Here is a 55,413-nt window from a genome sequence, read left to right on the forward strand (position 1 = left end):
GCTTTACGCCTGCTCGCGCGTCGGAGAACTCCTTAAAAATCGCCAGCGCTTCAGGCGCCGCGTAGCGCTCGAGATACTGCCGGTTTGTCTTCAATGCAGGGCGGCGCGTAGCGGCAGAGATCGTACAATCGCCGCCTCGTCCTCCAGTAACTCCTGCCAGCGTTCTGCAACGACATCCTTTGCAAAATACAGTGACGCAAGTTCGTAAAAAAGCTCGAAGTGACGTTCTTCCGAGCGTGCAATAGCCCGATAAAACTTTTGCAGCGGTCCGGATTCCAAAGCGTCGCCAACCAGCGCAAAACGTTCTGCGCCTCTAGCCTCAATAATGCCCGCGGTGAGCAGGCGGTCCAGCAGATAGATCTCCTTGCCATCGCGGATGGACTTACGAAAACGACCGACGTAGGGGTCTTTCTCGTCCGCTGCGGTGCGCTGTCCTCTGCTGTGGATCCACTTAACCACTTCTCGATAGTGGGACAGCTCCTCGATGGCCAGATCCGCCATGGCCTCTACCAGCTCAGGTCTATCGGGATAATGAGAGAGCATGGAGACCGCCATGCCCGAAGCCTTTTTCTCAGCGGCAGCATGATCCAGCAGGAACCGATCAAAATCCTTCATCACCACATCCACCCAGCTGCTGGGAGTGGCGAATAACAGCGGGCTGGTGAAAGTAGCCTCGCTTGGGGGCGATTCCCGTGGAGCCTGGGACAGGGCCATCAGTTGCTCGCGGCAATAGCCGATCCGCCGGCCTCAAAATCCCGGCGAAGGGCCTCTTCGAGGCTGGCCATCATGGGCTCTCTCACGCGCGCCTTGGTCGCCTTATGGGCGGCCATATTCAACGCACTAAAACTCTCGGCAAGCTCCACAGCGCGGTGCATCAGTTGATCTTCTTCCACCGCCTCATCCAGATAGCCGGCACTCACGGCGCTTTCGGGGTCATAAACGTGAGCAAGGCCCACGGCATCGTTGATCTGTGTTTCGTCCAGACGTGCTCGCGCAAGCTCAATACCAAACCACGGTAGGGTCATCCCGATGGCAACCTCGTTGAGTCCCAGTTTGTAGTTACCCTGCATGCCGACCCGGTAGTCCGCCGACAGACACAGCAGCGCGCCCATAGCCAGCGCATGGCCACTTACGGCCAGTACCACCGGGGTGCTGAAGGTCAGCAGGCGCACCGACAGGTCCGCTCCCGCACGAAGAAGCTTCATCATGGGTTCGCCACCGGCGCCCATAACGGAGAGATCAAAGCCCGCCGAAAACTTCCCTGGACGACCGGCGATGATGAGCACTTTGCCGGCGGCTTCTGCGGTATCCAGGGCCGCGTTAAATGCATCGAACATGGCAAAGGACAGGGCGTTTGCCTTGCCATCGTCCATGGTGAGTAGCGTGTATTTTTCGTTTGCCTGGATGGTGACGAGTTCTGTCATGTCTTTGCTCGCTGGTTTTCTGCGGTGACTGAAAAAGGTGCTGCTGCGGTCAGGACATCACCAAACCCAGGAAAACGAGTAAACCGCCGCCGGCTGCGATCAGTGTTCTCACTCGCAGGCGCGAGGACGACAGTCCCAGCCATACACCGCTTAGAATAATGAACAGCATGCCCGCCGCAAAAACCTTTTGAAACTCCCGGTACATGGACGGTCCATGACCAAAGTGGAGTTCCTGCATGCGTTTTTGGAAGCTGGGCTCGTTGCGGCTGATGCTGACGCTGTCGCCATCCACGGTCAGTCCGTAGTAGGTGCGCGATGTGGGCCGCGTATACAGCGTGTCGCCGCGGGTGATCACGTAGTCAAAATTGAAATCATCAATGCCTGCCTCTGCCAAGGCCGCAAGCACCGCCGTTTTGCTGGGATCAGCCATCAACGCCACCCCACCATCGGCCTGCGCCACCGGAGTCGTCTCCAGGGAGCCTTTTACGCCCAGCAGGTACATGCCGCCGGAGAAGGCGACGAGCACTACCACCGCCGAGAAGAAAGATGAAAGGTAGAGATGGATTGAGATAAAGAGGCTGCGACTCATGAAAAGTGACTCCAAAACAAGGACTTGCTATGTATTTGCAGCCGGATGCTACGCGATATCCGGGCTTGGGAAAAGTTGTCTGTAGTGGTGAAGCCTCACGCGGTGACCGGATCGCCTATCAGCGGGTTTTAGCGATCAAAAATCGGCGTTACCACATCACTGAAGGACTCGGTCATGCGCTCGCGTATCAGTGATGCCAGTGCCTGATACAGATGTCGCACCGGGCTGCCGTTGCGGTACACCAGTGCATGCTCCCGGTATAGCCGCGCCCCATCGATGCGGATGACATCCAGCTCCTCGGGGCGATGGATTTCCGAGCGAATATACAGCGCCGGTAAAAAGGCGACGCCCATGCCCATGACGACCATCTGCCGCAGCGTGTCCAGGCTGGTGCCCTCGTAGTCGCGATTGAGCACGGCGCCGGTGCGTTCACAAATGCGCTGCACCTCCTGATGGAGCTGGTGACGCTCGTCGAGGCTCAGAATGCTCATCCCGGCCAGTTCCTGCTCCTGAAGCACACCGTCCACAGCGAGTCCCGATTCTCTCGACGCTACCAGTAGGAGAGGCTCACGAAACAGCACGTCCACCGCGAGGCTCTTTGAACGCAGGGGCAACGGCACGAGCGCCAGGTCGTGACGACCCTCTTTGACGCCCGCCTCCAATTGGCTGGGAGGTTCCTCACGCACGTAGAGCTTGAGGCGATCGAACTGTTTATGGATTGCCGGAACAATGTTGGGGAGGAGGTAAGGGCCCAGCGTGGGCGGCACACCCATGCGATGGGTAGAGGCCGCCGTATCCGAGAGGGTGTGGGCGAGCTCCTGCATCTCGTGCCACTGACCGATGAGCTGCTTGGTGACCGGCAGCAGTTGCCTACCCGCAGGGGTGAGCTGGGTTACCCGTCGACTGCGCTCAAACAGGGTGACTCCGAGGCTTTTCTCCAGCGCAGCGAGCTGGGTGGAGAGCGTTGGCTGCGCAATATCCAGTTTATCGGCGGCGCGGCGTATGGACTGCGTTTCTGCCACCGCCTGAAAGTACTGAATCTGCTTGATCGTTGCCATTGGGAACTGACCATAGGGATTAGCTATATAGATAAAAACTATAACAGAAAAGCGTAGCTTGCATTTGTTTTGCGTTAAGCAGGATTCATAGTACGGGCATCAAGTTAAAGATCCCCTTGCCAGTTGGGGAAGGACCCGGAAATGCGATCGTTATTGAAGTTTGACCTGAGCCACCTGCGCGGAGACATCTACGGCGGATTGACCGCCGGCGTTGTTGCCATACCCCTCGCGCTCGCCTTTGGTGTGGCCTCGGGCTTGGGGCCTATCGCGGGCATGTACGGTGCCATCATCGTCGGTTTTTTTGCAGCGATGTTCGGCGGCACCCCCACCAACGTGTCTGGCCCCACGGGCCCCATGGTTGTGGTACTGGCCGGTCTTTTTGCGAGCCTTTCAGGTGATGTGGGATTGATCTTCACGGCAGTCATGCTCGCCGGTGTGTTTCAGATTATTTTTGGCGCCGTTGGCGCGGGCAATTACATCCGTCTGGTTCCCTACCCCGTGGTATCGGGCTTTATGAGCGGCATCGGCGTCATCATCATTATTCTCCAGGCTGACGCCTTCTTTGGTCACGAGTCGCCTTCGGGCACACTCAACGCCCTGGCGCATTTGCCCACCGTGCTGTCGGACATCAACTTTTCGGCGTTGGTCGTGGGCCTGGTCACTCTCGTTGTTGCTTACAAATGGCCAACAAAGTGGGGTGTCTATGTACCGGGGGCCCTGGCCGCCCTCGCCATCGGTACGGTGCTCAGTCTCTTTATGCCTGCAATGCCTATTCTGGGCGATATCCCCTCAGGGTTGCCGTCATTTCATATGCCGGTGTTTGATCAGTCAGCCATGGCGCTGGTTCTGGAAGCTGCCTTTATTCTCGCCGTGTTGGGGGCTATCGACAGCCTGCTGACGTCGCTGGTGGCTGACAACATGACGCGTACCCGTCACGACTCCAACAAGGAGCTCATTGGTCAGGGCGTGGGTAATGCGGTTGCCGGTATGTTCGGCGGTATCGCCGGCGCCGGGGCAACTATGCGCACGGTGATCAACATCCGCTCCGGTGGTGTGACGCGTTTATCCGGAATGATTCACTCAGTCGTATTGATAGCCGTAGTTCTGGGTGTAGGCTCCGTCGCGTCCGTCATTCCCCACGCTGCCCTTGCCGGAGTACTGGTGAAGGTGGGCATGGACATCATCGACTTCAGCTACCTCAAGCGCGCGCACCGTGGCCCTCGTTGGGATCTCGCTCTCATGGCGTTGGTTCTGGGTCTGACGGTATTTGTTGACCTCATTACTGCCGTTGGTGCTGGCGTCGTACTCGCCGCACTCGCCTACGTACAGCAGACGGCCAAGATTCAGCTCGAAGATCTCTTATCGCGCCCCAACGCCCAAACCTCGGAAGAAGAGCGCGACCTGCTGGATCGTCTGGGTAACCAGGTAACCCTTTTTGAATTCGGTGGGCCGCTGAGTTTTGGTGCCGCTGCTGATGTGGGTCACCACGTACGGGAGCGCTACAAGGAGGCTACCCATTCCATCATTCTGGATTTTAATCGCGTTCCCTTTTTGGATGTTTCCGCGGCACGGGCTGTGGAAACCATTGCCGATGACGCCCACAAGGCTGGCAAGCGCGTGTACATCACCGGGATGGCGCAATCGATTCAGGACACTCTAAGCAGTCTCGGATCAGATGAAAGCCTCCACGATGATGCCCACTTTGAGACCCGAATTGAGGCCCTGCAGGCGATTGCCGAGCGCTGTGGCATTGATCAAAACGGTCGCTCGGCACGGTTAGTTCAGGCCGTTGCGGCCAATTGAGATTTTTAACTACCCCCTTGTTGACGCGTAAAGGAGATCAACATGACAGAAGCTAACGTAATGAAGTTTTTTCAACGCTGGAACGATGCCCTCGCTACAGGCAATCCCGATGCGGTGACCGCACTTTACGCCGAAGACGCAATTCTTCTGCCGACAGTGTCCAATCAGGTACGCCACAATCACGAAGAAATCCGTGATTACTTCGTAAACTTTCTGGCGAAAAAGCCCAAGGGTGTTATCGATGAAGCAAACATCCGCTTTCTCGCGGATGGCCTGGCGATTAACTCCGGTGTCTACACTTTCACTTTCGGCGATCAGTCCCAGGTGACCGCACGTTACACCTATCTCTATCGCAAGATCGATGGCGACTGGAAGATTGTCGAGCATCACAGTTCCGCAATGCCGGAAGTGGCCAGTGTTTCAGATCAAGAATCTGCTGCAGCCTAAGAATCCAGCCTGCGAAAATCAGAAGGGCGCTTTGTCAGACAGAGCGCCTTTTTTTGTGCCCATCGGTCCGCGTGATGCTGTGTAGCCGGCTCACTGCCCCTGCATCTGCCGACCGATATAGCCCGGATAAATGACAACGTCATCGCCGTCCAGGGCATCGAAAATATCCCTGGCAGCGATAGCCGGATCTTCCCAATCCTGAGAGATGTCCGAGCCCGGGTCGACGGCCGGGCCTTTCGCGTGTTTGCCGATATTGGTTTTCATGCCGGCGGGTGCCGCGATGATGACTTTGATATTGTCCGTGGCAAGTTCTTTGGCGGCGGTTTGAAACAGGCCCAGCAGCGCATGCTTGGTTGCGCCGTAGTGTCCGTAGGTGGGGGGAGAGGGGCGTACACCCAGGATGGAAGCGGTGTTCACAATAGTGCCGCCGCCTGCGCTGCGCATGGGTTCGATAACGCGCTGCGCCAGGTCTACGTAGGCCCAGTAATTGACCTCGAAAATGTGGTGGGCATCGTCAAGGGACATAGCTTCCAGGCTCGATAGATAGGCATAGCCGGCGTTGTTAAACAGAAAGTCTATGCGCCCGTAGGTGTCCATGGCACGCTCAATGATCTGAGGGCGCTCTTCAGCGATGGCCAGATCAGCTTCCACGAAGATGGCTCCTCCGCCCGCTGCGGTTATCTCCTCCACCAGCGCTTCGGAGGGTTCTGGACGGATATCCACCAGTACCAGCTTCATGCCGCTGTCTCTCGCGAGCTGTGTAAGCTCCCGTCCAAGACCAAAGCTGCTGCCGGTGATAATCGCCACCTTGTCCTCGGTGTCGAGGGCAAAAAGATTCGTGCTGAAGATGCTGCTGCTCAGCACGACGCTGAGTAGCAAAAGCCGTTTCAGGGTTTTCATATTTGGTACCCGCGTATCAGGTTTTACAGGGTGAAAACAAAAAGCTCGCCGGCCAGCCATTCGCCGCGTTCTTTTCTCAGAGGGATTTCTTCGCTGTGGACAAGTTGTAATCCTGCATCAACGGCACAGCGCTGCACATAGTCATGGGAATGAGCAAAACGGCCAGAATTCTGCAGCTTGAGGTTACCTTCTTCGAGCTTTTCCGTGCTCAGGACAAAACGCACCCCCGGATTCGAGCGCTTGGCCTCGTCGATGTTGCCGGCTTTTTCCTGCTGCGCCGCTCGGCTCATTGCCTCGCTGCTGGTCATTTGCCTCGCCATAGATCTTGTGCCTAATTCCCCATTTCCGTTGCTCAGAAAGTATAGGTAAGTGTGAAGGTCGGGCCGTCCAATTGCGCATTGATGTCGATAGTATTCGTGGGCCTGATACGTTGAATGTCGATATCGGTGGATTGGTAGCCCAAAGACACGCCAAGCTTTTCACCTATTCGATAAAACCCCCGGAGGTGAGCGTAGGTGAAGTCTCCCTCGTACTCGTCGACATTGGCCGATAACCACCCGCCCACAAGGCTGAAGTAAATCCGGTCGTTGACAGCCCAGCTTGCGGAGCCCCTGACATTCGGTACCGGTGCCAGCAGAGTGGTGCCGGCCGTTGTTGCTTCATCTACCACCTCGTTGATTTCAAGGCGCCCGCTGAGCCCAACGCCAAAGTCCAGGGCATGTAATCCCGCTCCCAACAAAACCTGGACGTTGTCGCTGCGATGTACCGTGTACAACACATCCACCATGTAGGTGTCGACATCAAGATCTGCTCGAACGCGGGTGTCGGCGCTGAACTCTGTGCCATCAAAATTAAAATCTCGAGACCATACATTCTCACCACTACCCGTAAAGGAGTAGGCGCCCAAGAACAAAGACCATCGCTTGGCAAACTTGTAGCGATAGTCAATAAAGTATGAGGTATCAGTGTTACTCACACCCAGGTCATCGAGGGTAAGCGGCGTCGGCTCAAAATTCTCGTTGGTGGCAGCGATGATGAGGTCGGTGGTCTGTCGCGTCGCTCCAATAGAGAGTTTGTGCTTAGTGTCAAAAACACGAGAGCCGAAGTCGGTGCCTTCCTGGGCATGCGTGATGCCGACAAAAAGGATTGAACCAGCGGCGAACAGGACTGTACTTTTTGGTAGCGTCATTATTTTATTCCAGACCGGCATTGGACCCCGGGAATTCCCAAGGGCAAGTATACGCCTTCCCCGCGGACCTGAGGGTTGATGAGCTCCCCGTCAAGTTCGTCGGATTACTATCAACCCGTTAAGGGGCGCTTGCGTAGTCCGGCGCGATTTCCTGCTTGCTGTCTGCTCCCGGTACTTCTATGGCGAGTTTCGGTACGAGATAACCCGGACGTCTGCTGGCTAGTTGTCCCAGTATTTGCCGGGCACGCGCCTCGCTGACCTCAAAGTGGGCACTCCCCGCCACCTTGTCCAGCATATGTATGTAGTACGGCATGGTTCCCGCCGCAAAGAGCCGGTCACTGAGTTCGGCGAGGATGTCAGCATCGTCGTTGACACCTTTTAGCAGCACCGACTGGTTGAGTACCGTAATGCCACTATCGCGCAGGCGGTTGAGTGATCGCGCCGTGTCATGATCAATCTCCTTCGGGTGATTGCTGTGCACGACGACCACTACGCGCTGCTCCCGGGGCGTAAGGGCATCAATGAGCGATGAGGTCACGCGATCCGGAATCACGATGGGCAGGCGCGTGTGAATGCGCAGCGTGACGCCACGATCACCGGTGCGAACGCGCGCGGCAATTGCCGCGAGGCTGTCGTCCGGGAGGAGCAATGGATCCCCACCGCTTAGAATCAGCTCAGCGATGGAGGCATCTTCCAGAAGGGTATCGATGGCAGCGAGGCGCTCCCTGCTGGACTGGCTGTTATCGCTGTAGGGGTAACTGCGTCGGAAACAGTAACGGCAATTGACTGCACACTGTCCGGTGGCGACCAGTAACGCCCGGCCCTGATACTTGCGAATGACCCCCGGAGTATCTCGGTAAAGGCTCGTTTCCCCCACGGGGTCATCGGTAAAGCCCTCCGCAGCCACAGTCTCTTCGTCGATCGCCAGGACCTGACGAAGCAATGGATCCAGCCGGTTGCCTCCTTCCATGCGCTCCACAAAGGCTGCAGGCACCAGTAGCGGAAAAGCGTCGTCGGCCCGGGAAGAGTAGGGCAGCTCTTCCAGAGTGAGACCCAGGGCAGCGGCGAGTTCCGAGGGTGTCCGAATCGCGCCCTGCAACTGTTCCTGCCAGCTTTGGCTGCTGTGTAATTTAAGTGTCGATGATGCAGCGTTCATCCCAGGCGATCTCTCAGGCTGTAATACAGCATCCCTGCTACCAGTCCGGGCCAGCGCAGTAAGGTGCCGCCGGGAAACCTGGGCGTGGGCACATTGGCCATAACGTCAAAACGCTCCGCGGTCCCACTGATGCATTCTGCGACGAGCTTGCCGGCGAGTGTGGCGATAGGCACACCGTGTCCGGAGTAACCATGGGCGTAGACAATGCGGGGCGAGACGTGGCCGAGGGCCGGCATGCGGTTAAGGGTGATGGCCAGGGTGCCGCCCCAGCCGTAATCGATTTTGGTATCTGCGAGTTCCGGATAGATGCTGAGCATGTAGGGCCGTACAAAGGCGGGTATATCCCTCGGAAAACGGGACGTGTAGGACTCTCCCCCTCCGAAGAGCAGTCGGTTATCCGCAGACAGCTTCCAGTAGTTGATGACAAAGCGTGAATCCGACATGGAGGTGTCGTCACGTATCAAGCGCCGCGCCATCTCTTCCTCCAGAGGCTCCGTGGCTATCACATAATTGTTGATGGGCATGATTTGCCCTGCCACGCGAGACTCGAGCTTGCCGAGATAACCGTTACAGGCCAGCAACAGGTGCTCGCAATCGACCTGTCCCTGTGCTGTGTGTACCTGTACCCGTGCATTCTCGTCATAGTGAGTAACGCGGCTGTTTTCATGCATCACCACCCCCAGCTCTTGTGCAGCGCGGGCCAGTCCCAGGCAGTAGTTAAGGGGATGAAGATGGCGTGCGCCCGTATCCAGCACGGCACCGTGAAATCCCTGAGCTGAGGTCATGCTTGTCAGCTCGTCGCTGTCTACGTAGCGGATACCCTGGTAGCCGTAGTCCGACTGCAGGTGCTGCGCTTCATCGCGCAGTTCCTCGGCCGCTTTCTTTGTGCAGGCTGTATGAAGGTTGCCGGTTTTCAACTCACAGTCGATGGTAAACTCATCGATGAGTTCGCAAACGGTCGCAACGCCCTCGAGACCCAGTTCCCAGAGGCTTTTAGCGCGCTCCGTGCCGACGAGTTTTTCAAGACTTTCCTGATCTGCGCGCTGCCCCGTCCCCACGTGGCCGCCATTGCGTCCAGATGCGCCCCAGCCGAGGCGATGGGCCTCCAGCAGCGTAACGCTGTAACCCCGTTTGCGCAGATGGATCGCAGCGGACAAGCCGGTGTAGCCGCCGCCCACAATACAAACGTCACTGCTCGCGCTGCCGTCGAGAGCGGGAAAGATCTGCTGGAAGTTAGCGGTGGCTGCGTACCAGGAGTTGCTGTGACCTTCACTCATGTTGTTTCAATGGAACTCTGATCATAGTGCTTAAGCGCACCATAGTAGCGCAGCGCCATAACCGCCGCGACAGCAGTCAGTCTTTTGCCCGGGAGCCGTGAATGCTCTGCTCAAAGCTAGCCTTATGTGGGTATTGCTAGGGCTGGGAGGCTACTGCGATACTTCTTGGCAAACATCAGGACGAATCGCATGAGCGCGAACCACAAGATTATTACTGACTGGCTTAAGCAGCAGCAGATATCCGAGATCGAATGTCTCGTGCCGGATATGACCGGCAACGCACGGGGTAAGTTTATTCCCGCGCATCAGTTCATCTCCCACGGCGACCCGCGACTTCCCGAGAGTATTCTGGTGCAGACAGTGACCGGTGAGTACTGCGATGAGCACTGGGACTTTGTGGCGCCCACAGACAACGACATGCTGCTGCGCCCCGACGAGTCCACCATGCGCCCGGTTCCCTGGGGGCGGGAACCTACTGCGCAGATCATCCACGATTGCTACACCCAGGCGGGGGAGCTACACCCCCTCGCATCGCGTTCGGTATTGCGCAAGGTGTTGGAGGCCTATCGTGCTGCGGGTATCCAGCCGGTGATTGCGCCGGAGATGGAGTTTTATCTGGTGGCCCGCAATGAGGATGCAGACAATGAGCTGGTCCCACCCGTGGGGCGAAGCGGCCGGCGGGAAACCGCGCGACTCTCCTACAGTATCGACGCTGTTGCAGAATTCGAAGATTTCGTCGAGGACATGTACGACTACGCCGACGCCCAGTCCCTGGATGTCGACACGCTCATCCATGAAAACGGTGCCGCGCAGATGGAGATCAACTTCCGCCACGGTGACCCCCTTTCCCTTGCCGACCAGGTCTTTGTGTTCAAGCGTACCGTGCGGGAAACCGCCCATAAGTACGATATGTACGCTACGTTTATGGCCAAGCCCATGAAGGGGGAGCCCGGCAGTGCTATGCACATTCATCAGAGCCTCCTGGATGCTTCGGGTAACAATCTGTTTGTTGATGAGCATGGCGGGCATTCAGAAGCTTTTCTGAGTTATATCGCCGGTCTGCAGAAATACACGCCGGAGCTGATCAGTCTCTATGCGCCTAATGTGAATTCCTATCGTCGTCTGGCGCCGGAAATTTCCGCACCTATCAACCTCAACTGGGGACTGGACAACCGCACCTGTGCTTTTCGCGTGCCCCAGAGTGACCCTGCCGCCACGCGGGTAGAGAACCGCTTTCCCGGTGCGGATGCCAATCCCTACCTTGCGATTGCCGCTTCACTGGCCAGTGGCCTCGTAGGTATGCAGAAAAACCTGACGCCGACGGAGCCTCATCGGGGTACCGCCAATGAGGACAGTGTCGAGGTAGCGCGAACTTTGGAGGAAGGTTTGCGGAATCTCGGGAATACTCCCGAACTATCAGAGCTGTTTGGTGATCTGTTTCTGCGGGCCTACGCGGCGGTCAAGCTTGACGAGTTCGAGGAGTTCAACCGGGTGATCAGCTCCTGGGAGCGGGAGCACCTGCTCCTGCAGGTGTAACGCCATGGAGTCCGGAGTCTTTGGCGGCAGTTTGCGCGGCCGCGTGTTTACGGCGGTCAAGTATCTGACCTATCTGCTTCTGCTCGGGAATGTGTTTCTCTTCCTGCAGGAGGAGACCCAGTCTCTGGAGCATACTTTCAGCGGCGCTATGTCCCTCGGTCAGTATGTGCAGGTGTTTGCGGCCACGCTGGATACCGCAGCCTGGGTGGTATTGCTCCTGCTGTTTGAGCTTGAAACCTCGGTGCTCGAGGACGAAAAAATTCGCGGATCAGTAAAGCGTGTCCTCCACGGTGTGCGGATGCTTTGCGGTGCCGCTATCGTCTGGGCGTTTACCGGGTACTGCGCAGAGCTCATCACCTTGTACAAGGTGACCCTTATGGAGGGTTGGAACGGCTGTACGCAGCTGGGGAGCGGCTGGTCGCTGCTGGAGCGCCTGGACGAATATGCACCCCTCAGTGCCGAGAATTGTGCCGTGGTGGCCGATACTGCTATCCGTATCAGTGATTTCAATATCGTGGCAGATGCGGAGACCCTCCGCGCTACCCGCTATCTCGCCTGGACCGATGTGATTAACGCTGCAGCCTGGATAATGGTGGTGGTAGTGCTGGAGATTGAGGTGCGATTGCAGCTGCGGGGCAGTCTTACCGATGCCGTTGTCGACGGCACCCGCTACTTAAAATACTGTCTTTACTCCACGCTTTTCGTTGCCGCGGTCTACTGGGGCATTGCCGGCAAGTTCCTGGATTTCTATGACGCCAGCCTGTGGCTGTTTGCTTTTATCTTTATTGAGCTGAACGTCTTTGACTGGCAACGGGAAACGCAGGAATCGTAAGTGAAGCCGGCGTGAATCGCCAGGCCTTAAGCAATAGCGGAAAATCGGGCGATAACTACGGAGGCCGCGCGTAAATACCGCAGAACGGGGTAACGATGACCAAACACAGCGCCAGGCGCTGGCTCAGTAGTCGTCGAACTCCAGGTCGTAGTCGCCGAGCTCCTCGCGAAGCCTAAGCTCCTCGATTCTCTGCTCCGCACGCCGGCGTTTTTCTGCCAGTTGGTGCTTTCCCGAAGGTTCCGAATTCAGCCCTTCATAGGCTTCTTCCGAAAAATCTCCGATCACAGGCTCGAACATTTCGTCCATGCCGTCGCTGACGGATTCCTGATTGCGATCTCCCACAAACCACCTCCTGATGATTACGGGCCATCCACAGTTGCCAATATCCGGCAGCGGTTTTGGAGAGTCAATCTGTTCAGGCCCCTGATTTACATGAAAAATTACGATCAAAAAGTGCTATAAAAGCCGAAAAGTTGACGGGCGATCCCGGACTTCCTCCATGAATTCACGCTGCACATCCCTGTGCCTGGCCCGTAGGCTGCGTGTCCGGGAGCCTCGTCGTACGTCCCCCAGGGACGCACAATGGGGTTAGCAAGGCCTGTGCCACTGATTTGTGGGCGCGGAAAAGATGTTTTGTGACAGAAAACAGCGTTTTGACTGCGTCTGCCAGGAGCTTTGGTGGTCAGAGCCGGCAGGCGGACGCGACACTCGATGTATCGCGAACGCGTTCATCTCGGGGACACTGATCGATTGAGACTAGGAGTACAGCTCCTGAACGATGAGTGACGCAACGGCGTCCGCGCTGCCGCCCATGGCATCAACGCTGTGGGAGGCAAAGCGTTCGTAGAGCGGGGTTCGCTCGTTATAGATATCCTCAAAGGTCTGGTCTGCACCACTGGCGATTCCACGGTCGGGGTTGGCAGCTACCCGTTGAACGAGGGTTGCCACATCGGCGCGGAGGTAAACGACGGGACCCGCTGCTCGAAGACGCTCCATGATGGCCTCGCTGTAGATCACACTGCCCCCGGTGGCCAGAACCCGACCGTTCACAGGCTCGCTGAGGAGGACCTCTTCCTCGATTTCTCGCAGTCGCAGGTGACCGTCACTATCGATGATCTGCTGCAGGGTCTTCCCCTCCCGTGCCTGAATCGACAGGTCGGTATCGGTAAATTCCATACCGATGAGCTTCGCCAGGATAACCCCCACGGTGCTTTTGCCAACGCCGGGCATGCCAATAAGGCTGACAGTCTGAAACTGACTCCGGATATTACTCATGATGCTTTCCTTCTGCGGGCGTGCATTATCCCCACTTCTGGCAGAGGCTCAAAGCGCTTTCGCTGCATGGTAAAGTGCGCCTCCTGACTCGCCAGGGAAAACAGCCATGAGCCTACAACACACGCCGCTAGACGGACTCCACCGGGAACTGGGTGCGCGTATGGTGCCCTTCGCCGGCTACGACATGCCGGTGCAGTACAGCGACGGGATTATTGCGGAACATCGCCATACCCGGGAACGCGCTGGTTTGTTTGATGTGTCACACATGGGGCAGTTCGTTCTTGAGGGGCCGGGTATGACGGCAACGCTGGAGTCCCTGGTGCCCGTGGATCTTGAGGCGCTGGGGGAGCACCGCCAGACCTACGCACTCCTGACCAATGATGAGGGCGGCGTACGGGACGATTTGATTATCACCCGCTGGGGGCCCGACACGTTTTTTCTGGTGGTTAACGCTTCCTGTAAGGCTCAGGACCGTGCCTGGATAGAGTCTCGGCTTGCCCCCGAACAATCTTTAAGGGAATTGGAAGGGCAGGGACTTCTTGCCTTGCAGGGCCCTCGGGCCCGGGCGGTGCTGGGCGAATTGCTGCCTGTCGCTGCGGAGCTGGTGTTTCTCCAGGGTGCTCATTGTGAGCTCAATGGCGTGCCGATTTACGTCACCTGCTCGGGCTACACCGGGGAAGATGGCTATGAACTGTCTATCCCCGAGGCGCAGGCAGAGACCGTGGCGCGCAAGTTACTGGAGCATGACGATGTGGCCCCTATCGGTCTGGGCGCCAGGGATTCCCTGCGTCTTGAGTCGGGCCTGTGCCTCTATGGTCATGAGCTGTCGCCCACAATCTCGCCTATCGAGGCAAAACTCAACTGGTCCATCAGTAAATCCCGACGCCCCGGCGGTGCAAAGGCCGGCGGCTATCCCGGCGCGGAGCGCGTTGCCCGTGAATTGAGTGACGGTACGGCCCGTACACGGGTGGGTATGCGGGTGCTGGGTAAGCGTCCCGTTCGCGAGGGGCAGAATGTGCTCAACGCAGCTGGTGAGGTGGTGGGTGTTGTGAGCTCCGGCGCGTTTGCGGCGACGGTGGATGCGCCGGTAGCCATGGCCTTTGTGGACAGCAGCTACGCGGCGATGGAAACCGAGCTCAGCGTTGATGTGCGGGGTAAGGCCTTGCCAGTGGTGGTCTGCAAACTCCCCCTGGTACCCCAGCGCTACTATCGCGGCTGAATCTTTCGGGTCAGTGCGCCCAGTCCCGGGGCGCCTTGAACTGCTGGGACAGGTACTGCATCTGATCCGCGAGGATGCGATCTTTGGCGAGATAGTGCCACTCGTAGGTATTGGGCCTGAAAGGCACGGCGAGGAGTGGCATCCCCGCTTCTTCCGGCGTCTTGTTGTCCTTTTGCCAGTTGCAGCGCTTGCAGGCCGCAACGACGTTCTCCCAGCGATCACGGCCACCGCGGGATACCGGCAGCACATGGTCCCGTGTTAAGTCCGAGCGACCGTACTGGGTTCCGCAGTAAAGACAACGGTGATCATCCCGGCGAAACAGCGTGCGATTGCAAAGGGGTGGCGTGAAGCCCTGCACAATACGGCCCTGAAGCGCGATGATGGGTTGGAGGTCGATGCGGGAACGCTCTCCGGAGAGTCGCTGGACGCCCCCGAAAACCGGCGGTAATACGTCGCCTATGCCGTAGACAACGTCGCCTCGGGCATAGGCCGATATGGCTTCGTGCAGTGACAGCCACCCACGGGGTTGTCCTGCCAGGTCCAGCTTGAGGATCGCTTGCATGCGCTCCTACTCCTAGAGGTCTCCCTTAAGCTACTGCAATCTACCGGTGCAAACAATCCCCGGGGTCAATTGCTTCAGAAATTACCTAAGTCGCCTTCGCAGTCAGGCGCTCCCCTTGACCTTGTCCGATTCTGTTTTCTCGTTGTTTTTCCATACCAGCGCGATGAGGCGTTGAGGCTCCGTCTGGTTGGTAATGGTCTCGGGGTCGTCAATGACGCGCAGCTTTTGCTTCTCCCCCAGGCTGAACAGCGGAATCAGTTTAGAGCCGCTTTCCCGTTTGTAGTCCTCGAGGCTGAAGTCCTCTCCCAGGCGGATGATTTTCATTTCTGCGCCGCCGGCCAGAAGACTGGCCAGTTTTTCGAAAGTCACATCGGCCGTGAAAAGGCGGGGCGGGGCATATTCGTCGGCGATCCTGGAGCGATCGGTTTCCTTGCGATCTTCGCTGTTGCGCAGGCTGAACACACGCTGGGGGCCGAACTCGCTGCGGAACTTCATGCAGGCCAGGGTGTTCCATCGCGAGCGGCGACTGACCGCAAACAGACGACCGATACCCGAGAGTTCCAGGAACTGATCGGCGTGGGAGGAGATCGGATCTCCGTAGTAGACCTCGAGGCCCGCCATACGCGCGGCGCGAATTTCTTCGTAGGACGTGTCCGCCAGTTTTACCCGGTAGCCCTCTTCCTGCAGGGTCTTTCCGAGAGCCCGGGCTACGCTGTTGGCGCTAAGGAACAGCATGCCGTTGGGCTCCGCCTCGGCCAGCCCTAGAGCTGCAGTCATACGGCGCGCGGTAAAGCTTTGGAGAACCACTGTGGCGAGAATGACCAGAAATGTCAGCGCGACGAGGGTAGATGCGCCCTCATGGCCAGTCTCTTCAAGGCGGATGGCAAAGAGCGAGGACACGGCGGCCGCGACAATACCCCGGGGCGCAACCCAGGCAATCAGGGCCTTCTGCTGCCAGCGGTAACCGCTGCGTATGGTGGAGAGCCATACCACGACCGGTCGAGCGGCAAGAATCACCAGCAGGATCACGACACCCTGCCAGCCGGTAGCAAGAATTTCTGCGGGATCGACCCGGGCTCCCAGCACCACAAACAGCATGGAGATAATGAGTACCGACAGGCTCTCTTTAAAACTGAGAATCTCGTTAACGGCGACATTGCGCATATTGCCCAGCAGCACGCCCATGATGGTGACTGCAAGCAGGCCGGATTCATGCACAAAGGCATCGCTCACGGCAAAAATCATCACCACCCAGGCAAGGGTCAGCACATTAAGCAGGTATTCCGGCACCCAATGCCGGCGAAGCACCAGGCCGAGACTGCCGGCACCGGCGAGCCCCAGCAGCGTACCGGTAGCGATACTCTCGGCAAAAAGCATGAGCGAGTTTTGACCGGTAAGCAGATACTGAAAAACCAGTACGGCGATGAGCGCCCCCACCGGATCGATCATGATGCCTTCCCAGCGCAGTACCTGGCTGACGCTGTTTTCAGCGCGCATGGTGCGCAGCAGCGGGTTGATAACCGTGGGACCGGTGACAATCATTAACGCGGCAAAGAGCATGGCGATGTCGCCCGAGAGGCCCGCCAGATAGTGGGCGCCCGCGGCGATGATGAGCCAGTTGAGCACCGCGCCCCAACTCACCAGGTTGGTGACGACCGCGCCATGACCACGAATGTCCCTGAATCTGAGGGTCATGCCGCCCTCAAACAGAACCAGAGCAACGCCCAGGGAAACCATGGGAAAAAGAATAGGCCCGAACATCTCGTCAGGATTAAGAATGCCCGTTGCTGGTCCTGCGAGGATGCCCAGTGCCAGGAGCGGCAGAATGGACGGAAGCTTTAGCCGCCAGGCCAGCCACTGGGCGCCGACGCCGAGCACCAGTACAGCGGCCATGGTATAGAGAACAGATTGATCCATAGGAGGCTAGGGCCCACGTACAAATTAGCGGGCCAGCCTACTGTGATCCAGACGTGATGGAAAGGAAGGCGAGAGTAACGCGAAAGGAAGGCGCGGGGTGAAAATCAACAACCCCGGCGCCCGAGTGCATCAGTCGTAGCGGTCCTTCAGGACAAAAAACGCCAGCAACAGCAGAGCGATGCTAAATGGCAGGGCAATATAAATACCGTTCACGCCCAGCAGTGACTCAAGAGTAACTTCACCGAAGTTCGCAGGCTGGATCAGCTTGGACTCCAGAAATGGAAAGGCCAGCGAGAACAGGAAGGCGCCCGCCAGGGCGCCCAGCAGGGTGAAGATCGCATCTTTTTTACCCTCGGCACTGCCCACCACACAGGTTCCCGGACAATAACCCGCTACCGCCCAGCCAATGCCAAAGATGGCTCCACCGATAGCAATGCCCCAGACATAGGCCGGTTTGACCGACATATTTGCCAGGCCGCCCATATCGAGGAGATAGATACCGAGAGAGCCCACGCCAATGGCTGTCATCATCAGTTTGATGATCCACATGTCTTTCAGGAGCAGCGTTCCCAGAATGCGTCGATAACTCGTCGCGCCGCCCATGTATAAAATCGCGCCAAAGGCGCAGCCGATGAGAAACCCTATGATTAATGTACCCATCACGCTCTCCCGCGATAAAGGAATTTGGCCATCAGAATCGCGGATACAAAAGTGATGACGCCGAAGATAAAAGAACTCAGTGCAAGCTGTGAAATGCCGCTGATCATGTGGCCGCTGGTGCAGCCTCCCGCCAGCCGCGCCCCAAACAGCAACAGCACCCCACCGAAGAAAGAGGCCAGATAGCGCTTTGTCTGAGAGGGTCCAAAGGCGTTTTTCCAAAGCTCAGGCATGGAGCCCTTGTCGGCTTCCGGTTGACGCCGGCGAAGCAGTAAAGAGGTGACACCGCCTCCGACCACCATACCGAATACCAGCATCCAGCCGTAGCCAACGCCCCAGTCGTCGTCCAGGCCGTACTTCGACAGATAGGTGTTGGATTCGGCGAATTGGGGTGCCACCTTATGGGCAACGATGCCGTCGGTCACTACAAACTGTGTGGAGACGCCGAGAGGCTTCACCAGCGCGGTCGCAATGATCAGTAATAAGCCTAGCGAAATACCCGCGGCTTTCCAAGAAATGATGAAGTCTTTTTTCAAAGCGCTCTCCCTGTTTATTTTATCGTTGTTACTGTAGCGTCCGCGAATATTAGCAAATTAAAATATTAAGTAAATCGACTATTTGGTTCCCGGCCCATGCGTTCAAAGAAAAATGGCGTAAAGACATTCAAATTTATCTTCTTAGTTGCATTGCTGCTGCTCGGGGCGGGGCACTCGTGGGCTTCAGATGCGAGCACTTCGCTCCCCGAGCTTGAAATCACCCGGGTGAGCGATTCCGTGTTCTCTGCCATTGGCGCCACGGCTGCCCCCTCGCGGGATAACTTTGGCCATAACAACAATCTGACCTTCATCATTACCGAGGGTGGAGTCGTTGTGGTGAATGGAGGGGATAACGCCTTACTCGCCGCCGCGCTACACCGCGCCATAGTCGAGCGCACCGATAAGCCGGTGCGCTATGTCATCAACGAAAATGGCCAGGGCCATGCCTTTCTGGGTAACAGCTATTGGAGTGAGCTCGGCATTCCCATCATTGCTCAGCGTGAGGCCATCGAAGCGATAAAAGCCCATGGCGAGAATTCCCTGGCACAAATGCGGGAGCGCATGGGGTCTTTAGTGGATTCCGCAAAGGTGGTTGTGCCTGATATTGCCGTGGAGGACAGTTACCGGCTGAATCTGGAGGGGCAGCCCATTGAACTGCGCCGTTTCGGCCGTGCCCACTCTCCCGGTGATCTCTCTGTCTGGCTCCCTGAGCAAGGCCTGTTGATTGCCGGTGATATCGCGTTCCATGAACGCCTGCTGGGAATCTTTCCGGACTCTGATGTAGACGCCTGGATAGACTCCTTCGACGTCATGGCGGCCCTTGAGCCTGATGTGGTTATCCCGGGACATGGCGGGCCTACGGACCTGGATACCATCCGTTACTACACCCAGGGCTATCTGGAATTCCTGCGGGACGAGATCGAGATCATCCTGGATGACTACGGTGATCTAAGCGATGCCTACGAGATCGATCAGTCCGCCTACAGTCACCTCGATACCTTCGATGAGCTTGCCCGAAAGAATGCAGGGCGGTTGTTCAGGCAGATGGAAGAGAAACTCTTTTAACGCCGAGCAGGGCTCTAGCGGTATGAACACGGCAAGCTGGCCCGATCCGCTGCACTCGCTAAGCTGGGTGACGCTCACTCCGCGAATCGGCCCAGCTTGCCTTACCCCGGAGCGGTGTCAGAACTACGCACGGAGCAGGACCGCTGACGCTGTTTACGTAACGAGCGTCCCCCCACTCAGCGAGTGGAGTAAACAGCGTCAGTTGTCCTGCGGTGCCAAAGAGTCACAAGCTCAATGATGTGCTACCAGCTCCAGGAAAACTCGATTTCAAACTGATCCATGCTCAGATCAATAGTCTGCGTGGGATCAAAGGCATTGGGTCCGCTGATCGTGTTTTCCGGCGCATACATGAATGCGACGCTGAACTCATTGCCTGATTGGGTCTTGCGGGACACGCCAAAGGTGAAGTGTTGCTCCACTGTCGCAGGGGCGAGAATATTCAACACCACCGCTGACTCATCGATGGGCTGTTCGCTGTAGTTGTAGCCAAAGCGATAGGTGAAGGGTGAATCGCCACGCACGTAGCTACCGCCGATTTTATAGGTCGTTACGTCGCTCCAGCCAAAACCTGCGCCCTGATTGCCGCCAAAGCAGGCCTCGACATTGGTGCTAAGCGGGTTCACTGTGGGGCAGTCGAATATGCGCTGGAGCGGTGTCGCGATGGATTCAATTTCACCGTATTGCGCGTGTTCGATATCGAGGTGGAGCCTGAGGCGCTCGCTAGCCTGCCAGCTCATGCCGACGCGTCCTACCGCGGGAATATCGAAAGCGCCCTGCCTGGCAAAAAGATCCGAGTAGTCGTCGAACTTCTGCATCTCCATCCGGGACTGATAGGACACGGCAAAATCCAGGGTGTCCGTGGCATCCCAGATGGCTCCGACCTTCAGGCCGTAGCCAAGAGAGTAATCGGTGCCATTGTTGCTCAGTGCGGTGGGAGGCTGAGTGCCGCCGCTGGCTGCGAAGGTTTTGGTGAAGCCACCGAAGGCACTGACGCCCTCAATTTCAAAGGCCTGCATAGCGATCACCGGCCCGATGCCGAAGGCAAAGTCGCCCGTCTTGAAGCTGTAACCTAGTTCGAGAAACGCCTGGTTCAGATTGACACCCGTATTGCCCGTGCCAAAGGTGCCAGGGAGTGTCATGATGGGCGCAGGCCCCGGACCATCGGGATCAAAAGTGGCGCTGCCACCGCTGTAGTCGGTGTTCATGCCGCCGCGACCGTAGAAAATCAGACTGAGTGCCCGATCATTCTCCAGTGCCCAGCTTTTTCCGATGTAGGGAATGGGGAAGTACTCGCTGCCACTTTCTACGTTGTCAGCGTTGACCGTGAAGGAGCCGAACTGGCCGTTGAGCTGGCTGTCCGAGGCGTTGTAACTCCGTCTTGGGGAGAACAGTGCGATGCCCACATCAAGGCGGTCGCCCACCAAAACGCCGGATGCAATATTGTTGGCCGCATCAATAGACTGCTCCGGCGATGCCGTGCCAGAGCCCGCCTGCGCCTTGTTATGCGTGCCTATACCGTGGGTAAAGTAACCGTTAGTTGCGGCAGCGTTGCCGGAGATAAAAAGTGCCGACGCTATAGCGCCACCCACGAAGAACTTGTTTGCTCGCATGGTTCGTTCCTTTTCCAACTTATCGTTATTGTCCCCCGCAGTATCAGCGTTGGGTTCGCCGTACTACATTCGAATATTAAGATATTGTGATTTTCGCTTGGTGTAAACGACTATTTACAGGCTTTTGTCAGGCAAGCCTGTTTGAGGAGCATATTTTTTTATCGATGGTGACGAGGCTTAGCCTTCATCGTCAGTGCAATAAAGGTCGTAAAGAACCCCCACGACTTGCGCTATTTTCTGGTCCGTAATGGAGTAGTACATCGTTTGTGCGTCTCGTCGGCTGGCGACCACGCCCTCATGACGCATGCGCGCCAGGTGCTGGGAAAGGGGTGATTGTTTGACGCCCAAATTGCGCGATAACTCGCCTACGGACTGCTCCCCGAACTTTAACTGGCAGAGAACCATCAGCCTGTCCGGATGCCCCAGAAGCTTCAGCAGATCGCTGACATCGGAGGCTGAGCTGTGCATTTTTTCAAGATCCATAATTTTCCGGGTTTGTTATATGAGAAATTTATAATATATTAACGAATGTGGGGATGCTGATGAGTCTACTACCGACTGGCTCGCAGCAACTAATATAAAAAAGGTAGCCAAAATGCAAAAACAGCAGCAGCTGGACCAGTGGGTCCGCGCCGTCGCCGAGTCCGGTGAAAAGCTTAGAGGGACTGAGCGGCGAAATTTTCTAAAAAACGGCCTCGCACTTCTCGGCGGAGCAGGGCTGACAAGCGCAGCTTCGGGCGCGCTATCGGAGGCAATGCCCCCGGGCATACCCTCCTGGACTCGCAGTCTTGGTTCTGCGGTGAACACCAACCCCTACGGAATGCCGTCGCCCCACGAGTCAAACGTGCAGCGACGCACAGTGGAGTGGCTGACAGCGGATAAGATCGCGTCAGTCAGTTTTACCCCTTTGGCTGACCTTAAAGGGATCATCACACCCAGCGGCGTGGTGTTTGAGCGATACCATGCCGGTTTACCCGACGTTGATCCCAATCAGCACCGTTTGATGATTCACGGCATGGTGGATCGTCCTCTGGTCTTCAGCATGGAAGACCTCATGCGCTTTCCATCGGTGAGCATGATTCGCTTTCTTGAATGTCCTGCTAACGGTGGTATGGAGTGGCGCGCTGCGCAGATGGACCGATTACAGTTTTCCCACGGCATGCTGTCCTGCTGTGAGTGGACAGGGGTTCTGCTGTCGACGCTTTTGCAAGAGTGTGGTGTGCAAAAGGGTGCGAAGTGGATTCTGGCCGAAGGGAGTGATGGTTCTCACATGAGTCGCAGCATCCCCATGGAGAAAGCCATGGACGATGCCCTCATTGTCTACGCGCAGAATGGCGAGGCGCTGCGCCCGGAGCAGGGTTATCCGGTCCGGCTGATCAACCCCGGGTGGGAAGGTAACACCTGTGTGAAGTGGCTCCGTCGTCTGGAGATCGGTGACCAGCCCTGGTATCACCGTGAAGAGACTTCCAAGTACACCGATTTGCTGCCCAGTGGTAAAGCGAGAGAATTCACTTTTGTGCAGGAAGCCAACTCGGTACTGACCAACCCCTGCCCTGAAAAGCCACTAACAAAACCCGGCAAGATGTGGGTGGAGGGCCTGGCCTGGTCCGGCAGAGGACGCATCAAGCATGTGGACGTGTCCTTTGACGGCGGGGTGAGCTGGCGGGAAGCGCGCTTTACCAGTGTTGTAGAGCCTCGCGCACTGACCCGTTTCGGCGTGGAATGGGACTGGAATGGCAATCCGGCGCTGCTACAAAGTCGCGCTGTCGATGAAACCGGTTACGTGCAGCCCACCTACCGGCAACTGCGCGATGCGCGGGGGTCATCATCGATTTATCACAAAAATGCAATCCATACCTGGAAGCTCAACGGTGATGGGAGTGTCGTCAATGCGCAACTTGCTTAATGAATGCCGTGCGATCGTTGTCACTGCGGCCAGTGTCACTTGCCTGTTTGTCACGGGCTCAACGCTAGCTGCTGATGATGAGCGGTTTGGCTACGGAAGTCCCGCCACGGCGGAGCAGATCGCTGGCTGGGATATTGACGTACGTGCCGACGGAAAGGGTTTGCCCCCGGGTGAGGGTTCCGTGGAGGATGGCGAGTGGCTTTACGAAGAAAAATGCGCCCTTTGCCATGGCTCTTTCGGAGAGAGCGTGGGAGGGTATCCTGCCCTTGCGGGAGGCGAAGGCAGTCTTACAGATCCGAGGCCCAAGAAGACGGTTGGCAGTTACTGGCGCTATACCAGTACCCTTTGGGACTATATTCATCGGGCTATGCCGTTTACGCAGCCCGAGTCATTGAGTGACGACGAGGTTTATGCGATCACCGCTTACGTGCTTCATCTCAATGATATTGTTGACTATGACTTTGTTCTGACGCAGGACAACCTCTCCGATGTTCACCTGCCTAACGAGGACAACTTTATTCCCGATCAGCGTCCCGATACGCGTAATAAACGCTGTATGAAGCGTTGTAAGGATCCCGCCAACGTGGAGGTGGTGTCAGAGGCCGCAGCGTATATACCCGAAGGAGGCCCCGATGCACTTTATAGTGAGGTAGAGGCGCAGGACGATGGCCTCGTTACCACGGTCACTGGTGGCGGTATTTACGAGCGTCACTGTGCACTGTGCCACGCCGAAGGTATTGGCGGTGCCCCCATGCTTGGTGATACCGATGCCTGGGCGCAACGCATCGGACAGGGCGTCGATGTCCTGTATCGCCACGCCATTGAGGGCTACACCGGCGAAGAAGGAATCATGCCGCCCAAAGGGGGCTTTGTGAATCTTCCTGACGATGAAGTCAACCTGGCTGTGGACTATATTGTGGAGCAGAGTCAATGAGGAGGGGGTTTATGTCTACCCGACAATTATCTGGCGCGCACCGCTTGTCCGCCGCTTTACTGCTCCTGGGATCCATGGCGACTTTGGGGAGCGTCACTGCTCATGCCGCCGACAGTGCGGCCATTGCCGAGGGAAGAGAAATTGCAGCTGATCGCAATCGCGGCAACTGCTACTCCTGCCATATGGCTGAGGGCGCGGAGATGACCGGCAACGGCGGTCCGCCGCTGATGCAGATGCAGCTGCGGTTCCCGGAACGGGAAGTGCTCAAAGCCCAGATTGCTGACCCGCGTATTAGAAACCCCAATACGGTGATGCCGCCTTACGGTGCCCACGGGATTCTTACCGAGCGCGAGCTGGAGCTCGTGACCGACTACATTCACTCACTTTAAATAAAAGAAAACACAGGAGTATCCCATGCAGGGAACATTAACAAGACGGCGTTTCGGTCAGGCCATAGTGGCCTTCGCAGCGCTTGCAACCCTACCGTTACAGGCCTTTGCGCGTAGCAGAGAAGCGTTTCAGGCTGTTAAATCCGACGCGGCAATCACATCGCTCTTTGGTGACAAGCCCGTGACAGAGACCGACGGCTTCGAGTTTAAGGTGCCCGATATTGCGGAGGATGGGTCCATTGTCCCGGTAACCGTGAGCACAGACATGGAAGGGGTTAAATCCATTGCCCTGCTGGTCGACGCCAATCCCAACCCCCTTTCGGCGCGTTTTCATTTTATGCCCGGAGCGGTGCCAGAGTTCAAAACTCGAATCAAGATGGGCGAGAGCTCCGATGTGCGCGCAGTCATCGAAACTGCTGATGCACTTTACGTGGCAACCAAGAACGTCAAGGTAACCCTTGGCGGTTGTGGCGGCTAAACAAGCACAGAACGGAGAAGCAACATGGACGTAAAACCAATCAAGATTCGCGGTCGCCTTCGCGGTGACAAGGCTTCAGTTAAGTGCCTCATGCCGCACCCCATGGAAACCGGTGTACGCAAAGACCTGGATGGCAACAAAATCCCTGCACATTTCATCGAGACGGTGACCTGTACCAAAAACGGCGAAGTGTTTATTTCCGCTGACTGGGGGGCTTCTGTTTCCAAGGATCCTTACTTCGGTTTTGTGGTAGCTGACGCCAAGGAAGGGGATGTGATTGAGGTGAGCTGGAAAGATAACCTTGGGAATACTTCCTCTGGTGATATCACTCTGTAATACAGCGAGGACTCTCTCCATGCTACCTACTTTGAGGCAGGGTGTTTATACAGCGTTACTTCTTGTGATCGGGGCTTCAGCGATGGCGGGCCCGGAAGAGGATCGCGCCGCGCTTCGTGCATTTTACGAGCAGCGGTTTCCCGATGTGGCGCTCGATGCTCACGGGGACGGTGCTTACGCGCTGGATGCAGATAAGCGTGACCAGTGGCTGGAGATGGAAGATTTTCCGCCCTATGAAATTGCGATAGATGATGGCGCCGAGCTTTACGACTCGCCGTTGGCCGACGGCAGTAGTTATGAGGATTGTCTGGGTGATGGCGCGCCGGTGGTCAAGCAGCATTTCCCGCGCTTTGACCCCGAGAGTGGCCAGGTAGAAACTCTGGAGCAGCGGATCAACGGCTGTCGCACCGCCGCGGGTGATGAGCCCTGGGACTACCTTGGGGCTGAGATGAGCTCCCTAATGGCGTTTATTGCTTATGAATCCCGTGACGAGACCATTGCGGTTGAAGTCCCCGATGACCCCCGGGCACAGGCGGCCTACAACGACGGAAAGGAGTTCTTCTACACCCGTCGGGGGCAGCTTAATTTCGCATGTAGCAGCTGTCACGTGTCCATGGCGGGGAATGCCCTTCGCGCTGAGCGTTTGAGTGCGGCCCTGGGGCACACGACACACTGGCCGGTGTATCGTCTGAAATGGAAAGAAGTGGGCCCTCTGCACAAGCGATTTATTGAGTGCAACTCGCAGGTGCGTGCCGTGCCTCTGGAAGCTCAAAGCGAGTCCTACCGAAACCTGGAATATTTCTTGACCTATATGAGCAACGGCATGGCGCTCAATGGGCCGGCGTCACGCAAGTGATGCGCTACGCAGCAAAGAGGCGTTTATGAAAAAAATAATACCTTTTGTGATGGGACAGAGCTTGTTGCTGTCCCTTGCGCTGAGTCCTCTCGTCGCTTTAGGTGATCCGGCGGAGACGCTTGCCCGGGCGAGTGAATTACATCAGCAGGCCCTGGCGCAGGAGCACGGCTGGGCAGTGACGGAGCCTCTGATGGAAGAGGCAAGAGCGGCGATGGAAGCCGGGGATAGTGAGAAGGCGCAGTCCCTTGCAGACCGCGCGCTGCTCGTTGCGGAGCAGTCACTTAAGCAGGCCGAGACAGAGAAATCCGTCTGGCAGACACGCGTGGTGGGCCGCTAAGGCAACTAGAGTCCGTCCTTTGATCGGCGACAGATTGCTGTGCCGTTCACTCACTCTTTGAGGAGTCGCCCTTGAATCGACGAGAGTTTATCCAGTTATTGCTCCAGGGCGCCGCTGTTGCAGGAACCGGCGCCTATTTCGGCAGCGCGCAGGCCAGCGCCCGCGCCCTTTACAATCTTGAGAGTTTCGGTAGTGCCCGCCTTCTGCATATGACCGACTGCCACGCGCAGTTAAATCCCATTTACTTCCGTGAACCCAATGTGAACATCGGCCTGGGGGAAGCTTTTGGCCGCTGGCCGCATGTGGTTGGCCGCAATCTGCTGAAAGAACTGGGAGATATCTCGGCCCGGGATGCCCATGCATTTACCTATCTGGATTTCGTGCAAGCGGCGGAGAAGTTCGGACGGGTAGGGGGCTTTGCCCACCTCAAAACCCTGGTGGATCAATTGCGTGGAGAAGTCGCCGATGGCGGTAGCCTGCTCCTTGACGGTGGCGATACCTGGCAGGGCTCGGGCACTGCGTTGTGGACCCGCGGGCGAGACATGGTGGAGGCCACCAACATCCTCGGCGTAGATATCATGACAGGACATTGGGAGTTTACTTACCGGGAGGAAGAAATTCTCGAAAATATCGAAGCATTCAATGGTGAATTCCTGGCGCACAATACCTATGCCACAGAGGACGCCCTCTTCGACGGCGTACCTGTCTATGATGAAGATACCGGTCATGTGTTTAAGCCTTACACCATGCGTGAGCTGAATGGTCATCGCGTTGCGGTGATTGGCCAGGCCTTTCCCTACACGCCCATCGCAAATCCGAAACGCTTCATACCCAACTGGACCTTCGGTATACGTGATGAAGAGCTGAGCCAGCTTGTGGAGAGTATTCGTAGATCGGAAAAACCCGACGCGGTGGTTTTGCTCTCCCACAACGGCATGGATGTGGATCTCAAGCTTGCAAGTCGGGTGACGGGCATCGACTTCATTCTTGGCGGGCACACCCATGATGGTATGCCACGCCCCATCGAGGTAGAAAACAGCGGTGGTAAAACCGTCGTGACCAATGCGGGAAGCAACGGGAAGTTTGTCGCCGTGCTGGACCTGGAGTTTGGCAAAGACGGTGTCAGCGGTTACCGCTATAAACTACTTCCGGTGTTTTCAGAGTTACTGGCACCCAACACCGCGATGCAGGCACATATTGATGCCGTGCGCGCCCCCCACCGGGAAGTACTGGAAGAGGAGCTGGCTGTTGCCGACTCCCTGCTGTACCGACGGGGAAACTTCAACGGCAGCTTTGATCAGCTCATAGTGGATGCCATGCGTCAGGAGCTCGATGCGCAAATAGCCCTGTCCCCCGGGTTTCGCTGGGGAACCACGGTGATGCCCGGTGAAGCGATCACCATGGACCGCCTCCTTGATCAAACCTGCATGACGTATCCCGAAACCTATGTGCGCGAGATGACTGGCGCGGAGCTTCGGAATATTCTCGAAAGCGTTGCTGATAATCTCTTCAATGCCGACCCCTATTATCAGCAGGGGGGAGATATGGTGCGCACCGGCGGCTTTAACTACCGTCTCGACCCTAAAGCTGCCATGGGGTCCCGTGTGTCAGACATGACACTGGCCAACGGCAAGCGGATGCAGGATAGCGGGTCTTACAAGGTCGCTGGCTGGGCGACAGTGGGCTCTCAATCCACCGGTGATCCGGTTTGGGAAGTGGTGGCGCGCCACCTGCGAGCGCAAAAGTCCGTGCGTATTGACCGTCTTGAATCCCCCACGCTTGTGAACGTCGGCGGAAACCCCGGGATAGCGGACTACAGTGGCACCCTAAGCTGAAACACCTTCGTCGAAGGCCTGAAAAACGGTGTCACCAGCTAAGGGTTGCGGCAATGATCTGCTCCAGAAGCTGGTGCACGGCAGCATAGTCGGGCTGCTCCAGTTCCGGCGCACGAATGCTCAAATGTACGGTGTCCGGATCGGCACTGAGTGTATAAATAGAGATGCTGTAGGGGCAGAGGGTGATGTTATGGGGATTGCTCAGGGTGAGCTCATAGGTGAGCTCTGCACTGCAAAACAGCAGTGACTCGGCATTTTCATACACCTGCTTTTGGGCGCCCGTGGCATCGGCAGTGCGTTGGAGCATGCTCGCCAGGTGCGCCGTGTAGGAAATCACCAGCCCCTCCCCCTGGATTGCCAGCACCAGGTCGTCACGAACGTTGTGATAAAGCCCTTCTGTTTTATAAATCCAGGACGATCCGACTATCTGCGGCTTGGGCAGTGACTGGGCCCCGCCAGGACTTCCAAAGAGCAGCAAAGCACAGAATACAATCAGCGCTGTTATCGGGGTCAGCCCTTTGCCGGGTCTGCGGGGGTTCATCATGCTGATTCCTGGGATTTGATCATTGGTCGCTGTGCATAAAGTCTATCGCGATCTCCACAAGCTCGTCGGCATAAAGATCGCGAAAAAAATGATCCGCGCCCTCTATTTCTTCGACGGTCACTGTCGGAGCCCGTTCTGCCATAGCTATAGGAAGCCCCGAGGCAATCTGGTCATCACTGCCTGCCACGACAAGTACCGGTAGGGATAAGCGGGCAAGGACTGTCGGGGTATCGCGTAGGGGGTCCCTGCGATAATAGGACACAAAGCTGGCCGCAGTAGCACGCGTGTTGTCGCAATACAGCAAACCTACCTTCCCGGGCATGGGGGTATCACCTTCCCCCGCCGCCACCCGTGTCTCTGCCTCGGCGAGAACCTCCTCAAGGGAGCTGTTATGACGGGTTTCGTAACTGGTTCGAGTGGCGTCCCAGGACCATTGTGGTGGTGCGATGAGCACCAGCCGGGTGATGTTTGGGTCGGCACCATCCTTTGCGTACCGCGCCAGTTGATTGGCGCCCCGGGAGTGGCCAACAGCCGTAATCTTCTCTACACCCTGTCCCGCCAGCCAGCGGGACCAGCGTGCCAGTTCTGTGCTCGCATCGTCTTCACGGTGTCGGTGCACACTGTCGCAGGCAAAGGCTCCGGCGCGGTTATCGATGCCGAGGCTGAGATTTATCGCCAGGGTGCTTACGCCCTCATCGCCCAGGAGTATCTCCAGGGCCTGGATGATCTCGGTATCTCTGTGGGAAAGCGTTCCGTGCAGAAGAAGCGCGACGTCACCACCGGGCCAGCTATCACTGCGCAGGAGCCGTCCTGACAGCACCGGTTCCTGATCATCGAGCTGGACCTCTTCTGCTACGATCGTTGTGGCCCCGAAGCAAAGAAAAGTGAGCGTGAGGAGGCGCGTAAAAAGGCGCGTAAAAAGCCGATTAAAAACGGTCTGGCAAGTACTGGTTTTCATGGGAAACATCGCCGATACTCTTTTTCGAAAGACATTGTACGTACTGCGCGGTGTTGAATACCAGCTGCGACAATACGGCACTTTTTACCGTTGAATCAGGAGCTTTTGATGCGATCTTTTTTACGCAATGCCATTATTTTGCCCGTCCTCGTATCTGGGGCGATGACCGCCGGTAATTCATGGGCAGCAGAGCCGACTCTTGGCCCGGTCGTGCCCAACTTTGGGCCGGTGATGGCGCCACCCGCAGGCTCCTTTAATCTTGACCCGGATGTGCACTACAAAGTGTCCATGGACATGTACACCACACCGGATTTTCCCGGTGACCAGAATCGGCACCTGACATCAGCAGCCCGATTTTTGAACATGCACGCCCGCAATGGCATACCCGCGGAGAACATCGAATTTGCGCTCATCGTTCACGGTAAGGCGGCGAAGGATCTGCTGACTGACGAGGCCTATGAAGAGCGCTACAACGAAGCAAACCCCAACACGCCATTGCTTGAGGAACTGCATGCGGCGAACGTGCCCATTTACCTGTGCAGTCAGACAGCCGCCTTCCGTGGTATGGCGCCGGAGGAGTTCAGTCCCACGGTGACCATGTCCCTTTCCGCGATGACGGCTCATGTGCGTCTGCAGCAGGAAGGCTACACGCTCGTTCCCTTTTAGGAATAAGCACGGGCTCCCCCGTGCTGTTCAGGGCTGTTTGTCGGGGGCTGCGTTTAAGATCTCGCGGACGGAGTCCGGTACCGGGGTAGGTTTGCGGCTGTCGCGATCCACAAAGACCTGAATGAAGCTCCCCTTGGCCAGCGCTTCACCGTCGCTTACCCGGTGCATGGCAAAGCCCAGGGTCGCGCTCGTGTTGCCCAGCCTCTCGTAGCCAACCTCTACTTCCACTTCATCGCCCGCATGGCACTCATGGATGTAGTCGCAGCTGGCGTTCACGGTAAAAACATAGGAGGGGAGTTTGCTGGTGTCGCTCCAGTCAAAACCCAGCTTATGCATGTAGTTGCCCGCGACCTCGTCAGCAAACACCAGGTAGTTGGCAAAAAACATATGTCCCTGGGCGTCCGTATCCCGAAAGCGGACTCGCATGATCTCTTTGTAGCTATTCTTGTCACCAGTGTGCACGGTCATTCCTTTTTCAGTTGCTGGGCTAATTCCTGCAGGCGGCTGATCTGCCGGCTAATTGATTCCAGTTCCTCGCCCAGTTCCTCGCGAAGCTGGTCCTGCCCCGCGGCAATGCTGTCCCGGGCCTCCAGAACCTCCTGCTCGGTGTAGTGTTCCACGGCGTCCATGATTTTGCACATGCGGCGTTCAAAAGCCCTGTCCCATTCCCTTTTTGGCGATAATAAAGAGCCGGGGTAATCGCAGCATCACACTCCCATCAGACAGCCTGGGGTAAGCCATGCTAATGCGTTCAAGATAGTCCGCCTCAAAAGCGTTCTGTTTGGAGGCAGGAAGCATATCCAGAAAGGGCTTGAGCCCCGTGGTCTTAAACCAGGCCACAATTTCCTCGGGACCGGAGAGCGGATGGTGATAGTGCGTCTCCCAGATACGCAGGGACTCACACAGCGGTGAAAGGCATTCGTAGTATTCCCGAGGGGACAGCAGCGCGCCGCGGCTCGAGGAGAAATCCTCAAGATGCCCTGCGTAGTCAGGAGATTCCGCGACGTCTCTCATCAGGCGATGGCTCGGTTCCTCCAGGTTATTGGGCATTTGTAGTGCTAACACTCCTCCCGGGGCCAGCGTCGCCATGAGACGCGGGAGCAATGCACGGTGTTCCGGCAGCCAGTGAAGACTGGCGTTGGCGAATAACATATCCGAGGCTTGGGCGGGTGCGAAACGGGCGATGTCTCCCTCGCTGAAGCGTGCTTTAGGCACCCGGTGCTTCGCGCGGGCAAGCATGGCGGGGGACTGGTCGATACCGTGTATGGCAGCGTCAGCCCAGCGTTCTGCCAGCAGTGATGTGGACAGTCCCGATCCACAGCCGAGGTCGGCGATTGTTGTCGGGTTGGCACCCGGCAGAGCAGTGATCAGGTCTGTTACTGCCTGCTGCCGTTGGTCGGCAAAATTGTCGTAGTGCGCTGCATTCCAATCGCTCACGGCGTGGACTCATGATACTGGGTTTTACAAGCCTGCCCTTAGATACCTCGGGCGTCCAGTGCTGCGCGAATGCGCCGGTGCTCAGCCTCGTCTATGGGAAAACGCCACATCATGGCAACGGAAGTCAGCTTAAAGATGATGCTGGGCACGGCATACAGCACCGCCAGCAGACGAACGTTCTCGGCAGAGTTGTCGATGGTGGCATCAAAACCCGCCCACTCCAGTGCAGGGAAGATCAGACCTACCGCCAAGGCGAAAGCCAGCTTGGATGCGGTGCCCCAGAGCGCAAAGAACAGACCCGGTCGCCGCCGGTTATTCTCCAGCGCATCCCATTCAATTAGATCCCCGTTGATTGCCGTGGGGAGTGCAAGGTCAGCGCCGATCATGAGCCCCGTGCCCACCACAATCATGGTGTAGAGCGCCACGTCACCGCTGCCCAGAAACGGTGCCAGGGCAAAGAACACACAGGAGCCAAGCACGGCAACACACCAACTTTGGTGTTTGCCCCAGCGTTTGGAAATGGCGACCCAGACCGGCACCGATAAAGCACTGCAGACAAAGTAGCCAAAGAGCATGGGGCCTGCGATACCGGGCTTTTCCAGCACGTGAGTGACGTAGAGCAAAAACAGGGTAGCGGGGATAGCGTTGCCCAGCCCGTTGAGCAGAAAGGCAATGAGCAAACGACGGAAAGGCGAGGGGCGTCCCAAGAGGTCCATGGCCTCTCGCAGGGTGCTGCTCTGGCTATCCACGATGGAGCGATCAGGGACCACTGTAGCGGCGAGGGGTGTGCTGATCACAAGTCCCGCAATGGTCAGCAGGGTTATCGCAAAGAGTGAATCCGCGAGCGCGCTGTTGTCGCTGTTATCCACCAGCAGTAGCGCAGCAAGGGTGCCCGTCAGACCGAACACCACCCGGGCACCGGAGATGCGGCTGCGCTGGTGATAGGACGCACTGAGTTCTGCACCCCAGGCATTCATGGGCACGATGCTCATGGTGCCTGCTACGTAGATCGCGAGCGTAGCCAGCAACAGAAAATTGTTTCCAGCGCCCTCGGGTGGATTGAAAAGTATCCAGACGGCTATTGCGATCAGGGGCGCGCTACCGACTACCCAGGCTTTACGCCGTCCCCAGGCTGCCGGAGTGCGATCCGAGAGATAACCCACCACGGGATCGGTAATCAGGTCCCACAGTCTTGCCGCGAGAAGAATCCCGCCCACGGCCGACAGGCTTAATCCCAGAGACTGTGCGTAGTAGGTTGGGACAATCACCTGCAGCGCGATAAACGCGCCGGCGAGGGGGAAAGCCAGGGAGCCGTAAGCGAAGAGGACCGCGAACGTTGGAGTTTCGCTCTCGCTAGCGTCCCGCATGTTTGTATTTTCCATGCGAGTTATACGCACCCACAGAGAATTGGACGTTAACGCAGACTCAGATAGGGGTGTCCGGGATCGCGATCAAAGGCCTGGCCAAAGCTGCGTAGTTTGAGCTTTGAGCCCTCCACCTCCAACAGATCTTCACCGATTGCGTCGGCGTAGCTGATTTCACCGAGGAACAGTTGATCAAGGAGCGCTCGATCCAGTCGCAGGGTCACGTCTGCATCGGCCGCCAGCACCGGCTGAATATCGAGGATGCTGTTGCGGAGGTGCAGGGTGTAGGCCTCATCGGTATCCGTCAGTTGGTAAGCCACGCTTACGGTTTTTCCGTCAGCGGTCTCGGCATCAACACGGAAGCGCAGCAGGTTGAGAAGCTGTCCCGTATCCAGCTGAGTCGGGTCAAAGCGCTTCTTCTGCATGCCAATAAGCACGTTCCTGGGGACCACCGAGCCCTCAAGCTCGCGAGCCGATGTGAGATAAAACCCCCGCCAGTTGGTATTGGCTGTGTTGTAGCCAATACGTCGCAGGGCGGCGGCTTTGAGATAGCGGGCCTGCATGTCTTCGCGATCGATACGCACGAGGTAGGCAGTGAGTTCGGCGGCCCACTGGTCATCCTTTGCCTCGAAGGCTGCCTCGGCTTCGGCGAGCACGCGATCGCGACCTCCCATTAGCTCCACCAGCCGCCGGGCTTTTTCCAGGCGCGGGAGGGGGTCCAGTTCAGCGGGATCGCCATTCCACCAGCTAATGTAGGCGACATAGAACTCACGAACATTGTGCTTCACCGTGCCGTACATCTCCCGGGTCCAGGGGTCGCGATCCATAGACGATGGAAGAGCAATGGCATTGGCCAGGTCGTCGGGTGTATAGCCCTTGTTGATCAGTCGCAGGGACTGATCATGGGTGTACTGTATGGCGTCCCGATAGATCGTCAGCACGCCCTGAATTTCCTCCCGTCCCGCCACGGGTTGACCGTGACTGGGCACGAGATGCAGGGCGTCATAGGCTCGCATGCGGTCGATGGCGCCAACCCATTTGATCGCGTCCCGGGGTTTGGTGCCGCGCAGGGAATGCAGGTTGGGGTAATTGGGTCCCTGGATTTCATCCCCCGTGAGCATGACCTTATAGTCCGGCAGCCAAACCGCAAGATGGCTGGCGGACTCGCCACCGGTTTGAAAAAGCTCCATGCGAATACCCGCGATGGTCAGCGCTTCGCTGCCATGGATAAAACGGTTGGGTGGGATGTAGGAACTGAGCTCGCTACCGAGTGTGTAGCCGCAGCAGGAAATATGATAATCCCGCCCGTCAGTGACCGGGTCGAGAAGCTGTCCGTACATGTAAAGGGCGCGGACACCCATAATCGGCGCTGTTACCTGGTTTTCGTCTTCAAGTTCCCGGAGAAAATTTTCGGCGGCGATGACCTGCACCTCGCCGGATTCGGCATCTTCACCATTGATAAAAGCGCCGGCGCCGCTGATATGGTCAGCGTGATGATGGGTGTAGATCACGGCCTTGACGGGCTTGTCAGAAATTTCGCGAAAAGCCTTTTCCGCCACGGAAGCGTGGGCTGTGGCCGTGGTGGTATCAACAATGATGAGACCGTCGTCGCCTTCAATCATGATGACGTTACCGAAGCCCCGGTTGGGCGTGTTGTAGTCCCAAACCGGTGTATCCCCAATCTGAAAGAGTTCCTCTTCAAGGTATCGAGCGTGCGCTTTCAGATAGTCCGGTGAGCTGAAGGGCACCGCGTAGGGGTTTTGGCCGCCATTGACCGTAACAGCGATATCCATCGGATCCTTTTCCTTTGTACAGCCCGTCAGCAAGAGGGAAAAAGCCAGCAGGAAGCTGGTGGTCAGCTTTGGAAATGTCATAGAAGGTGCCTCTGGTTCGCGCTGTTATTGGAATTATCCGCCTTGGCGTTCCCTGTCCGTTTATGAGACCCAAGGCGAGGTCTGAAGTTTGTCGCGTGAAAGTCTCAAACGCGAGCTATACTTTTTTTAACTTTCACTTTTACAGGTCAACGATAACAGCTGGAGAATAGCCATGGATATTATGGAATTAGGTGCATCAATGCTGTCTGAAAAACTGGGTATGGATTTGGATCCCGGGGCAGTGAGCGAGGCCTTGGGCGGTTTACTGTCAAATGCCGAGGGCCAGATCGACTTTGCGGGAATTGCCAGCAAGATGGCAAGCAGCGGTGATCTCGGCGCTATTGTCGGTTCCTGGCTGGGGGACGGCGAAAATTCGCCGATTTCTGCCGAGAGCCTCTCCTCGATTTTTGGCAGTGACAAGCTCGCGGAGTTCGCGGGCAAACTGGGAACCGATGCCGAGACCGCCAGCAGTAGCCTGGCGGATGTCTTACCCCAGATGATGGATAAGTCCAGTAGCGGCGGTAGCCTTCTGGATATGGCCGGTGGTGCCGGCGGACTGCTGGGCGCCGCAAAGTCGCTCTTTGGCTAAAAGCGGGTTGACTCAATTTCGCTTCGCGCAAGTTTGGGTGGCAGAAAGTCCATCGTGCTGCGGTATCCCGCTTCAAACAGCGTCGCTTTAAGCTCCGGCCCCAGGGTAAACGCAACCGGCGATACGTCGCCGGTCTCTACAACGATGGTCGATAACCAGAAGGCCTCGTTGATGTATTCGTGGGACAGGGTGGTCATAAATGTGTGGATGAGCATCGCAAGATAGTTGCTCAGGGGGATAACAGGCTTGCGGCTTTTCAGGTTCAAGGCCCCGGAACCCCGAAGCTTGAACACCACCACCGGTGTTCCCGCCCCGGACCAGTCCCGGCGGAGCGCTTCCTCGGACAGAATGCTCCCGTCCGCCATCACTTGCTCGCCCAGAGTTTTAAAACTGAAGAGTAGCGGGACGGACATGGAATAGCGCACCGCCTCGGAAACCCGCATCCGGGGGGTGACGGCAGCATTAAAAATCACCGCTTTGCCCGATCGCACGTCGGTAGCCACCACGCTGAGATCCATATCCAGGTCAGAAAATCGCCGCCCCTGCATTTTCTCGTCCATCCAGCTTTCGAAACGATCGCCGCTCGAGAGACCACCGGTTCTCAACAGTGAAATGAAATTCTGTCCCAGGAATCGGGAGAAGTCGGTGTCATCAGATATCTGTCGAATGGCAGTGAGGTCATAACCGCCCGCGAGGAGGGCAGCGACGATGCTGCCGCCCGATACTCCGACAATTTGTCTGAACTCAATCGCCAGCTCTTCAAGGGCCGCCAGAATACCAATGTGTGCTGGCAAACGCGCTCCGCCTCCCGCAAGCACGGGTACAATGTGCGCCGGACGCTCCTGATCATTGCTACTCCGGTCCCCGCTGATCTGCCGATTGTGGCTCTGCTTGTCGCTGCTTTGCATATCGCTGCCTTGCCCATTGGAGATATCTGCCATTGCCGATACACCTTGGCTTTGCTCCGCATTACTATACTCTCAGTTCTTCATCGGTGAAGTGATCAATAGGTGGATACGGTAGAGGGTGTACACGGGCCGCAGGCCATCGACAGCGTCAGTGATGGCACACCGGGGTATCTCCATCAAAGCTTCGGTCCGGTCGAGACTTCGCATCGTTCATGACAGAAAGCGTGTTGATCGACCTGGAAATGTGGCCAGTTAACGAGTCTGAGTGTTAAATTCGCGTCGCAGACTAGCCGATACGGTTGCCGGGAATTCATAGTGTTACGAGCATTGTTTTATGTGGAGCAGAACTATTGCTTTGCGATTCTCCGCCCGCTGCAGGCCGAGATTCTGGGTCGTGGCGGCGAGGTGCGCTGGTTTTTCGTTGGCGATGAAGTCGATTCTGGCTACCTGAGCGCCAGCGAGATAGCGCTGTCATCAGTAACGAAGATCCGGCAGTGGCAGCCGCACGTCGTGTTTGTCCCGGGGGACACCGTGCCCCGCGCTATCCCCGGACTCAAGGTTGAGGTCTTTCATGGATTTGCGGCGGGGAAGAGCTACGGTCGGGGTAGGGATGCGCATTTCGCCATCCGCGACTGTTTCGATCTGTACTGCACCCATGGGCCGTCCAACACAGAGCAGTTCCAGCAGCTCGCAGAAGAGCACGGCCACTTCCAGGTTGTCGAAACTGGCTGGCCCATGGTCGACGCCCTGTTCACGCCGCAGGTAAGGAATCCCTATGTCGACAGCGTCGATACGCGTCCAACGGTCCTGTTCTGTTCTACGTTCTCACGCCGTTACTCCTGTGCCGAAACTCTCTACGACACTGTGTGCGAACTTAAGGCGCGTGATAGATTTCGCTGGCTGGTGCAGTTCCACCCGAAGATGTCGGTCGAGACTATCAACAAATACCGCGAAATTTCTGATGAGAACCTGCAATTCATTGAAACCGACAATGTCATCCCCTTACTGCAGGCCGCAGATATTATGCTTTGCGATACCTCTTCGATCCTGATGATGTTCCTGCTTCTGCACAGACCCGTCGTCGCTTTCCGGAATCAGAATCCGGGCCCGCATTTGATAAATATTAGTGACCCGGCGGAGCTAGAGCAGGCACTTGAAAATGGCTTGTCCGAAGATTCACAGCGCGATGCAGCTATTGAGCAGTACGCCCGGCAGATCCATCCTTACCGGGACGGCCTCTCCAGTGGACGAATTGTTGATGCAGTACAGCAGATTATTGAGGAGGGCTTGCAGGTCCGTCGAAGCAAGCCTCTGAACCTGGTTCGCGAGCTGAAAATGCGTAGAAAACTCAAGTTCTGGTGGCCGTGATGGCTGAGACGGAGTCACCTGCGCGGCAAAGCTTGTCGGTGCTTATCATAACCAAAGACGAAGAGGATCGGATCGAGCGTTGCCTCGAGTCAACGAAGGAGCTGGCTGACGAGATTATCGTGCTGGACAGCGGCAGCACTGACAAGACGCTTGATATCGTAGCGCGCTACACCGATAAATTCTTTTCCACTGACTGGCCGGGCTACGGTCGACAAAAGCAGCGGGCTCTCGACAAAGCCAGGTGCGACTGGGTGCTGAGTATTGACGCCGACGAAGCCCTGGACAGGGAGATGCAGCAGTGGCTCACGGAGTTTTTGGCGCAGGAGCAGCGCGACGTTGTTGGCGCCCGATTGCCCTGGGGCGTCACTGTGTATGGCAAGCGCCTTGATCATGGGCGCAGTGCTCGAGCGCCGCTGCGGCTGGTGAGGAGAGCGGGTGCCAGCTTCACCGATGCGCAGGTACACGAAGAACTTCGCACTGCCTCCGGGACAATCGTAAGGGCTAACGGAAGGTTGCTTCACTTTACGAGCCGCAATTACGGCCACTCCCTGGAAAAAAATGTGAATTACAGTTGGCTTAGTAGCCAAAAATATTTCGACAGCGGCCGACGCTGTCACTCTCTAACTATCGCCCTGCTAAAGTCGTGGTGGGTGTTTTTTCTCGTCTACATAGTCCGCCGCGGCTTTCTCGATGGCCCTGTGGGCTTTCTGGTTGCCATCAACTATGCGCAGAATAGCTTCAACAAGTACGCGGGGTTGTGGACTTTGACCCGCGAGGAGAAGCGCGCGGCAAAAAACGAACAGCAGTAAAATATTGGCGATGCCCGAAGTCCCGGTAACGATCCTGGATCAGCCTTTCTTTGACGGTCGTTAGCGAGTAGCGCACCGTTCGGGTGCAAGGTAGAGTACGCCTCGTCAGCATCTTAACTATCAATCCTGAGATTTTTATTCATTGACCTCTCGGCTTATCTCCGCACTTCTCTGGCTCGCATCGCGACTGCCCTTAGGTAGCAGTCGGGTTGTCGGGCGCACCCTGGGTAAGCTGGTGTGGCTGGCGGGCGGTAGTTCCCGACAGGTGACAGAGCGCAACATTGGTCTGGCCTTTCCGGACCTGGACGAGGCCGAGCAGGCCCAGCTGGCGCAGCGCTCCCTGCAGGCTACCGGCGAGCTCATCGCCGAAATGGGCTTTGTGTGGCACCGTCCCTGGCGCAAGGTGCGGGAGAAGATTGTCGAAATACGGGGGGAGGACGCGGTTAAGGAAGCGCTTGCCGAGGACCGAGGTGTGGTAATTCTGGGTCCTCATCTCGGTAACTGGGAGGTGATGGGCCTGTTTATCGCCGAGTGGGGAGATGCCCTTGCGCTCTACAAGCCCCCCCGTATGCAGGCATTGGAGTCCGTAGTCCGGGAGGCGAGGGAGCGAACCGGCACGAGACTCGTCCCGACTACTCCTCGGGGACTGGCCACTCTGGTAAAAACCCTGAAGCGCGGTGGAGTAACGGGAATTCTGCCGGACCAGATACCTTCGGTGGAGGAATCAGGGGAAAACAGCTCATTCATGGGAGTGCCCTGTTTCACGATGACCTTCGCTAGCAAGCTTCTGCATCGCACGGGCGCTGCGGCATTCTTCGGATTTGCGGAGCGTGTTCCCGGGGGGTTCCGCATACACCTTATCCCTGCGGAGGAGTCAATGTATAGCGATGACCTGGACGTATCTTTGCAGGCGCTCAATGACGGCATAGAAGCCTGTCTGAGTCTGTGCCCGGAGCAGTACCAGTGGGAATACAAACGCTTTCGCACTCGGCCGCGGAACCTGGTCGACTACTATTCACCGGATTGGACCCCCGACGCCTGATCCGGCTGGAACAGCTGTGCCCGTTTGTGAATTTTCGCCCGTAAGGGGAAGAGTAGGGAAGTGTTATAATAACGTCGTTTCAAAAAGTACCCCTTTGTTGATGAATCAGCAGTCTCGGATTGCAGCTACGACCAGCAAGCTCAAACGTGAGCTGTTCAAAAGCCTGTCAAAAAATCTTCGCGTCGCCAGCGCTCGCGTCCGCTTCGAAGGTCTGAAGCTGACGATCCCGCTGATTTACGGACTCGGCGCCGATCACCTGAGTCGCACCAGCCGGCCATGGACCTATCACCTGCTGGCCCGTCTGCTGAACGAGAGCCCCGGCGCATTTGTGGACATCGGTGCGAATGTAGGCCTGTATCTGATTTGGCTGAAATCTCTCGATGAAAGACGAGCCTATGTTGGTTTTGAGCCAAACTCTGCATGTTACTTCTACTTGCAGGAACTCATCCGTTGTAATCACTTTGTTGATGCCAATGTGTTCCCCGTCGCGCTGTCGGATAGCCGGAGAATGAGCACCTTTTTTGCCCGGAGGTTGGGCGACAAGATGGGTTCATTGCTTGCTGATCACCGTGTCGAGAAAGATAAACCCTTTTCCTTTAACGTGATTACCCAGCCAGGTGACCCGCTGTTTGCAGACCTTAATCTGGCAGCGATCAGTGCGATTAAGATTGACGTCGAGGGTTTCGAACTGGAAGTGCTGCGGGGACTCAGCGCTACGCTGGAGAAACACCGGCCGCCAATCATATGCGAAGTGCTCGCGCCCGATCCCGTTAGCCCCGAATACGAGGCCCGGCTGAGAAAGGTCGAAGAGCTTTTTTCGCTGCTGAAAGAACTTGATTACAGTCTGCTGTCCATGGGGCCCGATGAGCAGCTACGAGCAACTGACTCACCGGAAGCGATGCTTGGAATTTCTCAACCGGATCGCATCCTTGTCCCCAATGAGGAGGTCCATGGCATGCTGGATCTCTGGCGGACTGGCAACAGCCGGTGATCTATGGATTCTTGGGCCCTAAGACCTCAGCGAGGTCCTGGCCGCTCTTGGTTTTCCGATTAGTCTTACGCGGAGCTTCTGTTTAGAGAGCCGTATTTTTCGCTCATACCGTGACTGAAACCCAGAGCAAGCAGAAAGGCAAACATCATCGTGGTTTTCTGGTGAGCGAGTTGGGTTTGAGTCAGCGCAAAGAACAGCCAGCCAGCCATCGTGACAAGCAGCAAATGGCGGGCAGCTGCGGCGAAGGCCTCCCGAACAGTCATGAACACGATGGCAGAAAGAGCAGACACAAAGATTGTCAGACCCACCAGACCCTGCTCTACGGCGATCTGTAGGAAGTCATTGTGTGCGTGACTGTAGGAGCGGACTTTTTCTGTCAGGGAGTCGGCTCCCGGCAAACCGTTGAACGCTGCCTCGAACTGTCCGATGCCATAACCAAAAGCAGGCTGTTTGACGATTAGCTCCCAGCTAAGAGACCACTGTGAAAGCCGTTGTCCCATGGCAGTACGCTGGTCGAACTGTTCGTAGTTCCCCATCAACTCTGAGGCGGTGCCACTCAGGTGGGGCAGATGAGCTGAGTTAACCAGGATAAATACCGCATAGATTGCACTGAGCATTACAACCGCTTTTGTAGCTCGCGTGCTGGAGAGGCGTGAGTCGCAGCACAACAGGTAGCCACAAAGAACCAAAAGCGCAAACAGCACGCTCCGACTTTCGCTGACCACCACGCCGATGGACGCTAGCAATATCACGCTAATCAAGAGTCCGCGTGTCTGTGATTTTGACAGGCAGGCCAGTTTTATTGGCGTAACTGCCACGAGGAGCAGGAAGAACAGGATCTGCGCAAAAACCACCGGGTTCTCGAAGCCCCCGTAGCGCAGCTGCTCGTGACTCTGTAGCAGGGTCACTCCGAAAACCTGATGCAGCAGGCCCGCGCCGCCTGTCAGTCCACAGCCAATCATGGCACCGATCACGACGTAGCCCAGGTCGAATGACTTTGCCCGCAACGCCACGTATCCGACGCCAAGCAGTAAAAAGCGCGACGCATTATCAAAAAGCGAGACATCCCAGGACCCGTGGAGAAGCATGCTGAGGGCTACCATCACAGGATAGGCATTGAGTAACACGAGGAAAATGCCGTCTTGCCAACGCAGCGCGGCCAGCTCCCGACGCTGCAGAGCGAGAAGGCCAATGACGAGGAAAAGACCCAAAAGCAGGCCAAAGCCCTTGGGAGTGACAAGGGACAGGGCCAGGCTGGCACCCAGTACATGCGATAACAGACGTCCTGAGAGTACGGGTTGCTGCTGGCTTATCAAATCGTTTACGTCAGGCTGTTAGAGCGGGAGAGCGCGCTATTATGCCATATTGCCTTCTCTGGAAGCGCCATGAAGTCCCTTGTTTGCGGGTCCTCTACAGCCGGTGACTCAGTACAGCGAGGGCTGTCCGTCCGGTCGAGTTTTGAAACGACGGTGGACCCACATGTATTGCTCCGGCCGTTCACGAATGCCCGATTCGATCAGCTGGTTTATCAGTGTGGCATCCTTGATGTCATCGCCCGTGGGATATTCCTCCGGCACCGGTTTGAAAACCAGGCGATAGCGGTGACTATCCGGCTCCCTATAGTGAAACGCACAGCAGACATTGGCCCGACCCATCCTTGCCAGCTGAGCCGTGGTGGTGAGCGTGGATGCACTAACCCCGAAAAAAGGCGCAAAGACCGACTGCCTTCCGCCAAAGTCCTGGTCGGGTGAATACCAGATGACGCGGCCCTCGCGCAGCTTGCGCACGATGCTCCGCATATCGGAGCGCTCAAGCACGTTTTCAAACACGCGTTCCCGCCCGGAGGTAATAACCTCCTCGAACACAGGATCGTTGTTCTTTCTATAGATGACACCCATAGGCACGACCTGGTTAAGCATCAGTCCGCACAAATCAAGGTGCACAAAGTGCGCTCCGACTAAAACAACGCCTGTGCCGCCTTTTTGTGCCTCCTGAAGGTGTTCAAGTCCCTCTACCTGGTAGCGTCCTGCTATCTCCTGCGGCCTCGCCCACCAGGCCCAGGCGATTTCGAAAAAGCCAATACCGTTCTGAATGAAGACTTCACGAACCATAGCCGCCTGCCCAACCGCATCAAGCTCCGGGAAGCACAAACGGATATTGGTCTCGGTGATATGGCGGCGCTTCTTCCCAAAACGCAGAACCAGAAGTCCAAAATACTTGCCTGCGACCAACTTTGCCCGAAACGGGAGTATGGAGATCAAACGCAGTACGCCGACCGCCAGCCAGCTTGGCCAGTGGCGCGGGGTGTAGAGCGAAGCCCCGGTTGGCTCCTCGTGCTGCTTTTGGCGTGACGTTTGGTGTGGCATTACTCAACGATAAAGCAAAGAGGCAAGGTCCTGCTAGCGGCAATCTCTTTAGATTAGGGGCCATGGCCGACTGGCTCGGGATGAGCGCTCTTTTACGGGCTTGCCGCCAGACCCAATAAATAGTCGGTTAACTCGCGCGCCTCACGCTCCACGGTGTAACGGGCCTCAACGAGTCGGCGGCCTGCCTCACCCATGCGTTCCGTACGCTCGCTATCGTGCAGCAATTCCGCCAGCGCGATCTTGACAGCGTTCAGGTCGCCGGTCGGCGTGGTAAAGCCGGTCACACCGTCTTCCACGATGTCCGGCCAGGCTCCGGCGCGACTGGTCAGCACAGCGCAACCACTGGCCATGGCCTCAACGGGGGTGAGCCCAAAGCCCTCGTGGCGGCTCAGCGCAGCGACAATACTCATGCCCCGATAGAGGGCCGGTAATTGATTGAAGGGCTGTTCGCCAATAAAACGTATACGACCACTTAGTCCGGCGTGGTCAGTTTTTTCCAGAAGTTTCTGGCGAAACTCCCGATCCGGCGGTCGACAATCGCCGCAGATGACGACCGTTGCACGGGGGTGCCGGGGGAGTAGCTCCAGCGCAGCGTCAACCAGCAGGTCGGTGCCCTTCGACTGTCGTACCCGTCCGAACATTCCGATGCCGTAGTCACCGGGAAGCCCCAGCGCTCTCCAGGCCTCGCCACGATCGGGGGGTGGTCGATACCGTTTGGTGTCTACGCCGTGGGGTACGATGATGGCGGGCGGACTGCTGAGATAGGACGCTGCGGTGGTGTTGGTGGAAATGACACCATCCATTTTGGACATCAGCCAGCGGCTGAACCGGCTGTGTTGGCGTTGGGCCGTAGAGGTGAACGCTATTTTGACTTTTGCACCAAGCGCCCTGGCACAGAGCGCCTGGATCATCTCATCGTTGCGCCTGGCGTGAAACACGCGGTAGCAACCATCGGGCAGGGGTTTACGGCAGAGCCTGAGCATTTCAACAAAGCCGAGGGCGGTAGTGCCCTCATGTAAGTGCTGTCGACCCAGCACCGCGGTACTCGCCATCGTCTGCTGCTTCTCAAGTACCTGCAACATGGTCGATGTCACGCCTGAAAAGCGCTTGTTCGAGTTCCCGAGGATGATCTGAATATCGTCCAAGGTGGCAGTCACCTCCTCAGTGACTCAACAATATAGGTAACCTCACCACTGACAGCCAGGCTGTTGGCCGCCTCCAGCTGCGTCCCCGTAAGGTTGTAGATGACAACGCCTTCGAGTGGCGACGCCGAGTCCCGCCTTGGTATCTTTGCGATTTCCAGGGTCCCAGCCTTATCGTTGGTCCAGACCGCGGTAAGGCGCTGCTGATCACGCTCCGCAGTGAGCAGGTAAAGGTCTCCACGCTTTTCGAAGCCGATGATGGTCGCTTTTGAGAAAAGCTGCGTTAGCGTTTTCAAAGCATAAAAAGCCCGACGACGACGGACGTTGTCGTGGACGTTGTCGTGGACGTTGTCGTGGAGATGGCCGTGGCAGTAGTCGTTACGATTATCGATAAGACCATAGCCCGGGGCGACCAACTGATGCCAGAAGACTGCCTCAACCTGCCCACTGGCAAAGGCAAGCAAGTAGTATCTGGCCAGATAGGACGCCTGTTTATCCTCATCAACCATGCAATCGCCCACGGCTGGGGCGAAGGGTTGCGTATCTAACAATGGCCAATTAGTTTCGGTAATGATCAGCCTGTTTTCACATTTGTCACTGAACCTCATCAGACTTTTGAACCAGCTTATTTTCCCCATAAGGTTAGCGCCCAGTTGACGGTTTTCCGGTGCGCCCCGACGGTCAACATACAGAAGCGCGGCGACCGCGTCGTACCTGATCGGGTGAAAATGCAGGAGGCTTCGCGCGAAGTTCGGAAGCTCAAAATCGATAATGGATCCACCCAGCAACTCCAGCTGTGGAAACTCACTGTCCCGCAAGCGCTGAGCTATACGATAAAAAACAAAGTACTCATCCAGCGAGTGAAACCCCCATTTACGACGATTGACCGCGTTGCCGATCTTGAAAGTGTTGGTGACGCTTGCGAACGCGGTGAACACGTTCCGCAGATGAGCTTCGAGCAACTTCTGATTTTCAATATGTTCGCGGTCCTGCAGGACATCGATAAGCAGCTGCTTTTCTGCAAATTGCCTGGCCAGTGCAAGGTATGGCCTCAGGCTCCGGGGTTCGCCCAGGACAACACGCAGTAAGAGGTGATCGATACCGAGTTCATCAACACAATGCTGAAGCATCTCAAGGGGCACCAGCGTTTTTTCTGCGAGCGCAGACTCCACACTGACGCCAATGCCTATAGCACTGGCGCTTGCTGGCAACACCGTTGTTTGGCGCGCCCCTCGGACCAGGTAGGCCAGCGGTATAGCTACCATCGCGGTGAGCAGAGTTTTGATACTGCCCACAGCGCCCAGCAGATAGAGGCGTCGCTTCGCACGCTTGTTGTGAATAACGTGTGGCTGGTCTGAGTGGTGGTCCCACTCATAGATATTGTCCGTGTCGCCACGTTTCATCGCGGACCCTTGCCAAACAGCCTCTTGAGCTGCTTTTTTAGCGCCAGCTTTCGCCAGTGTCGTTGTTTCTGCTTCATTAGCAATGTCTCACACAGCTCGGGATGCTCTCCGGCGAGTCTCGCGTAGCAGTGGGCCAGATTTTTCATAGTGGAAATATCGTCGGTAAGTCTCACGAAGTTCTTCATTCGTTGCTTTAGGCTCAGCGACCCGAAACGCATGCGGTTTATGTCGATAATCGTAAATTCCCACGCCCCCGCCTGGTCGCGCACTAGCGTATTACTCGGGTTGTGATCCCAGTGCAGCACGCCAGCTTCATGCAGATCGAAGGTGAACTGTGTAAACGCGTTGATGATCGCGCTGTCTTCGTTCCCTGAAAACCCATAGGTCATACTAAAGTCGTGAGGAAAATACTCTGACACATAATGGCTTGCCGCCAGTTGGCCCCGCCGACGTTCCTCAATGAAGGCAATGGGTTCCGGAGTCGATATGCCCAGAGTGCGTAGCCGCCTCGCATGTTCGAAGGAGCGCCGGGCTTTGCTCTTCCGGACCCGACCATAAATAAACGCTCGGATGCCCCTGGGGATATTGAACGACTTAACCACAACGGGGGTGTCGCAGAGCAGCATTTTCTTTACGGTGTTGCGCTTGCGATGCAGGATTTCACCACTGGCGTCAAAATTCTCAAGCAATTTCAAAATGGCCGCCCGGTGCTGTAGGTAGTCCGGAGCGACTGCAGTGTAGATTCCCTGGTGGTCCCCGATACTGCGCGGTATCGGCGCCTGCTCGCTGCACAAGGATTGGAAAAACTGCTCGTAAGCAGCCGCCGTTTTCGTGTGAGAAAGTCGGGTACGCACAAGGTTTCGGCAGTGTTCTGACATTGTTTGAATAGTCTCTGGCTCTGCGGCTAGCGCTCTGATACTGCGAGCGATCGCGACACTATTGGCCGGTGGGATAATCAATCCGGATTTTCCCTCTTCCACAACTTCCTTTGCGCCACCGGCCGTCGTACTGATAACGGGTTTGCCAAATGCCAGTGCCTCAATGATCGAGCGAGGCAGGCCCTCTCCATCAACTGAGGGCTGTACTAGCATGTCCGCAGCGGCAATTAATCGCAGAGCATCCTCACGACGGCCGGTTATATGAATACGGTCCCTCATGGGGCTGTTCATCACGATACTGGTGTAAGGCGCCTGATCGGCTCCGCTTCCTACGATGAGTAGATGAAGCGGTTCGATGTCTGCCAGTAGCTCACTCGCCTCCAGCAGATAGCGCAATCCCTTGGATGGCCTGAACCGTGCGACCGCAATGGCAACCACTGCATTCGGGGGGATCGAGAACTCAGCTAAATCGGCCGGTGGGTCCTTGTACCATTCAATATCGTGGCCCTTGAATATGCTGACAACCTTGTCCCGGTTCTTATACAGTTTCTTCCTAACCGCCTCGCTGACAGCATCTGACACCGTAAGCACTGCATCGACGCGAGGGTGGAGCACGCTCAGAAAGGATGTGGGGTCGCTGCGCTTCAAACCTCGCGTTGTGCCCCGATAAACGACGAGTTTGCAGTTGAACCCCATACAGGCAAAGGCCGCTGTTGGAATCGTGCGCGAGCTGGTAGCGAAGACAACATCATAGTTTTCTCTTCTAAGCTCGCGGCGGAGCAAACGGATACTGGTTGGAGAAACCTTGGCTGTCTGTGCGGTGGTGGCGGTTCTGATGCCGGCGGCGGTAAAAGGCTCCGCGGGGTCCAGGCGCGGTGAGAAAACGCTGACCGTGTGCCCCATCGATGCCAGCTGCAGAAAGATTTCCGCTTCCGGTCTCACGCTGTGGTTAATACGGGAGTAATCGCTGTAGACGAGTATCTTCATTATTATTGCCGTTGCGCACTACTCTCGCTCTTTGTGACTTGGGAAGCGCCTTGGATAACTGTCTGCGTTTGACGCCTGACAAAGGTGCCCCGACAAACCGTGAGAGCAATTAAAGCAGACCGAGCTCCTTCGCCATAACGTTGAGTTCATCGATGAAGGGGTCGCTGTTCGCATCGCGATGCCACGTGTACTCGGTATAGCTGGCAGCCGTCTCCGCCGCCTCTTTACCAAAGAGCTTTTGGATGATGGCCAAACTCATATCCATGCCCGCTGACACACCCGAGGATGTGAAGAATTGCCCATCCTCAACCCAGCGCGCGGACTCTACCCAGTCGACTCTATCGGACTGCATGCTTGCGATGGCAAATACCTGTTTGTTGGATGTCGCCCGGTGTCCATCGAGAACGCCCGCCTTTGCAAGGAGCGCTGATCCGGTGCAGACCGAGCTGACCCATTGGGCCTTTTCTGCCTGGACCCGAAGAAAGTCGAGCATCGCCGGGTTCTCCAACTCGGTGAGCGTACCACTCCCACCCGGGACCAAAAGCATGTCGAAAGCAGGCGCATCGTCGAAGCCGTAATCAGCGACAACCTTGGGACCTACAGCGCCTTCGGAGCCGATGGCCGAGGCCACCGGACCGCTGTGCTCAGCGACGGTGTTGATAGTAATCAGAGAGGAGCCAAGCACCGAAAACATTTCCAGTGGGCCAAAGTAGTCAAGCATTTCAAAGCCCGGGTATAGCACAGCGCCGAGTTGCAGGGGTTGGTTACCCATAGGTTGTCCTCCTTCTGCCCCGTTGAGGATTCAGCGACAAAAAAGGCAGCTCCTGGTTATTCAAAAAGTTGTCTCACTGCGTCTTCCTCTTGCCTCTATCGGTTTAGTCTCATCCGCCAGTTTCACGAAGCGGTGCCAACGACGTTTGAGCTATTGTCAGAGAAATAGATGCCCGCAGGCCGAGGATCCATTACTGGTAGTGCTACGCACGCACCCCGGGTGGCTTGGGAAAAAGTGGCGGCGTTGCCTCCCGATACGCCTGGTAGCCCTCTTCATGACCCCACTTTTTGAGGGCATGGGCATCAAGCATGGGAATGCCGCTGACTCGTGTCAGCAGCAGATAAACAAACACGGGTGAGATCAGCGTCGCGTACTGCCAGCCCTGTAGCGCGGGCGCCGCAATGACGGCAATACCGCACCAAAGCAGAATCTCTCCAAAGTAGTTCGGGTGCCGCGACCAGGCCCACAGTCCCTGGTGGATAAATCGGTCGCTGTTTTTTGGGTCGCGCCGAAACTCCCGCTTCTGTTTGTCGGCGATAACCTCGATAGCGAAACCCGCGACCCATACCCCCAGGCCAATGACCCCCGGGGCGCCGAGTTCCAGGGTTTTGCCGGAAGTCATGGCGGCGAGGGCGGCGGCGGCGGTCACAAGCACCCATAAGCCCTGCAGCGTCCACGTCATCATGAAGCGGAAGAAGAACGGCTTGATCCGGTCAAAACGCCGGTCAGAGCCGGCGTCGCGAATGCGCAAAAATAAAAAACTGCCAAGGCGCAGTGCCCAGATCGCCACGAGGGCGGCCAGCAGCTGGGATCGCGGGTCGCTATTGACGGTAACCGCACAGGCTACAACAGTGACGTAGGTTACCGACCCGGTGAAGTCGTAGTAGCGCTCGGACTGGCTGAGGTAAGCGGGGATGAAAACCAGCCATTGGATTGCGAAGGCCAGGGCAGCGATGAGTGCAAAAACCGGCAATCCCTGAAATTCCTGCCCGCGGTAACTGCCCGCGGCGGCCATACCTGCGGCAATGGCGACGGCGATGGCAATACCGATAAGAGATTTGCTAGCCGGCGGTGCTTGAATAGTCGCATTCATGACAGTATTTCCCCTCCTGGAAGCGCTAGTCTAACGCAAGCGCAGGACTCAGGCCTTTTTCGTCGCTTGCACTATAATAACGCGCCCATTGGTGACCGCAGCGAATACCTGTCGGCCTAATTTAACGTTCAGTGTGTTGATCTACGCGCCCTGACACAGGGCGATTTCTAATAAAGAAAGGAGATTCTATGAATACGGCATTACCGGAACGCGCCAAGTTTCATCACATGAAGGATGGCACGGCGGAAGACTGGCAGGTGATCATGAAAGAGGTCAAGGTTGCGGCGGCGGAGCTGCCCGATCGCATGCTGGAACAATTGCGGGTGCTGGACGGCGATTGTGGTGGATTCCCCGTAGATCGCCTGACCCACTGCCTGCAGACCGCGACCCTGGCCCACAAGGACGGCAAAGACGAGGAGTACGTGGTCTGCGCCTTGCTCCATGATATCGGCGACACCCTGGGGCCCTATAATCACGCGGACATCGCGGCGACCTACCTTGAGCCGTTTGTGAGCGAGCAAAACCACTGGATGGTGAAGCACCACGCAATCTTTCAGGGCTACTACTTTTTCCATCACATTGGTTTGGACCGGGATCAGCACAAGCAGTTTGAGTCCCATCCCTATTACGACTACACCCGGGAGTTCATCGAGAAGTACGATGCGCCGGCATTTGATCCGGAAGCTGAAACCTACGCTCTCGAGTTCTTTGAGCCCATGGTCCGACGAGTGTTTGCTGCGCCCAAGGCATCCCTTTATAAGGCTGCAATGGAATGATGTTTAGCGGGGGAGCCTTGCTCCCCCGGTTCACGACCGCCTGTTTAGCCCTAACATCTTGGCAATCGCATTATCGAGTGCTCTTGGCGAGGCCACCCGCATCAACAGTTTTTCCATCATTCGGCCTTTCACGGCGGCATAGCGGACCTTGGGTTTTGCTGTGGTGAGTGCCGTACAGATCATCTCTCCCAGGAGCTCTGCGGGATAGCCGTCGCGCCCCTGGTTGATGAACACCTTCTGAAAACGCTCCAGCATGGGCAGGTAGGGAGACGACGCGTACTGCTCGATATCCACCTCCTCTGCCTTATCCCAGATCGCCGTTTTTACCGGTCCCGGTCCAATGACGATGACATCGATGCCAAAGAGCATAAGCTCCCGGCGCAAAGACTCGGAGTAGCCCTCGAGGCCGAACTTGGAGGCGGAGTAGGGGCCCAGGAAGGGCATACCGCGAATACCGGAAACGGAGCTGATGTTCACGATGCGCCCGGGCTCGCCCCGGAGTTCGGCATCAACGCCCAACAAGGGCGCAAAGGCCTGGGTGACCAGAAACGGCCCCACAAGATTCACCTCCAGCTGCTGACGGTAGTCCTCTTCGGAAACCTCAAGGAGCGGACCGGATACCGCGATACCGGCGTTGTTCACCAGCCCCGCCAGCTTCTTGCCATTCAGCGCCTCTCGAACGCAGTGGGCGGCTTCGGCGATTTTTGAGGCATCGACCACATCGAAGATCAATGGTGAAAAATGCTCCCCCAGCTCCTCCTGCACCCGCCGGGCGTCCGCCTCGTTGCGCAGGGACCCAAAGACTCGGAAGCCCCGGGCAATCATGGTCTTTGCGGCCGCATAGCCAATGCCCGTGGATACGCCGGTAATGACAACGGTTTTCATGGTGTTAAGCCCTATTGAGTCCGAAAGGATTGATTGCTGGCCGCCGCAGGGATTCACTGGCCCGTGGCAAGCTCGCACTGCTAAGCTCTCCAGCATCTTCCTTGTACCGCACAGGCGTCAAGCTTCTTGGATAACTCAAGCAACACGATACGCGTGACCCTGGCCTGTTTTTTTGCCTATTTTGTGATGTCCGGAATGCTGGCCCCCATAGGCATCGTGCTTCCACCCCTGGCTGACTATCTGGACGAGCCCGTGGCGGCGGTGGCACCGATCTTCAGTTGGCTCACTCTGGGGATTCTTCTCGGCTCAGCCCTGGCGCTGGTGGTGTTTGATGTGCTGACGGTGCGTCTCTGGATTTTGTTGGTGTATCTCGCGGTGGTAATCGCGCTGCTCACCCTGCGTTTGAGTGACTCGCTTCTCGCGCTGCGCCTGTCCCTGGGGGTAGTGGGTACTGCCTGTGGCATTGGTCTCGCTGCGGCTGCGAGTACCATCACCCAGCTTTATGCCGAGGATCGTCGTGCTTCTATGCTGGTAATCACCGATGGCTCATTCAGTGTGGCGGGTATCGTTATCTCAACGCTGGCGGTATCCCTGGTGGCGGCAGGTCTTCACTGGTCGGCGCCCTATCTGGCCGTCGCCGCGGTGGCTGCTGCCGTGGTGGTGCTGGTTGCGACGGCGCGGTTTCCGGCCAAGAGTCCCCTGCCTCTGGATGCCACGGAAAAAAGCGTGTGGCCACTGCCTGTCTGGCTCTGCGTGACGGCTCTGTTTCTTTACACCCTCGGGCAATATTCATTGCTGTGGTGGCTGCCTACGTACCTTGAAGAGTTCCTGAGTGCCCCGCGGGATGAAGCGGGCGCGGTGGTGGCCCGGTTCTGGACCGGAATGCTCATCGCGCAGCTATTGGTTGCCTGGTGGGTTCTGCGTATCGGAGCCCGCCGGCTGGTGCTGCTCTGCGTCAGCGGCGCTTTTCTGGGGTCGCTGCCCCTGTGGGTGAGCGAGTCCCTGAGTCTGTTGCCATGGCTGTCCCTGCTCTGGGGCATCGCCAACCTGGGACTACTAAAGATTGTGATTTCCTTTGCCACCCTTGCGGTGCCCAACCCCAGCCCACGCCTGGTCGCGGCCCTGCTCTTTGGTGCCACATCGGGTACCGCCATCAGTCCAAAGATCACCAGCTTGATTGTGACTGCGGCGGATGCCCGCGCGGTTCTTCAGTTTGGGTCCCTTTGCTATCTTGTGCTGGCGATTCTTGTCTATGCTGCCTGGTGGATCATGCACCGCGGTGAAGATGAAACCGCGGCACCGGGTGTCTGAGTTAGCGATTTGGGGCGTGGGGATTTTACTTTGAGGAACTTTTGTTTGAGGAACTTTTGTTTGAGGAACACCGGGCCATGACCGTCGCCGTGGTAGATATGTTCAGTGCCGAGGCCGAAATGGCGTTTGTAGAGACGCTCCGGCGTACCGGTTTTGCGGTATTGCGAAACCCGCCCCTGGATGCCCGGCGCCTGCTCAAGATGGCGGAAAACTGGCGGGAGTTCTTCTATAGCGAAGAAAAATGGGAATACCTCGCAGAGGAGACTCCCTCGGGGAATACCAGCGGCTATATACCCCCCGACGTGTCAGAGACGGCGGTAGGTCACGATCGCAAAGATCTCAAGGAGTTTTTTCATATTGTGCCTGACACCATTCTCCCCGCTGCTCTGGCTGATGATGCCGAGGCGCATCTGCACGATGCCCAGGCGCTGGGGAGTCTGCTTCTGGGGTGGCTGGATATTCACATGGGCAGTGCCTTATCGCAGGGATTGCGTGGGCAATTGGCCGAAAGTCTGTCGCCGGCGGACAGCCTGCTGCGCATCCTCCATTACCCTCCGCTTACCGGTGATGAGCCCCCGGGCGCAGTGAGGGCAGCCGCCCACGAAGACATCAACCTGATCACCCTGTTGCCGGTCTCCTCAGAGCCGGGGCTGCAGGTGCGAGGGCGTGACGGGCAGTGGACCGATGTTCCGGGCAGACCGGGTGATGTGATCGTCAATTCCGGCGATATGCTTCAGGAGGCCTCGGGACGACAGCTACCCTCGACCTCCCACCGGGTAATCAACCCAAGCGATGAGGGGAGCAATCTCTCGCGAATTTCCATGCCCTATTTTTTGGCGCCGGACCTGGATATCGAGCTGTCCAGGCAACATACCGCGGGAAGTTATCTCCGCGAGCGACTGGATCTACTCGCCCGCTAACGCCAGGGTTTCCAGATAGAGCTTCTGCACTGCAGTCGCGTCCACTGCGGTGCAGATGCGGCAGGACGGACGCTCCAGCCAGGCATCACTGGCATAGCGCTCGGGGTGCAGCCCCAGAATGGTTTGCCCCATGGCGACGCCATCACAAACCACCCGGGTGGGTCCTGTTTCTACATGGTAGTGCTGTGGTGCCAGCAGGTAGGCAACGGCGCTGGAGTCATGAATAGGACAACTGCGCTCACCGTTGATGCTTTCGTAAAAATCAAAGTAGAAGCGCGTAATGCCGTGAATGAAGCTGCCCGCATCACCCGCCTGTGCGCGCAGGGTATCTATGAATGCCTCGTCCATCACCGTCTCTTCGGTGACATCAAGGCCCACAATGGTCACGGCAAGCCCGCTCCCCAGGACTTGGTCTGCGGCGGTGGGGTCCCCCGCCATATTCGCCTCTGCGACAGGGGAGACATTGCCCTGGTGTCCCCGGCGCATAAATACCCCCCCCATGACGATGACTTCTTTCAGCAGCTCCGGCAGTCTCGGACAGAGGTCCAGCGCTTTGGCCAGATTACTGAGGCGTCCTACGGCGACCACAGTGATTTCACCGGGATAGGCTTCTGCCAGCTCGACGATGGCCTCGGCGGCTGATTGCAGTTCCGCGTCCTGGAGTGGTTCGGCGAATTGGATATCCCCCAGACCATTCTTGCCGTGAACAAAATCCGGGTGACCCTGACCAAGGGCCGGGCCCAGGGGACCGGAAGCGCCACGAAACACCTGGGCATCAATGCCAAAGCGTTCCCGCACATGGCAGGCGTTGCGCGTCACGTTGGCGATGCTGGCGTTGCCGGAGACCGTGGTGATGGCCTCGATGCGCACGCCGGGTGCGTAATGCAAGAACAGTAGTGCCATGGCATCGTCGATGCCGATATCAGTGTCAAAAATGACCCGCTTCATGACAATTTACGCACCTTTGTCTGCTTTCTGAGGGCTCGCCAGTTGGCGAGCGTGGGCCATAGTAACTGCTCTGTCGCCTGCTTTCCCCGCCCCACTACCGCATCCAGCTTCACCCTGGTTGCGCGCATATCCAGCTGTGCCATGACGGCGGCAAACACGGCCTCCTTTCCCGCTCCCAGGGGCGGACCCGCCAGGGCGAGATTATCGCTGACAAGCACGCTATCGATATCGCCAAAGGACAGCAGGCTGGGTTTTGGCGAAGGCCTGTAGCGGCGAAGACGCTTTCCCTTTTCCTGCCTCTGAATGTTTTCCCCGATGAGCCGCCCCATGTCCAGCGCGTGGTAAGCCTGCTTGCTGATGGGCTTTTCTGGCTCTGCGACGTCACCGGCGATAAAGATATTGCGGTAGCCCGGATGATTGAGAAATTTATCCACCGGTGCCCAGCGCTCTGCCTCGGCGAGGCCTGACGCCGCAAGGAGGGGCGGCGGCGCAGGACCTCCGGTCCAAACGGTAAGATCCGAGCGCAGTCTGCGACCGCTGGACAGTAAAACGGTTTTGGCAGTGATGCGCGCTACGGGATCGTCCATGACACACGCCACCTGCCACTCTTCGCAGTGTTGGGCAATGAGCCTGCCCACCGCGTGGGGCCCACCCGGCAATAGCTGGTCCTGAGCTTCTACTATGGTGAGCTCCAGTGGTTTGTCCCGGTATCGGCGGAGTACTTCGCCCAGCGCTTCAATACCCTCCAGGCCGCCGCCGATAATGACTGTTTTGCCGCCACTCTTACTTAAACTGTTCAAACGCTTGTGAATCGCCTGACACTGGGCGACTGATTTAAAGCCGTAGCTGTGCCGGTCGACACCGGAAACCCCGTAGTCCGCATCCCTGCTACCGAGCGCGATAACCAGATAGTCGGCGTCGTAGTGTTTTTGAGAGTCCAGAGTGACCCGCCGTGTATCGGGGTCCATCGCCGTGACGTCTCCCTTAACAAAGCGGTGGCCGGCGGCGCGCAGATTGCCTTTGAGGGGAAGCTGCACCTGCATTGGTTTTTTTACTCCGGAAACCAGTTCGTGAATATTCGGAAGAAATTCAAAGCTGTTCTTTCGATCAATCAGTGTGACCGCAAAATCCTCTGAGGGCAGCTCCCTGGCACAGGCGAGTCCCGCGAAACCTCCACCGACGATGATGACCTTGGGTTTCTTCACTCGATTAGCAAACTGTCGCTTCATGCGTCTCTCTATTCATCTTCGCGGCGCACG

At 57.1% G+C, this 55,413-nt stretch carries 59 protein-coding genes (1 of these 59 only partly in view); 23 read left to right on the top strand and 36 right to left on the bottom strand.

Translation table 11 applies throughout. The features are described 5' to 3' along the window. Positions 1–90 precede the first annotated feature (90 nt). From ACTG3T_RS13420 to ACTG3T_RS13435, 4 genes are all read right to left on the bottom strand, one after another. On the bottom strand, positions 91–714 hold the full coding sequence (locus ACTG3T_RS13420; RefSeq protein WP_439102791.1) for a tRNA-(ms[2]io[6]A)-hydroxylase: 624 nt from the start codon (positions 712–714) through the stop codon (positions 91–93). Then, complete coding sequence (locus tag ACTG3T_RS13425; protein ID WP_439102792.1) at positions 714–1,424, bottom strand: crotonase/enoyl-CoA hydratase family protein; 711 nt, start codon at positions 1,422–1,424, stop codon at positions 714–716. Before ACTG3T_RS13425 ends, ACTG3T_RS13420 begins: the two co-directional genes overlap by 1 nt. A gap of 49 nt (positions 1,425–1,473) precedes the next feature. Next, a complete protein-coding gene (locus ACTG3T_RS13430; RefSeq protein WP_439102793.1) occupies positions 1,474–2,013 on the bottom strand; it encodes a hypothetical protein in 540 nt (179 codons plus the stop codon). A 128-nt stretch (positions 2,014–2,141) separates the two neighbouring features. After that, on the bottom strand, positions 2,142–3,071 hold the full coding sequence (locus ACTG3T_RS13435) for a hydrogen peroxide-inducible genes activator (protein ID WP_439102794.1): 930 nt from the start codon (positions 3,069–3,071) through the stop codon (positions 2,142–2,144). Positions 3,072–3,212: 141 nt separating this feature from the next. Between ACTG3T_RS13435 and ACTG3T_RS13440 the strand changes: the two genes are divergently transcribed. Both ACTG3T_RS13440 and ACTG3T_RS13445 read left to right on the top strand, forming a co-directional pair. After that, complete coding sequence (locus ACTG3T_RS13440; protein WP_439102795.1) at positions 3,213–4,874, top strand: SulP family inorganic anion transporter; 1,662 nt, start codon at positions 3,213–3,215, stop codon at positions 4,872–4,874. A gap of 42 nt (positions 4,875–4,916) precedes the next feature. Next, positions 4,917–5,321 (top strand): SgcJ/EcaC family oxidoreductase, encoded by a 405-nt coding sequence (locus tag ACTG3T_RS13445; RefSeq protein ID WP_439102796.1) that lies wholly within the window; start codon positions 4,917–4,919, stop codon positions 5,319–5,321. 90 nt (positions 5,322–5,411) lie between these two features. Here the strand turns inward: ACTG3T_RS13445 and ACTG3T_RS13450 are convergent, their stop codons facing one another. The 5 genes from ACTG3T_RS13450 to ACTG3T_RS13470 all read right to left on the bottom strand — a co-directional run bounded on the left by ACTG3T_RS13450 (position 5,412) and on the right by ACTG3T_RS13470 (position 9,843). After that, a complete protein-coding gene (locus ACTG3T_RS13450) occupies positions 5,412–6,221 on the bottom strand; it encodes an SDR family NAD(P)-dependent oxidoreductase (RefSeq protein ID WP_439102797.1) in 810 nt (269 codons plus the stop codon). A gap of 23 nt (positions 6,222–6,244) precedes the next feature. Beyond that, positions 6,245–6,529, bottom strand: coding sequence for a hypothetical protein (locus ACTG3T_RS13455; RefSeq protein WP_439102798.1), 285 nt, complete (start codon positions 6,527–6,529; stop codon positions 6,245–6,247). A gap of 44 nt (positions 6,530–6,573) precedes the next feature. Further along, a complete protein-coding gene (locus ACTG3T_RS13460) occupies positions 6,574–7,410 on the bottom strand; it encodes an outer membrane beta-barrel protein (RefSeq protein WP_439102799.1) in 837 nt (278 codons plus the stop codon). 118 nt (positions 7,411–7,528) lie between these two features. Continuing rightward, entirely contained in the window at positions 7,529–8,566 is a 1,038-nt protein-coding gene (gene epmB, locus ACTG3T_RS13465) for an EF-P beta-lysylation protein EpmB (protein WP_439102800.1), read from the bottom strand. Continuing rightward, on the bottom strand, positions 8,563–9,843 hold the full coding sequence (locus tag ACTG3T_RS13470; RefSeq protein WP_439102801.1) for an NAD(P)/FAD-dependent oxidoreductase: 1,281 nt from the start codon (positions 9,841–9,843) through the stop codon (positions 8,563–8,565). The genes epmB and ACTG3T_RS13470 overlap by 4 nt, the downstream gene beginning before the upstream one ends. Before the next feature lie 189 nt (positions 9,844–10,032). Between ACTG3T_RS13470 and ACTG3T_RS13475 the strand changes: the two genes are divergently transcribed. Both ACTG3T_RS13475 and ACTG3T_RS13480 read left to right on the top strand, forming a co-directional pair. Further along, positions 10,033–11,379 (top strand): glutamine synthetase family protein, encoded by a 1,347-nt coding sequence (locus tag ACTG3T_RS13475; protein WP_439102802.1) that lies wholly within the window; start codon positions 10,033–10,035, stop codon positions 11,377–11,379. Between the two features lie 4 nt (positions 11,380–11,383). After that, entirely contained in the window at positions 11,384–12,211 is an 828-nt protein-coding gene (locus tag ACTG3T_RS13480; protein WP_439102803.1) for a hypothetical protein, read from the top strand. Positions 12,212–12,334: 123 nt separating this feature from the next. Here ACTG3T_RS13480 and ACTG3T_RS13485 read toward each other — a convergent pair whose 3' ends face one another. Continuing rightward, positions 12,335–12,553 carry a PA3496 family putative envelope integrity protein gene (locus ACTG3T_RS13485; protein ID WP_439102804.1) on the bottom strand — a complete coding sequence of 73 codons (219 nt, stop codon included), beginning with the start codon at positions 12,551–12,553 and terminating at the stop codon, positions 12,335–12,337. Positions 12,554–12,967: 414 nt separating this feature from the next. After that, positions 12,968–13,486 (bottom strand): shikimate kinase, encoded by a 519-nt coding sequence (locus ACTG3T_RS13490; RefSeq protein ID WP_439102805.1) that lies wholly within the window; start codon positions 13,484–13,486, stop codon positions 12,968–12,970. Between the two features lie 106 nt (positions 13,487–13,592). Between ACTG3T_RS13490 and gcvT the strand changes: the two genes are divergently transcribed. Next, positions 13,593–14,705, top strand: coding sequence for a glycine cleavage system aminomethyltransferase GcvT (gcvT, locus tag ACTG3T_RS13495; RefSeq protein WP_439102806.1), 1,113 nt, complete (start codon positions 13,593–13,595; stop codon positions 14,703–14,705). A gap of 10 nt (positions 14,706–14,715) precedes the next feature. Here the strand turns inward: gcvT and ACTG3T_RS13500 are convergent, their stop codons facing one another. From ACTG3T_RS13500 to ACTG3T_RS13515, 4 genes are all read right to left on the bottom strand, one after another. Continuing rightward, a complete protein-coding gene (locus ACTG3T_RS13500; protein ID WP_439102807.1) occupies positions 14,716–15,267 on the bottom strand; it encodes an HNH endonuclease in 552 nt (183 codons plus the stop codon). Positions 15,268–15,369: 102 nt separating this feature from the next. Further along, positions 15,370–17,184, bottom strand: a complete 1,815-nt coding sequence (locus ACTG3T_RS13505; RefSeq protein ID WP_439102808.1) for a cation:proton antiporter — start codon at positions 17,182–17,184, stop codon at positions 15,370–15,372. 129 nt (positions 17,185–17,313) lie between these two features. Next, positions 17,314–17,844, bottom strand: coding sequence for a YeeE/YedE thiosulfate transporter family protein (locus tag ACTG3T_RS13510; RefSeq protein WP_439102809.1), 531 nt, complete (start codon positions 17,842–17,844; stop codon positions 17,314–17,316). Further along, positions 17,844–18,377 (bottom strand): YeeE/YedE thiosulfate transporter family protein, encoded by a 534-nt coding sequence (locus ACTG3T_RS13515; protein ID WP_439102810.1) that lies wholly within the window; start codon positions 18,375–18,377, stop codon positions 17,844–17,846. The genes ACTG3T_RS13510 and ACTG3T_RS13515 overlap by 1 nt, the downstream gene beginning before the upstream one ends. Before the next feature lie 96 nt (positions 18,378–18,473). Here ACTG3T_RS13515 and ACTG3T_RS13520 point away from each other — a divergent pair, with 96 nt between their 5' ends. Then, the gene (locus tag ACTG3T_RS13520; protein WP_439102811.1) at positions 18,474–19,442 is read left to right on the top strand and encodes an MBL fold metallo-hydrolase; all 969 of its coding nucleotides are present in this window, start codon (positions 18,474–18,476) and stop codon (positions 19,440–19,442) included. A gap of 242 nt (positions 19,443–19,684) precedes the next feature. Here the strand turns inward: ACTG3T_RS13520 and ACTG3T_RS13525 are convergent, their stop codons facing one another. Continuing rightward, positions 19,685–21,052 carry an OmpP1/FadL family transporter gene (locus ACTG3T_RS13525; RefSeq protein ID WP_439102812.1) on the bottom strand — a complete coding sequence of 456 codons (1,368 nt, stop codon included), beginning with the start codon at positions 21,050–21,052 and terminating at the stop codon, positions 19,685–19,687. 177 nt (positions 21,053–21,229) lie between these two features. Beyond that, positions 21,230–21,535: an ArsR/SmtB family transcription factor gene (locus tag ACTG3T_RS13530; RefSeq protein ID WP_439102813.1), complete on the bottom strand. Its 306-nt coding sequence runs from the start codon at positions 21,533–21,535 to the stop codon at positions 21,230–21,232. Between the two features lie 112 nt (positions 21,536–21,647). Between ACTG3T_RS13530 and soxC the strand changes: the two genes are divergently transcribed. The 8 genes from soxC (at position 21,648) to soxB (ending at position 28,123) form a co-directional block, all read left to right on the top strand. Beyond that, the gene (gene soxC / locus ACTG3T_RS13535; RefSeq protein WP_439102814.1) at positions 21,648–22,958 is read left to right on the top strand and encodes a sulfite dehydrogenase; all 1,311 of its coding nucleotides are present in this window, start codon (positions 21,648–21,650) and stop codon (positions 22,956–22,958) included. Next, entirely contained in the window at positions 22,942–23,892 is a 951-nt protein-coding gene (locus ACTG3T_RS13540; RefSeq protein ID WP_439102815.1) for a c-type cytochrome, read from the top strand. The genes soxC and ACTG3T_RS13540 overlap by 17 nt, the downstream gene beginning before the upstream one ends. 11 nt (positions 23,893–23,903) lie before the next feature. After that, positions 23,904–24,281, top strand: coding sequence for a sulfur oxidation c-type cytochrome SoxX (soxX, locus tag ACTG3T_RS13545; RefSeq protein ID WP_439102816.1), 378 nt, complete (start codon positions 23,904–23,906; stop codon positions 24,279–24,281). A gap of 25 nt (positions 24,282–24,306) precedes the next feature. Then, on the top strand, positions 24,307–24,759 hold the full coding sequence (gene soxY, locus ACTG3T_RS13550) for a thiosulfate oxidation carrier protein SoxY (protein ID WP_439102817.1): 453 nt from the start codon (positions 24,307–24,309) through the stop codon (positions 24,757–24,759). A 24-nt stretch (positions 24,760–24,783) separates the two neighbouring features. Further along, the gene (gene soxZ / locus ACTG3T_RS13555; RefSeq protein WP_439102818.1) at positions 24,784–25,095 is read left to right on the top strand and encodes a thiosulfate oxidation carrier complex protein SoxZ; all 312 of its coding nucleotides are present in this window, start codon (positions 24,784–24,786) and stop codon (positions 25,093–25,095) included. Between the two features lie 19 nt (positions 25,096–25,114). Then, on the top strand, positions 25,115–25,951 hold the full coding sequence (gene soxA / locus ACTG3T_RS13560; protein ID WP_439102819.1) for a sulfur oxidation c-type cytochrome SoxA: 837 nt from the start codon (positions 25,115–25,117) through the stop codon (positions 25,949–25,951). Positions 25,952–25,976: 25 nt separating this feature from the next. Next, positions 25,977–26,288 carry a hypothetical protein gene (locus ACTG3T_RS13565; RefSeq protein WP_439102820.1) on the top strand — a complete coding sequence of 104 codons (312 nt, stop codon included), beginning with the start codon at positions 25,977–25,979 and terminating at the stop codon, positions 26,286–26,288. Between the two features lie 71 nt (positions 26,289–26,359). Beyond that, positions 26,360–28,123: a thiosulfohydrolase SoxB gene (gene soxB, locus ACTG3T_RS13570; protein WP_439102821.1), complete on the top strand. Its 1,764-nt coding sequence runs from the start codon at positions 26,360–26,362 to the stop codon at positions 28,121–28,123. 31 nt (positions 28,124–28,154) lie between these two features. On the opposite strand, the gene ACTG3T_RS13575 is transcribed toward soxB, so the two are convergent. Both ACTG3T_RS13575 and ACTG3T_RS13580 read right to left on the bottom strand, forming a co-directional pair. Then, positions 28,155–28,667 carry a hypothetical protein gene (locus ACTG3T_RS13575; RefSeq protein WP_439102822.1) on the bottom strand — a complete coding sequence of 171 codons (513 nt, stop codon included), beginning with the start codon at positions 28,665–28,667 and terminating at the stop codon, positions 28,155–28,157. 19 nt (positions 28,668–28,686) lie between these two features. Continuing rightward, complete coding sequence (locus ACTG3T_RS13580; protein WP_439102823.1) at positions 28,687–29,625, bottom strand: alpha/beta hydrolase; 939 nt, start codon at positions 29,623–29,625, stop codon at positions 28,687–28,689. A gap of 108 nt (positions 29,626–29,733) precedes the next feature. Between ACTG3T_RS13580 and ACTG3T_RS13585 the strand changes: the two genes are divergently transcribed. Continuing rightward, positions 29,734–30,291: a DsrE family protein gene (locus ACTG3T_RS13585; protein ID WP_439102824.1), complete on the top strand. Its 558-nt coding sequence runs from the start codon at positions 29,734–29,736 to the stop codon at positions 30,289–30,291. 27 nt (positions 30,292–30,318) lie between these two features. On the opposite strand, the gene ACTG3T_RS13590 is transcribed toward ACTG3T_RS13585, so the two are convergent. Genes ACTG3T_RS13590 through ACTG3T_RS13610 form a run of 5 tightly spaced genes read right to left on the bottom strand, consistent with a single transcriptional unit; the run spans position 30,319 to position 34,966 of the window. Then, entirely contained in the window at positions 30,319–30,759 is a 441-nt protein-coding gene (locus ACTG3T_RS13590; protein WP_439102825.1) for an acyl-CoA thioesterase, read from the bottom strand. Then, on the bottom strand, positions 30,756–30,920 hold the full coding sequence (locus ACTG3T_RS13595) for a hypothetical protein (protein ID WP_439102826.1): 165 nt from the start codon (positions 30,918–30,920) through the stop codon (positions 30,756–30,758). The genes ACTG3T_RS13590 and ACTG3T_RS13595 overlap by 4 nt, the downstream gene beginning before the upstream one ends. Positions 30,921–30,939: 19 nt before the next feature. Then, the gene (gene tam, locus ACTG3T_RS13600) at positions 30,940–31,728 is read right to left on the bottom strand and encodes a trans-aconitate 2-methyltransferase (protein WP_439102827.1); all 789 of its coding nucleotides are present in this window, start codon (positions 31,726–31,728) and stop codon (positions 30,940–30,942) included. Positions 31,729–31,766: 38 nt separating this feature from the next. Beyond that, on the bottom strand, positions 31,767–33,095 hold the full coding sequence (locus ACTG3T_RS13605; RefSeq protein ID WP_439102828.1) for an MFS transporter: 1,329 nt from the start codon (positions 33,093–33,095) through the stop codon (positions 31,767–31,769). A gap of 47 nt (positions 33,096–33,142) precedes the next feature. Then, a complete protein-coding gene (locus tag ACTG3T_RS13610) occupies positions 33,143–34,966 on the bottom strand; it encodes an alkyl sulfatase dimerization domain-containing protein (protein WP_439102829.1) in 1,824 nt (607 codons plus the stop codon). Positions 34,967–35,138: 172 nt separating this feature from the next. Between ACTG3T_RS13610 and ACTG3T_RS13615 the strand changes: the two genes are divergently transcribed. Beyond that, on the top strand, positions 35,139–35,555 hold the full coding sequence (locus ACTG3T_RS13615) for a YidB family protein (protein WP_439102830.1): 417 nt from the start codon (positions 35,139–35,141) through the stop codon (positions 35,553–35,555). Here ACTG3T_RS13615 and ACTG3T_RS13620 read toward each other — a convergent pair. Then, the gene (locus ACTG3T_RS13620) at positions 35,552–36,496 is read right to left on the bottom strand and encodes a patatin-like phospholipase family protein (protein ID WP_439102831.1); all 945 of its coding nucleotides are present in this window, start codon (positions 36,494–36,496) and stop codon (positions 35,552–35,554) included. The genes ACTG3T_RS13615 and ACTG3T_RS13620 overlap by 4 nt on opposite strands. Before the next feature lie 282 nt (positions 36,497–36,778). On the opposite strand from ACTG3T_RS13620, the gene ACTG3T_RS13625 reads away from it, so the two are divergent. From ACTG3T_RS13625 to ACTG3T_RS13640, 4 genes are all read left to right on the top strand, one after another. Beyond that, positions 36,779–37,831, top strand: coding sequence for a CDP-glycerol glycerophosphotransferase family protein (locus ACTG3T_RS13625; protein WP_439102832.1), 1,053 nt, complete (start codon positions 36,779–36,781; stop codon positions 37,829–37,831). Then, the gene (locus ACTG3T_RS13630) at positions 37,831–38,640 is read left to right on the top strand and encodes a glycosyltransferase family 2 protein (RefSeq protein ID WP_439102833.1); all 810 of its coding nucleotides are present in this window, start codon (positions 37,831–37,833) and stop codon (positions 38,638–38,640) included. Before ACTG3T_RS13625 ends, ACTG3T_RS13630 begins: the two co-directional genes overlap by 1 nt. Positions 38,641–38,782: 142 nt before the next feature. Beyond that, the gene (locus ACTG3T_RS13635; protein WP_439102834.1) at positions 38,783–39,682 is read left to right on the top strand and encodes a lysophospholipid acyltransferase family protein; all 900 of its coding nucleotides are present in this window, start codon (positions 38,783–38,785) and stop codon (positions 39,680–39,682) included. Positions 39,683–39,698: 16 nt separating this feature from the next. After that, complete coding sequence (locus ACTG3T_RS13640; RefSeq protein ID WP_439102835.1) at positions 39,699–40,673, top strand: FkbM family methyltransferase; 975 nt, start codon at positions 39,699–39,701, stop codon at positions 40,671–40,673. Between the two features lie 65 nt (positions 40,674–40,738). Here ACTG3T_RS13640 and ACTG3T_RS13645 read toward each other — a convergent pair whose 3' ends face one another. The 7 genes from ACTG3T_RS13645 to ACTG3T_RS13675 form a co-directional block, all read right to left on the bottom strand. After that, positions 40,739–41,989, bottom strand: a complete 1,251-nt coding sequence (locus ACTG3T_RS13645) for an O-antigen ligase family protein (protein ID WP_439102836.1) — start codon at positions 41,987–41,989, stop codon at positions 40,739–40,741. Between the two features lie 108 nt (positions 41,990–42,097). After that, entirely contained in the window at positions 42,098–43,039 is a 942-nt protein-coding gene (gene lpxL, locus ACTG3T_RS13650; RefSeq protein ID WP_439102837.1) for an LpxL/LpxP family Kdo(2)-lipid IV(A) lauroyl/palmitoleoyl acyltransferase, read from the bottom strand. A gap of 92 nt (positions 43,040–43,131) precedes the next feature. Next, complete coding sequence (locus ACTG3T_RS13655; RefSeq protein WP_439102838.1) at positions 43,132–44,184, bottom strand: glycosyltransferase family 4 protein; 1,053 nt, start codon at positions 44,182–44,184, stop codon at positions 43,132–43,134. An 8-nt stretch (positions 44,185–44,192) separates the two neighbouring features. Continuing rightward, positions 44,193–45,584 (bottom strand): hypothetical protein, encoded by a 1,392-nt coding sequence (locus ACTG3T_RS13660; RefSeq protein WP_439102839.1) that lies wholly within the window; start codon positions 45,582–45,584, stop codon positions 44,193–44,195. Next, a complete protein-coding gene (locus ACTG3T_RS13665; protein ID WP_439102840.1) occupies positions 45,581–47,449 on the bottom strand; it encodes a glycosyltransferase in 1,869 nt (622 codons plus the stop codon). Before ACTG3T_RS13665 ends, ACTG3T_RS13660 begins: the two co-directional genes overlap by 4 nt. Positions 47,450–47,558: 109 nt before the next feature. Then, entirely contained in the window at positions 47,559–48,221 is a 663-nt protein-coding gene (locus ACTG3T_RS13670; protein ID WP_439102841.1) for a DJ-1/PfpI family protein, read from the bottom strand. A 202-nt stretch (positions 48,222–48,423) separates the two neighbouring features. Continuing rightward, positions 48,424–49,314 carry a DUF1295 domain-containing protein gene (locus ACTG3T_RS13675; RefSeq protein ID WP_439102842.1) on the bottom strand — a complete coding sequence of 297 codons (891 nt, stop codon included), beginning with the start codon at positions 49,312–49,314 and terminating at the stop codon, positions 48,424–48,426. Between the two features lie 188 nt (positions 49,315–49,502). Here ACTG3T_RS13675 and ACTG3T_RS13680 point away from each other — a divergent pair, with 188 nt between their 5' ends. Next, positions 49,503–50,090 (top strand): HD domain-containing protein, encoded by a 588-nt coding sequence (locus ACTG3T_RS13680; RefSeq protein ID WP_439102843.1) that lies wholly within the window; start codon positions 49,503–49,505, stop codon positions 50,088–50,090. A gap of 30 nt (positions 50,091–50,120) precedes the next feature. On the opposite strand, the gene ACTG3T_RS13685 is transcribed toward ACTG3T_RS13680, so the two are convergent. Beyond that, entirely contained in the window at positions 50,121–50,975 is an 855-nt protein-coding gene (locus tag ACTG3T_RS13685) for an SDR family oxidoreductase (protein ID WP_439102844.1), read from the bottom strand. Positions 50,976–51,101: 126 nt separating this feature from the next. Between ACTG3T_RS13685 and tsgA the strand changes: the two genes are divergently transcribed. Next, on the top strand, positions 51,102–52,286 hold the full coding sequence (gene tsgA / locus ACTG3T_RS13690) for an MFS transporter TsgA (RefSeq protein WP_439102845.1): 1,185 nt from the start codon (positions 51,102–51,104) through the stop codon (positions 52,284–52,286). A 41-nt stretch (positions 52,287–52,327) separates the two neighbouring features. Further along, positions 52,328–53,206, top strand: coding sequence for a 2OG-Fe(II) oxygenase family protein (locus ACTG3T_RS13695; protein ID WP_439102846.1), 879 nt, complete (start codon positions 52,328–52,330; stop codon positions 53,204–53,206). On the opposite strand, the gene ACTG3T_RS13700 is transcribed toward ACTG3T_RS13695, so the two are convergent. The 3 genes in view from ACTG3T_RS13700 to ACTG3T_RS13710 are tightly spaced (at most 8 nt apart) and all read right to left on the bottom strand, a layout consistent with a single transcriptional unit that may run on beyond the window. Next, positions 53,192–54,154 carry a nucleoside hydrolase gene (locus ACTG3T_RS13700; RefSeq protein WP_439102847.1) on the bottom strand — a complete coding sequence of 321 codons (963 nt, stop codon included), beginning with the start codon at positions 54,152–54,154 and terminating at the stop codon, positions 53,192–53,194. The genes ACTG3T_RS13695 and ACTG3T_RS13700 overlap by 15 nt on opposite strands. Then, positions 54,151–55,383 carry an NAD(P)/FAD-dependent oxidoreductase gene (locus ACTG3T_RS13705; RefSeq protein WP_439102848.1) on the bottom strand — a complete coding sequence of 411 codons (1,233 nt, stop codon included), beginning with the start codon at positions 55,381–55,383 and terminating at the stop codon, positions 54,151–54,153. The genes ACTG3T_RS13700 and ACTG3T_RS13705 overlap by 4 nt, the downstream gene beginning before the upstream one ends. Positions 55,384–55,391: 8 nt before the next feature. After that, positions 55,392–55,413, bottom strand: partial view of a CPXCG motif-containing cysteine-rich protein gene (locus ACTG3T_RS13710; RefSeq protein ID WP_439102849.1) — the final stretch only. Its footprint extends 167 nt past the window's final position; 22 of the gene's 189 nt are visible here — the last part of the coding sequence; the start codon falls outside the window, past its right edge; the stop codon is at positions 55,392–55,394.

The organism is Congregibacter sp. (assembly GCF_965660375.1).
Taxonomy (GTDB): Bacteria; Pseudomonadota; Gammaproteobacteria; order Pseudomonadales; family Halieaceae; genus Congregibacter.

Coding starts and splice junctions, on each gene's coding strand:
- ACTG3T_RS13445 (WP_439102796.1), top strand. CDS start 4,917: ATGACAGAAGCTAACGTAATGAAGTTTTTTCAACGCTGGAACGATGCC.
- gcvT (WP_439102806.1), top strand. CDS start 13,593: ATGAGCCTACAACACACGCCGCTAGACGGACTCCACCGGGAACTGGGT.
- ACTG3T_RS13455 (WP_439102798.1), bottom strand. CDS start 6,529: ATGACCAGCAGCGAGGCAATGAGCCGAGCGGCGCAGCAGGAAAAAGCC.
- ACTG3T_RS13520 (WP_439102811.1), top strand. CDS start 18,474: ATGCGTTCAAAGAAAAATGGCGTAAAGACATTCAAATTTATCTTCTTA.
- ACTG3T_RS13670 (WP_439102841.1), bottom strand. CDS start 48,221: ATGGGTAACCAACCCCTGCAACTCGGCGCTGTGCTATACCCGGGCTTT.
- soxC (WP_439102814.1), top strand. CDS start 21,648: ATGCAAAAACAGCAGCAGCTGGACCAGTGGGTCCGCGCCGTCGCCGAG.
- ACTG3T_RS13605 (WP_439102828.1), bottom strand. CDS start 33,095: ATGCGGGACGCTAGCGAGAGCGAAACTCCAACGTTCGCGGTCCTCTTC.
- lpxL (WP_439102837.1), bottom strand. CDS start 43,039: ATGCCACACCAAACGTCACGCCAAAAGCAGCACGAGGAGCCAACCGGG.
- ACTG3T_RS13630 (WP_439102833.1), top strand. CDS start 37,831: ATGGCTGAGACGGAGTCACCTGCGCGGCAAAGCTTGTCGGTGCTTATC.
- ACTG3T_RS13590 (WP_439102825.1), bottom strand. CDS start 30,759: ATGACCGTGCACACTGGTGACAAGAATAGCTACAAAGAGATCATGCGA.
- ACTG3T_RS13435 (WP_439102794.1), bottom strand. CDS start 3,071: ATGGCAACGATCAAGCAGATTCAGTACTTTCAGGCGGTGGCAGAAACG.
- ACTG3T_RS13580 (WP_439102823.1), bottom strand. CDS start 29,625: ATGAAAACCAGTACTTGCCAGACCGTTTTTAATCGGCTTTTTACGCGC.
- ACTG3T_RS13685 (WP_439102844.1), bottom strand. CDS start 50,975: ATGAAAACCGTTGTCATTACCGGCGTATCCACGGGCATTGGCTATGCG.
- ACTG3T_RS13440 (WP_439102795.1), top strand. CDS start 3,213: ATGCGATCGTTATTGAAGTTTGACCTGAGCCACCTGCGCGGAGACATC.
- ACTG3T_RS13525 (WP_439102812.1), bottom strand. CDS start 21,052: ATGCGAGCAAACAAGTTCTTCGTGGGTGGCGCTATAGCGTCGGCACTT.
- ACTG3T_RS13675 (WP_439102842.1), bottom strand. CDS start 49,314: ATGAATGCGACTATTCAAGCACCGCCGGCTAGCAAATCTCTTATCGGT.
- ACTG3T_RS13615 (WP_439102830.1), top strand. CDS start 35,139: ATGGATATTATGGAATTAGGTGCATCAATGCTGTCTGAAAAACTGGGT.
- ACTG3T_RS13505 (WP_439102808.1), bottom strand. CDS start 17,184: ATGGATCAATCTGTTCTCTATACCATGGCCGCTGTACTGGTGCTCGGC.
- ACTG3T_RS13620 (WP_439102831.1), bottom strand. CDS start 36,496: ATGGCAGATATCTCCAATGGGCAAGGCAGCGATATGCAAAGCAGCGAC.
- ACTG3T_RS13500 (WP_439102807.1), bottom strand. CDS start 15,267: ATGCAAGCGATCCTCAAGCTGGACCTGGCAGGACAACCCCGTGGGTGG.
- ACTG3T_RS13430 (WP_439102793.1), bottom strand. CDS start 2,013: ATGAGTCGCAGCCTCTTTATCTCAATCCATCTCTACCTTTCATCTTTC.
- ACTG3T_RS13540 (WP_439102815.1), top strand. CDS start 22,942: ATGCGCAACTTGCTTAATGAATGCCGTGCGATCGTTGTCACTGCGGCC.
- ACTG3T_RS13460 (WP_439102799.1), bottom strand. CDS start 7,410: ATGACGCTACCAAAAAGTACAGTCCTGTTCGCCGCTGGTTCAATCCTT.
- ACTG3T_RS13565 (WP_439102820.1), top strand. CDS start 25,977: ATGAAAAAAATAATACCTTTTGTGATGGGACAGAGCTTGTTGCTGTCC.
- ACTG3T_RS13665 (WP_439102840.1), bottom strand. CDS start 47,449: ATGAAGATACTCGTCTACAGCGATTACTCCCGTATTAACCACAGCGTG.
- ACTG3T_RS13480 (WP_439102803.1), top strand. CDS start 11,384: ATGGAGTCCGGAGTCTTTGGCGGCAGTTTGCGCGGCCGCGTGTTTACG.
- ACTG3T_RS13705 (WP_439102848.1), bottom strand. CDS start 55,383: ATGAAGCGACAGTTTGCTAATCGAGTGAAGAAACCCAAGGTCATCATC.
- ACTG3T_RS13610 (WP_439102829.1), bottom strand. CDS start 34,966: ATGACATTTCCAAAGCTGACCACCAGCTTCCTGCTGGCTTTTTCCCTC.
- soxZ (WP_439102818.1), top strand. CDS start 24,784: ATGGACGTAAAACCAATCAAGATTCGCGGTCGCCTTCGCGGTGACAAG.
- ACTG3T_RS13425 (WP_439102792.1), bottom strand. CDS start 1,424: ATGACAGAACTCGTCACCATCCAGGCAAACGAAAAATACACGCTACTC.
- soxA (WP_439102819.1), top strand. CDS start 25,115: ATGCTACCTACTTTGAGGCAGGGTGTTTATACAGCGTTACTTCTTGTG.
- soxX (WP_439102816.1), top strand. CDS start 23,904: ATGTCTACCCGACAATTATCTGGCGCGCACCGCTTGTCCGCCGCTTTA.
- ACTG3T_RS13470 (WP_439102801.1), bottom strand. CDS start 9,843: ATGAGTGAAGGTCACAGCAACTCCTGGTACGCAGCCACCGCTAACTTC.
- ACTG3T_RS13490 (WP_439102805.1), bottom strand. CDS start 13,486: ATGAGTAATATCCGGAGTCAGTTTCAGACTGTCAGCCTTATTGGCATG.
- soxY (WP_439102817.1), top strand. CDS start 24,307: ATGCAGGGAACATTAACAAGACGGCGTTTCGGTCAGGCCATAGTGGCC.
- ACTG3T_RS13595 (WP_439102826.1), bottom strand. CDS start 30,920: ATGGACGCCGTGGAACACTACACCGAGCAGGAGGTTCTGGAGGCCCGG.
- ACTG3T_RS13510 (WP_439102809.1), bottom strand. CDS start 17,844: ATGGGTACATTAATCATAGGGTTTCTCATCGGCTGCGCCTTTGGCGCG.
- ACTG3T_RS13660 (WP_439102839.1), bottom strand. CDS start 45,584: ATGAAACGTGGCGACACGGACAATATCTATGAGTGGGACCACCACTCA.
- ACTG3T_RS13530 (WP_439102813.1), bottom strand. CDS start 21,535: ATGGATCTTGAAAAAATGCACAGCTCAGCCTCCGATGTCAGCGATCTG.
- epmB (WP_439102800.1), bottom strand. CDS start 8,566: ATGAACGCTGCATCATCGACACTTAAATTACACAGCAGCCAAAGCTGG.
- ACTG3T_RS13420 (WP_439102791.1), bottom strand. CDS start 714: ATGGCCCTGTCCCAGGCTCCACGGGAATCGCCCCCAAGCGAGGCTACT.
- ACTG3T_RS13585 (WP_439102824.1), top strand. CDS start 29,734: ATGCGATCTTTTTTACGCAATGCCATTATTTTGCCCGTCCTCGTATCT.
- ACTG3T_RS13680 (WP_439102843.1), top strand. CDS start 49,503: ATGAATACGGCATTACCGGAACGCGCCAAGTTTCATCACATGAAGGAT.
- ACTG3T_RS13475 (WP_439102802.1), top strand. CDS start 10,033: ATGAGCGCGAACCACAAGATTATTACTGACTGGCTTAAGCAGCAGCAG.
- ACTG3T_RS13700 (WP_439102847.1), bottom strand. CDS start 54,154: ATGAAGCGGGTCATTTTTGACACTGATATCGGCATCGACGATGCCATG.
- ACTG3T_RS13575 (WP_439102822.1), bottom strand. CDS start 28,667: ATGATGAACCCCCGCAGACCCGGCAAAGGGCTGACCCCGATAACAGCG.
- ACTG3T_RS13450 (WP_439102797.1), bottom strand. CDS start 6,221: ATGAAAACCCTGAAACGGCTTTTGCTACTCAGCGTCGTGCTGAGCAGC.